Origin of the sequence: Superficieibacter electus (assembly GCF_002915575.1) — a bacterium.
Lineage (GTDB): Bacteria > Pseudomonadota > Gammaproteobacteria > Enterobacterales > Enterobacteriaceae > Superficieibacter > Superficieibacter electus.
Window position 1 is genome coordinate 1 of record NZ_PQGD01000011.1, and the last position, 57671, is coordinate 57671.

The following is a 57671-nucleotide window of genomic DNA, read 5'->3' on the forward strand; positions in this document are numbered from 1 at the left end:
TTCAGCGGGTCCTGGCTCAGGTACTGACCAGTGCCGGAGTCCATGTAGCGGTGTAAATTATACCACAGCCCGCTCTCCTCATCCTGCCACTGCCCCATAAAACCCGCATCGCAGCTTTCATGGTCACTTCCACTGAACGGTGAGTCGTTCGCCGCCAGTCCCCACAGGCTCCTTTGCCGCGTCCACACCTTCCGCCCGTTCGCGCTGTACATCTCCTCCGGTGCGCCGTCCGGGCCACTCACTATCGGGTAAAAATAGCTCCTGTCGTCATTCGCTGCCCGGCTCTCCTTCGCCAGCAGCTCAAAGCCCCCTTTGTAGTGCCACTGCTCCCGCAGCGCCGGGCTGCCGTCCGCATACCGCTTCTCGCTCACCGACAGCGCCATCCCCAGCCACTGATAGCGTACTTCACTGATGGCGTGGTGTTGCTGCTTCCATGCTGCGCGAATCACGTTACGCTTCGCCGTCCGCCTGCCGAACGCATCGTAGCGGTACTGCCACACCTCACCGTCCGGCGTCCTCACCTCCCGCAGGCGGTCGAAGTCGTCCCAGCGGTAGCGCCATTCTTGCGGCCTGAACCCCGTTTCTGCTCCGTGCATTTGCATCACAACTTTCGTGTTCCTGCCCTGCTGCATTATCGCGTTTCAGTTGCGCCCCGGTGTCACAGACAGAACGGACAATTATTACTTATCAAGTTCAAAAAACCATTCCAGAAATGAATTAAAATCATCCCATTGTGGTTCTAATATTCCATTCATGAAATCATGCCATTCCTTTCCTAAACCAAGGCATAAAACCGCCCCACTATCCTTGTTATAAAAATAACCATAATCTCCCGCAAAGTTATCCAAGGGAATATAATTAACAGGTAATTTTAATGTTTCATGCGTTCTTTTAACCCCTAACATATAATCATTTGTATTTAATAAAAACCAACATATTTGATATATCTCTCTATTCCTTGACATGAAGGTAGGGTTATCTTCAACATGCAAATAAAATATAGAGAAATCGGATTCAATATCAACACCAATATTTAATAAGGCTTGTTTATAGTTATCTTCAATGTCATCAAACCACCATTTTTTTTCTTTAAAAAATTGAATTAATCTTTCTGATAACATATTAACCTCAACATTTATCCTCGGCCATTCGACGTTCCAATTCAGCTAGTGCTCGTTGCTTCCAATATTCAATCCGATCCTTATCGAATAAAGCTCTATCTACAGGATCTGTAGGATGCGCTTCTGGTAAGTATGGATGAAGTGCATTTGTATATCTATACTGCTCGTGCATTTTCGTTGAAGATTCAAATAATGAACCATGACCCTGTTGGTTTGAGTGATGAAGTGTTACTATAGAATATTCACCATTTTTAACAACCATAGGACTTCTCTGTTCCTCAAGAATTAATTGAAGGTTTGTTTTTACACCATTCCTTGTATTTACTGGTAAATCCCAATCGATATTCTGCTGATAAACAGTATAAGTTATTCCTGATGGACCAGTAAAAACGGATGGAGTGAAAAAACCACTTAATCCTAATGGATCAGACCATCCCACCGGGTCATGCACATACGACTGCGTTTCCAGCCCGCCGCCCAGCTTCAGCGGGTCCTGGCTCAGGTACTGACCAGTGCCGGAGTCCATGTAGCGGTGTAAATTATACCACAGCCCGCTCTCCTCATCCTGCCACTGCCCCATAAAACCCGCATCGCAGCTTTCATGGTCACTTCCACTGAACGGTGAATCGTTCGCCGCCGCCAGCCCCCACAGGCTCCTTTGCCGCGTCCACACCTTCAGTCCGTTCGCGCTGTACATCTCCTCCGGCGCGCCGTCCGGGCCTGTCACTATCGGGTAAAAATAACTTCGTTCATCGTTGGCCGCTTTTGCCTCCTTCGCCAGCAGCTCAAACCCGCCCCGGTAGTGCCACTGCTCCCGCAGCGCCGGACTCCCGTCTGCATACCGCTTCTCGCTCACCGACAGCGCCATCCCCAGCCACTGATAGCGTACTTCACTGATGGCGTGGCTTTGTTGTTTCCATGCCGCGCGGATGACGTTACGCTTCGTCGTCCGCCTGCCGAACGCATCGTAGCGGTACTGCCACACCTCACCGTCCGGCGTTCTCACCTCCCGCAGGCGGTCGAAGTCGTCCCAGCGGTAGCGCCACTCCTGTGGCCTGAACCCCCGCTTCTGCTCCGTGCGTTTCGTCACCCGCCCGCAGGCGTCGTATTCGTAGCGACTGTCCCCTGCCTGGCTGACACATTCATTGCTGTACTGGTGCTGCGACAGAATGCCGTTTATCCGGCTCTCCGCGATTTGCTCGTTGACGGTGTAACGGTAGCGCTCTTCCTGTGCCGGGCCATCCGCGCTCTGTCGCAGCACGTCCGTTATCTGGTCGCGGCTGTCATAGCGGTAACGGGTTTCCCGCTCCGTCCGGGTTTTTGACCGGACTTCATGCCCTGTCAGCCTGCCCGATTTATCCCATTCGTAGCGGTGCTCGCCCAGCGGCCGCCATGACGCCACGCTTTCGTGACTTCCTGCCAGACGCTCCGCGCCCTGCTTCTGCCACGCCGTCCGGCCGCAGGCATCCAGACCCTTCTCCTCCGTGTACACCGCGTGGTTCAGCGGTGTCTGCCCCAGCCAGATTTCCTCGTCCTCCGACCGGTAGCGGTGTCTGTGCTCCAGCCCCGCCGGCGTGTGCCCGAATTCCATCCGGATCAGAATAACTTGTGTGCAGATGGATATATGAATTTACAATGGCCATCTGACATTTAATGAAGTTATTTAATTATAAATTTAGAAATTACTAATGATTTTCATTATACACCTTCTCATAATGAGAATTATTCACCTCCAGATTAAATACATTAGACCTGGTTTCAAAAAAATCCGCCGCCCTGTCGTCGTTGATAACCACTGGATCTGTCGTTGCCCAGACATTCATATAAAAATTACAGTTATGATTTCCCGGGGGGATAAGATAATTTCTGGCAAGCTCAACATTCCCACTTACTTCACTCTCTCCCGGTTCAATTTTATAATACTCTCCTCGCCCAAGGTTATATCTCGATCCGGAGAAGCGAATGTTTTTACCATCACAAACCACATGCAGTGGGTCAGAAGATAAATATTTCCCTTGCGGAATATACCTGACATCAACATATACCGGTACCTTACCAAGGTTTTTAACACTCATTGTGCCATAAAGTTCATTTTCAGCGGCGTTGACATCCACTACAACCTGTATCACGGCATCCATAATCCTCTCCCCTATTCGAAATAACGTTCGAAATTATAAGCACTGTATAAAGCGGCAGAATCACCATTGCGAGCATCATACTACCAGGTTCGTTTGTACGCCCCCTCATAGTTCATACGCTACCGCCATACCGTGATAAATCCGTCTATCTGCACAAGACCTATTTTACTGTTAAAACATAAAGTTAACCAGAAAAACATTAACTATAAAGTTGGCTCTGTTGGCATCAGCCACACCAACCGTAAAATCAAAGTCCCTACCGGATATTCACGCAGCCCCAGCCTGCACCTTAAAGGCGACTGGCTGAAAGAGGCGGGATTTGACACCGGGCGCGGCGTGACGGTGAAAAATATCGGGAGAGTGCATTGTGCTGATGGCGGATAATCACGAACCGCATGAGCTACGGGAAGAACTTTATAAGTTAAAACAGGTGGTTAAGGGGATTAAGGAGGTGATGGTTTAGTGGGATGAACGGTGGCGGGTAAATAAAAAATAAGCCGGAAAGATTTAAAAACTTCCGGCTATTAATTCAAAACTTACTCTTAATCTCTTTTATCCATTCATTAAATTCTTTTTTAAATAAGGGCCTTTATTTACCAGCAATATTTTTTCCAAATAACCATATGTATTTTCATTCCCCATGTCAGTAACATATAACGCAATGGAATCAAAAAGATTATTTTAAAAATAATTAATAGCAATGCAATATATATCTATCAATTCCGCCAATCCGCTATTAACATCCGTACCGAGTTTATCCAAAGCTTTATTATAACGACAGCGAATATCCATAAAATCTCTCATCAATTATATGGAAAACGTCCTGGGGACATTGGTATGCGGACATTAGCGTTGTGATTTGTTTTTATTCCACGGTCAGAAATTCTCCCTGTTGCTGTATGCCTACCAGTCACATCTCTTGGACGATAATTTCCATTAGAAATATTAAATAGCTGCGTCTAATACCGTTACACTTACCATTTATTGACATGTGGCAGTGACACAAGAGCAACATATAGCAGGCCTGCCGTAGTGTCGTTTAGCGGAGAGGAAAGCTCCAATCCCTTGTCCTGCAAGGGCTGGCAAAAAGTGGAGCACTATTCCGCGCTAATGAAATGGACACCTCCCCACAAAGACTTCAGTGAGCCATGCTGTAAGTGCAAACCAACAGCAATATGAAGAGGTGTCCCATGGAACAAATTATCGGAATTGATCTGGCAAAGCGAGTTTTTCAGGTGCATATCGTATCTGCGCAGGGTGAGAAGAAAGCGAATAAAATGATCACCCGTGAAAAATTGACGACGTTTATTGTTCAGCAGCCTCCGTCCCGTATTGTGATGGAAGCGTGCGGCAGTGCAAATTACTGGTCACGCCAGTTCAGGCAATACGGACATGAAGTTAAACAAATCAGCCCACAGTATGTTGCCCCCTTCAGAATGGGTAGTAAAAATGACAAAAATGATGCAGTTGCAATTGTGGAAGCTGACAGTCGCCCGGGTATGCGCTATGTGCCGGAGAAGTCTATTGAACAACAGGATATTCAGTGTCTGCATCGGGTTCGCCAGCGGCTGATGAAAAACAAAACCGCGCTGATTAACCAGATACGGGGGCTGGGCCTGGAATACGATATCGCCATACCGGAAGGGGCTCATAAAATTATGGCCCACCTGCCTGATCACCTGGAGGATGCAGAAAATGAACTCACCACGCTCAGTCGGGAGTTGTTGCATGAGATGTTGCAGGAACTTCAGGACAATCAGCAGCGGATTAAAATACTGGATCTGCGTTTTGCGCTTATCAGCCAGCAAAATGAGGATACCCTCAGACTGGAAAGCATTCCGGGTATCGGGCCATTGGGTGCTTCTGCCCTGACGGTGGCTCTGGGCGACAGCGCTGATTTTCAGAATGGCCGGCATTTTGCCAGCTATCTGGGGCTGGTTCCGAAGGAGCACAGCAGTGGTGGTAAAGTCAGACTACTCGGGATAACAAAACGCGGAGACGGTTATTTGCGAGGACTGCTTATTCATGGTGCCCGCTCAGTGGTTTACCGGGTCATCAACCTTCCGGAAGAACGATGTGGAGGTCTCCAGCGGTGGCTGAAAGGTATTATTACCCGAAGTGGCGTAAACAAAGCTGTAGTGGCGCTGGCTAACAAAAATGCCCGAATAGCGTGGGCGCTAATAAACCAGAAAACAGAGTATATAGTTAAGTAACTGACTGATTTTGATAAGTCCAAAGAGTTGATGTACTGACAGGTAGAACCGACTCTCTGTGAACCTGGTAAATAGCTGGACTGTAATAAGTCATGGCGCTAATGAGGGCAGAGAGTACGGATGTTCATCAGGGCTCACGAAGCCGGATATATGTGTGTGGCTACTTTGTCAGAAAAAGATCTGCCCGTACTTGCATCGGGGAGGTGTCCATATAAGTTATTTAGGAAGTAAAGCTCTGTAAAATTATTTATGCAACATAAAAGCTATTATATTTTGACATCTTCAGTTTATATCCTGATATATCAAAATTGCCACTATAATTTTTCAGTGGCAATCATCATTGATACAAAATAAAAAGCATAATACTATCTTGTGCTATACCTGCTTACCAGATCCTCAACCATCATCCGGCAACTCTTTTGTTTCAGATCAGCGATCTGCGTTTGTGTTATATCTGCTTTCTGATCTTTTTTCCCGTCAGACAGGACCGCAACCGACTCAGTATTTACCGGAGAATATGTCGCCCATTCCCCGCTGGCGACATCCACTAATGCAAACCGGATCAGATATCGTAACGACAGGCTGGACAGATCCCCGATCCTGAATATTTTTTCCAGATCATTTCTTTCGTAGCCGAATTATACTTCCCGGACTCCAGTTCATCCCAGTAAACAATCACTGCCTTCTGCCGTCCTTTTGCTGAAATATAACGCAATGCCTGCATATAATTAGCATTCATAACATTACTCCGGCTTTCAGTAAGATCGTCCATTACCTCCGACGCCGTTTGCTTGACGGGCGCAATTGGTTGAGCAGGCTGCTTTTTCCTGATGGCCGGAATCCCAGAAAATATGGAGACCTGATAATACTTTTGCATTTCCTTCTGCATAACTGCATCAGGTGCACGCGAGCCTGATTGCACAAGAATAATAGAAGAATTAAGAGGGATTTTAAACTGACCTTGTGCCTGCTCAACTGCACTCTGAATATCATCCTCGGTAATATCCAGCGTCAACTCATCGCCAAACACATCCCGGTCGGTTAACTGAGCGTCAGAGACATGTTCTGTCCGAGGTGACACGCTGCCTGTTTTTCGGGCATCAATAGAAGAAGATTTTGTACATCCGCTAAGTAAAACAAAACCTGAAAGCAGGAGCGATAATAATTTAATGTTCATGTGAGGAGCCTTACTTGCACTTCAGATTTAATAATTAACAGGTGGTAATTCATTATACAAAATCCCACTTAAAACAGGAGAAAAATTAATGATTTATTTTATGAATCATTAATTAATAAATATAAAAATAATAAATAAAACCCATTCAAGGACATTTTTCAGCGAGAGCGCAGAGTAACACCAGAAACAAAAATTTACTTTTACAACTCAATGTTACAGTATTTTTTCAACTCACTTCTCCTACCAAAACGTGACAAACATCACATCTATGCCAGGCTTAATAACACCAGAAACAACGTTGAAGGAGTAAGCATGTCTGAGCAAACCACAAAAACCACTCTCGCCCCGGAATATCCTGCTCCTCCCTTTGTTGAGCAACCGCAGCCTGTACCAGGTCTTGCCAGTAAGATGATCCCGGTTCCGGATCACGGTGAAACCAGCTATCGCGGCTCAGGTCGCCTGAGCGGACGTAAAGCGCTGATCACCGGCGGCGACTCCGGGATTGGCCGCGCGGTCGCGATTGCCTATGCCCGTGAAGGTGCGGATGTCGCGATTAACTATCTGCCCGAAGAAGAATCTGACGCGGCGGAAGTCATTAAGCTGATTGAAGCAGAAGGCCGTAAAGCGGTTGCTATTCCGGGCGATATTCGCTCAGAGGAATTTTGTGAGAAGCTGGTGAAAGAGGCGGTGAGTCAACTGGGTGGACTGGACATTCTGGTCAACAACGCCGGCCGTCAGCAGTTTAATGAGTCCATTAAAACGCTGAAAACAGAAGACTTTGATGCGACGTTTAAAACCAACGTCTACGCGATGTTCTGGATCACCCGTGCGGCGATTGACCATCTGCCACGCGGAGCCAGTATTATCAACACGTCATCCGTACAGGCGTATCAGCCAAGCCCGATTCTGCTGGATTACGCGCAGACCAAAGCCTGTATCGTGGCCTTTACCAAGTCGCTGGCACAGCAGTTAGGTAAAGACGGTATCCGCGTAAACGCCGTCGCGCCAGGGCCATACTGGACGCCACTTCAGTCCAGCGGCGGTCAGCCGCTGGAAAAAGTGAAACAGTTCGGGGCCAGCGCGCCGCTGGGCCGTCCGGGCCAGCCTGCGGAAATCGCTCCGCTGTATGTGACCATGGCATCATCAGAGAGCAGCTATACCTCGGGTCAGGTGTGGTGCTCTGATGGTGGTACCGGCACACTGTAAGTATACGTTTTATCCTGCCCTGCATGGCCGCCGCCCGGTGGCCATGCTTTCAGACCGTCCCAACCTGGATAACAAAAAAAGTGAAGAACGCAGAATATCATTCTCCCGTCCGTGAGGAGGGTTTTGCCGAACTCGGCGACTATGCGGCCATTGGTGAGGGGCGCTCTGTTGCGCTGATTGCGCCAGATGGTTCGATCGACTGGTGGTGCGCGCCTAATCTGGATTCCCCTCCCCTGTTTGACCGTTTGCTTGATCCTGAAATCGGCGGCTTTTTTCAGCTTGAGCCAGAAGGCGCATATAACGTCACTCGCCAGTACCGTCAGGACAGTAACGTACTGGAAACCTGCTTTGAAACCGAAACCGGCAAAGTGCTGCTGACAGAATCCATTAACAGTACGCTGGCGGGCCGTCTGCCGTGGAGCGAGCTGGCGCGGCGGGTTGAAGGTATTGAAGGCGAGGTCACGCTGAATCTCGCCTTACGCTTTGGTACACGTGCAGAAAGCCGTTCGCCGTGGATGGCGGAAACCGCTCAGGGCAACGTTTACCATATTGCAGATTTAATGGCGATGCTGCGCACCAGCGACGAGGTGGAGATTATTGAGGCCGATGATGAGCAGATCACTGCCCGGCTAAAGACCGGCCCCGGCACGCGCGCGCTGGTCGCCCTGCTGGTGACCGAAAAAGAGCCGCTGGCCGTTCCGCCGCTGTCCGCTATTGATAATCGTATCGAAACCAGCCATGTTGCCTGGTGTGACTGGGCCAGAAGCCTGAGCTATGAGGGCCGTTTCCAGAAACACGTGGGCCGCTCGGCGCTGGCGCTGAAATTTCTCTGGTACGCGCCGACGGGCGCGCTGGCAGCGGCGGCCACGACCTCTCTGCCGGAGGGTATCGGCGGTGAGAAAAATTATGATTACCGCTACGCCTGGATACGCGATGCCTGTCTTATCATTAAAGCTTTTGCCTTCCTCGGTGCGCTTGAGGAGTGTAAAGCTGCCTTCTCGTGGCTGTCGAAAACCATTTTACGCCACGGTGTCCAGCTCCATGCCTGCTATACCCTGGAAGGCGATCTGGTGCCGGAAGAGTCATATCCTCCGCTGCGGGGTTACAAAGATTCTAAACCGGTTCGGCTGGGCAATAACGCCCGCGATCAAACCCAGCTCAGTATGTACGGTGATATGCTCGCCACTGCACAATTATTTGTGGAGGCGGGCCATGTTTTGGATCTCTCCACTTCGCGTCTGCTGGGAGAGCTGGCTAATTGCTGCGCCGACCACTGGCGGCAAAAAGACTCGGGCATCTGGGAATTACCGGAAATTCAGCATTATACCCATTCGAAAATGGCCTGCTGGCTGGCGCTGGATATGGCCGTCAAAATGGCGGAAGACAAGAATATTGAGCCAACGTGGGTCAAGCGCTGGCAGCGTGAGCGCGACCGCATCCGCGACTGGATTGAAACTCACTGTTGGTCACAGAGCAAGCAGGCATACCTTTTTTATCGCGGTAGCGACGGCGGCCTCGACGCTTCGCTGGCACTGGTTCACCGCTACGGCAAGAAGGTGAATCCACAGCGGATGCTATCGACCTATCAGGCTATCCAACGCGAGCTGGGCCATAACAGTGCGATGCTCTACCGTTATAGCGGTGTCGAAAAGGAAGAAAATACCTTCGTGGCCTGCTCTTTCTGGCTTGCCGAAGCCTGGGCGGAGATGGGCGAGATTCAGAAAGCCGAAGCCGCGATGGAAGAGATCCTCGACACCATCTGCGACAAAGGCAACGTTGAAACCTTCAATGAAATGTTCGACGTCAAAACCGGCACCTGGACCGGCAACATGCCGCAGGGTCTCAGTCACCTGGCGCTGATTTTTGCCGCCCAGGCGATGACGGCGTACGATCAGAAAGCTGCCTCAGCTGCTGACAGAAAACCGTCTGAGTAATGAACAGGCCGCGCGGAATGGCTGATGATAACGGTACTTCACGTCCTTTCTCATCAGCCTTTCGGCTCAAAACTGATATCAATTGATAATTAATGATGTGCTGAAACAAACGCATCCTGCTACTTCTGCTGGCATTTACTCACAGCAGGAACGCTACGATGAAATTTACCGCTATTACCACCGGGCTAATGTCCGCACTTGCACTGTGTTCTTTTACCGCCCACGCCGGGCCGCAGTCGCACGTGGTTTGTGCCTATCACCATACCCTCGGCGACGATGCCATTATGATGTTTGGCAAACCAGGCCAGGCCATGTGGCACGACTTTTTCGGCAATGCCCATACTGACGCAGTTTCCACTTATCAAACGCTGCGTGAACAGCCACAAACCAGCTGCGATAACCAGGCCGATGGCTCGGCATACTGGGCCCCCACCCTGAAACTGCCCGACGGCGAGGTGGTCAAACCGGCTTACCAGAAGACCTATTATCAGGCAACGTATGTTGATAAATACCCGCTCCACCCTTTCCCGGCTGGACTGGAACTGCTGGCGGGCGACCATCATGGCACGGCCCCCAGCTCTCACATTACGTTTTTATGCGCCAACGGCAAAGGCTATACCAATAAAGCCGGAGAAGTCTGCGGCTTACGCGGGGCCGGTGATGCGGTTCAGTTTAATATCGGTATCGCCTTCCCGAACTGCTGGGATGGGGTGAACCTGAAACCGACGCACGGTCACAGTAATGCCGCCTATGATACTAAAGGAAAATGTCCTGCTGAGTATCCGGTTAAGCTCCCGACGGTAAATATGAACGTCGCGTATGTGCTGCCGCAAATCACCTCGCTGGATACCTCGAAGGTTCAGCTTTCGCTGGACCCGACAATGCACGGCGATCGGCGGGAAGAACACTGGGGCAGTATCTATACCGCGCATGCCGATTTTATGAATGGCTGGACGGAAGACGCCACCCAGTTTATGACTGAACTGTGCATGAATAATAACCTCGACTGCGGCACCACCGTGCCGTGGGCCTATACCAAAGCAGAGGAGAACACGTCGGTCAGCAGCAGCCAGCCGAATAAGCACAATGCAACGCCGGAAAGTCTGACGGTGCAGGATAACTGGCAGGATGGCGGACGCACGCAGCATCCGGAAACGTTAACGCTGGTGAAATTCAAAATTCCATCGCTGCCCGCCGGTATGGACCCGGTGCTGTTTAAATACCGTATTCGTCTTTTTGGTGGCAAAGTAGAACAGAACGGTGCGGATCAGATTTTCTTTTATCCGACCAGCAACGGCTGGAACGCCAGAACCGTCACCTGGAATACACGCCCGGCGGTGAAGTACAACTCCGATGCGATACTTTATCTTGACGACTCCCGCGAGTATCGCATGGTGGACGTGGATAAAGCGGTGCGTAAGGCGCTGGCTGAAGGAAAAACCGAGATCTCCTGGTACATCGGTGGCGATCGTCAGGGCAACCACTATGAATTTAATCCGGCCAGCTCGCGGGAAAGCCTGCTGCTGATGCTGACTGGCTTTAAAAGCGTGCCGCAGAACTGACGGAGTTTGAAAGCAGAGCCGGGTAAGCCAGGCTCTGCTTCAGACTGCTGACAAACGTTATACCGTGGAATCATGCCTGGCGGCGCTGCGCTTGCACAGGCCTACAAATGCTGACAAACGCCACACCCGCGTTTTTACGCCGTTTTCACCACAATCAACGGTTCGATATCGCTCTCTTTTTTGATCACCAGCGAATCATCACCGCGCAGGCAGGTGCCGCCGTAGCTTCCACCGACGGTAAAGGTACAGACCTGAATATATTTCCCGGCAACGTTTGGCAGACACCAGAGCTGCTGGTAAATATTCTTCTGATCGCTGAATTTCCCGCTGGTTTTATCCAGCAGTTCTTCCTGATGACTGACCAGGTCAATATTGCTGCCGCAGCGACCGGCGATTGGCTTCACCGCGTAACCGGTCTGCACCAGTTCGTCATTGACCACGAAATCGGTGTCCAGCAGGTAGCGGTGATGCGGGAACAGTGACCAGAGGATCGGCAAAATCGCCTTGTTGCCGGGGATCACCGTCCACAGCGGTTCGAAAACCATTACTTCCGGGCGCAATAGCACATCAATCAACCTGACCTCGTGCTGGGGATGCCCGGTGCGGATCGGCACGGCAGCATATTCCGTCTCGCTGACCTCGCGTACCTGCTCGATTGCTGTTTCCCATGCCCAGGTTTTCCAGACGCAGTTCACCAACCGGCCTTCGCCGTCAATCAACTGGCCGGCATCGTCCCAGCGGAGCTCATCCAGCCCGCGAAGAATTTTGCTTTCAAAGCCGGCTTTTTCCAGCGCCTGCTGCATAAACTGCGCGTGGTAATTCTCTTCGATGTCCTTATCCTGCATGATATGCACGAACGGACGCGCGTGACTGTGTCTCCACGCGCCGATAAGTTCATTAAGCAGGTCTTCTCCGGGATTATACCCGTCGCCTTTATAGCCCAGCTCAGTCCAGCGATCGAGGATCAGGCTCGCCTCAGTGTGACAGGAGGCAGAATCCGCGTTGTATTCGTAGACCTTCAGCCCGCGCTCATCAAGACAAAAGTCCATCCGCCCGGTGATCATGTCGTGACGCCGGCGCTGCCATGACAACCGCAGGCGTGGCCAGAGGATTTTAGGAATATCAAACAGCGCCAGCAGATTGTCGTCCTTCATCACCTTGTCAGTGGCATGCAGGTACATTAAATGCAGCTCATTGGTGGCTTTGATCAACTCCTGCTCGGCGGTGTCGGTGATGGTAAAATACTGCGCCGGATCGCGGTTAATGACGTGCCCGTTGGCCTGCACATAAGCCTGTTGCAGCGGGTCCTTCTCATCAAGCCAGTTTCCGGCAAACAGCGCGTTATCTTCCAGACGCTCTCCACGGATTGCCAGCGCCTCTCCGGCAATCTCCGGCTGCGGCAGGCTGTGCTCCGTTTCATCGGTCTGGATCATCCAGCCCAGGATCGTGGTGTCATCGAACGTATCGCGAATCGTGTAACAACCGTTCTCAACCACCAGCGCCAGTTCCCGGGTCCACTGCTGACCAGGCGGTAGCGGCGTGTGAATCACATTCTGCTCGGCAATCCTGACCCGGTTATGATGTAACTGGGTGATCACCGCCACATGGCCAGTACCGTTAAATTCACCGCCTTTATCCCAAATCAGCAACGCCCCCGCTTTGGGTGGACGCTGCGAGCCGTTAGCAAATGCCTGCAATGGCAGAATATTGTCGTTAACCACCTCGCGCAGAAAGCGCAGGGAGAAGATTTCCCACGCCATGCCGACGTCGGTAAACACCACGCCATAGTTCAGAAACAAAAACCGGCGGGCGAATTCAACGCACTGCCATTTATGCCCCATATATTCATTGTCGATATAGCTGCGGAAGGCCGCGTCGTCGGCATAATATTTCGGATCGAGCGAGCTGTAATCTGATGAGTAGATGGCGACACCGCCGGGGGCGTAGCCGAGTAGTGTCCCAAACGGGGCATCCTGATGGGTAATTCCTTTGCTCATGAACCTTACCTTAACCTAATACCGTTTGAGCAGAATGCACCCTGCTCTTTGTGCTAAGTGAACAGACGTCGACTTATCATACACCTCATTAACGACTACCATGATCCGGCAAGGGAAAAATTCACAACATGGTTTTTAGCATCAGGAGTCAAAAATGAGCCAATCACACTCTCTCGCGCAGCCACTGGAATGGGGTCATGGTCCGCGAACGTTTGAAGTTTTTCTTGAGCCGACCTGTCCGTTTTCAGTGCGAGCGTTTAACAAACTCAATGCGCTACTGGAACAAGTGGGCGACGATAAAATAACCGTGAAGATCCGTCTGCAATCGCAGCCCTGGCATCTGTTTTCCGGGGTGATTGTTCGCTGTATCCTGGCGGCGTCAACATTGCCGGACGGCAGAAACGCGGCGCGCAAAGTGCTACAGGCCGTTGCCGATCATCGCGAAGAATTTGAATTTACCGATCACTGTAGCGGACCGAACATGAACGCCACGCCGCAGGAGATTATTGCGCGCATCGAGAAATACAGCGGCATAACGCTGGCGGAAGCCTTTGCCCGCCCTGCCTTGCAGGCTGAGATTAAATGGCATTGTAAGTACGCGCGCCAGAACGGCATTCACGTCTCCCCCACTTTTATGGTGAACGGGCTGGTACAGGCCGATTTAGGCAGCGGTGACGATATCAGCGTCTGGGCAGAGCGTCTTCTGGCCTGACAGCGCGTCAATCCCACAACACAACCTTAATAAGGCAGGCAACATGTCAGAGAATAACTATCAACCCCCGAAGGTATGGACATGGAACCAGAAGGGCGGCGGCGCATTCGCCAATATCAATCGCCCGGTGTCCGGAGCAACACATGATAAGGAACTGCCGGTCGGGCGGCATCCGCTCCAGCTCTACTCGCTGGGCACACCGAACGGGCAGAAAGTCACGATTATGCTTGAGGAGCTCCTGGCAAAAGGCATCACCGGCGCGGAATATGACGCGTGGCTGATCCGCATCGGTGAAGGCGACCAGTTCTCCAGTGGCTTTGTGGAAGTGAACCCCAACTCCAAAATTCCGGCGTTGCGCGACCATTCAACGACCCCGCCGACCCGGGTGTTTGAATCCGGTGCCATTCTGGTTTATCTGGCGGAAAAATATGGCGCTTTCCTGCCAAAAGATTTGGCCGCCCGCACTGAAACGCTGAACTGGTTGTTCTGGCTCCAGGGATCGGCACCGTTCCTCGGCGGTGGATTCGGTCACTTCTATAATTACGCGCCGGTGAAAATCGAGTATGCGATCGATCGCTTTACCATGGAGGCCAAACGCCAGCTGGACGTGCTGGATAAACAACTGGCGACGCATCAGTACGTTGCAGGCGATGATTATACCATCGCCGATATGGCCATCTGGCCATGGTATGGCAACGTGGTGCTCGGCAATGTTTACGATGCAGCGGAATTTCTTGATGCCAGCAGCTACAAAAACGTGCTGCGCTGGGCCAATGAGATTGCCAGCCGTCCGGCTGTGAAGCGCGGACGCATCGTTAACCGTACCAACGGTCCGCTGAACGAACAGCTTCATGAGCGCCACGACGCCAGCGATTTCGACAGCCAAACCGAAGATAAGCGTCAGTCCTGATAGCCGTCCCGCCAGGCAATCTGGGGGGACGTTTAGCTTAGAATGCCACCCACTCTTCCGTTGCCGCAGGCTTTGCGGTACGCGGCGCACGCGGTGCGTCAGAAGGCGTTACCGGCTGCGTCAGAGGCTCGTCGGACAGGCGGAACGTTTGTACTGAACTGCGCAAATCTTCTGTTTGCAACCGCAGCGAGGATGCTGCTGCCGAGACCTGTTCCACCAGCGAGGCGTTCTGCTGGGTCACGCTATCCATTTGCGCAATCGCAATGCCCACCTGAGAGATGCCTTTGCTTTGCTCATCCGTCGCGGCGGCGATTTGTTTCATGATGGTCGTCACTTCCTGCACCGCCCGCAGAATCGCTTCCATGGTGGTTCCGGCATCGGATACCAGCCGCGAGCCTTTCTCCACGCGGGTGACGGAGTCGGCAATCAGCGCTTCAATTTCTTTCGCTGCCCCTGCACTGCGGCTGGCCAGGTTACGCACTTCGCCGGCGACCACCGCAAATCCGCGTCCTTGCTCACCCGCGCGTGCCGCTTCCACCGCCGCGTTGAGCGCCAGAATATTGGTCTGGAAAGCAATACTGTTAATCACATCAGTAATTTCAGCGATTTTCTTCGAACTGGCAGAGATACCAACCATGGTATCGACAACCTCGCCCACCAGTTCACCGCCTTCGCTGGCGGTAGTGGAGGCGACATCTGCCAGTTCGCTGGCCTGACGGGCATGATCGGCATTCAGTTTCACCGTGGCGGTAAGCTGCTCCATACTGGCTGCCGTTTCTTCCAGCGCCGCCGCCTGCTCTTCGGTACGTGAAGAGAGATCGTTATTACCGGTGGCAATTTCTGTCGCCCCGCGCCAGATATTTTCGCTGCCGGAGCGAATATTGCTCACCGCATCGCGCAGGCTGTCCTGCATCGCTTTCAGTAGCGGCACCAGTTGTCCGACACAGTTACGCCCGAAGTCCTCCATCGGCTGACTGAGATCGCCCTGGGCAATCTGGCGAAACTGCTGACGAATACGGTCCAGCGGTTTTACCAGCATGTTCACCAGATAGCGATCGGAGAAAAGCAGCAGCAAAATGCCAACGATCGCCGCCGCAATAATCGCAATACGGGTGGTGTTGGTGCGCTCATCGACCATAATACGCGTATGATCGAGGATAGAGGCCGCCGCCGCATTAAACTTCTCGGCGCTTTGCCCAAATGCACGGCTCAGCGGCGGGGTGATGGTATTGGCCTGCATGCGGTAATCGTCTATGGTCCCCTGCTGCGCACGCTGCATCTGCGGTACCACGCCCTGCTCTAACAGGGCCTGCCAGTTTTGGATCACCTCAGCGGAGATTTGCGCGTCCATCGCACCGGGAGAGATGGCTTTTAGTTCATCCAGTCTTTTGCGCATGGCGTCCAGCGCCTGCTGGGCCGGGGCGTAATCAGGGGTTCCACCTGCCGCTTTGGTCTCCATAATGCGGCCGAGGCGGGTGACGAAGCGAAAATACTGATCGTTCCCCTGACTTAACAGGGTCATTTGTTTGACCAGTTGCCGATCAATGTCATTTCCTTCTGCTACCTTTGTCAGGGAAATCACGCTGTACAGTCCCACGCCGGACCATAGCACGCAGAAAATGCCCAGAATCGACAGCATGACGAGGCGGATGGTGAAGTTACGAAGAAGTCGCATAAAGATTCCTTGCCTTAGGTGAGGTTACGCCCGCGGGGCGTTCTTACCTCCAGTTATCGGCAAGCTGGCGAAAATTTATAACCTTTTGTGATTATTTTTTGTAAATATTAGTTTTCGTTAAAAGAAATTCAGCACGACTACATTCTAAAATTTTCATCTGATGTACGCCGTTTATGCAACATGTCCTTCTGGTAATTAGGGTTAAACAAGGTAAGGCTTCACAAATGGACGCTGATATTCCGGCCAGACCAGCGCCACCAGCGCAGGATAGGCATCCATACTGAACTCACGAAAGCATTGCTGGAGGTTGACGACATCAAGGTCGGTACGCGGTACTTTTTCACCGTTCTGACAGCGCTGTTTGAGATTATCGTAATATTTATAAACCGCTGAGTTGAGATCGCTACAGCGACGCTGGGCATCAAATAAACCCGGCGTCGATTTTATTTGCGTAACGTCCATCCGCTTAATAGTGGCATGTAAAAAGTCAATATATTCATGGTTTACCCGCCAGTACCATGCCGGCGTAATTGCATTCATCAGTAGAGAGAAATGGTCTTCCCCCTCTTCTTTGCTCATCGCCTGAACCGGCGCGGGGGATTCTTCTACACTTTCCGCCGGTCTTTTATTGAACTCCGTCATTAGTAAGAGAATAATAGCGGTGAGCAATAGCAGTGCAATCACTAAATAAATAATACTGTTCATGGCGCGCTCCATTTTTTTTGATTTTAAAAGTGCGCCATGTTATTGTCAACGAGCCTCACAGTAAAATGCTCCTCATGGTGTTGAAAGTTAAGGAATTTACATGATACCCGAGACCCTTATCCCGGCTCGCTTTCACACATCCGCGACCGGGGAAGAGAGTGAGGAAGCAGGAAATAGCGCCAGTTTAACTCAGGGAAAAAGAACCCTCGTCGAGCTTGAAAGCGACATATTAACCTCGGTGGGCCGCAACGGTTTTTCCAGAAATATGCTGCTGGAAGAGCGCGACCGTCATATAAAAGATCGACTGTTTCGCGTCGTCAAAATTGAGGCATTTTGCCATGTCCTTAATGAGTTACAGTCCAACGGTGATTTTTCAGCGCAAGAATTAAGTCAAATTCTGGCAGATAAAACGCTGGAAATTAATGAGTCCGGAAATGAAATTTGGCTTAATTTGATTACCCGCGAGAAAATTGCGCCTATGTTTTACGATCTCGAGGACGAATAACGTGAAAAAATATGATAGCAAAGACGTTTATTTGACTTTAGACGATACAAAAAGCGATGAAGTTATCTTAAAGCACAATCTTGCGGTCCTCATTAGTGATAAAAACGCCACTATCCAGAATACGGCGAAAGCACTGGTCTCGATCCCTGCCGCGCTGGTCAGAATGAAATGGCAAAATCGCCGTGAGATTTACGCTTATCAGGTGAAAGAAGAAATTTATGGCGCGGTGATCAACGAAATCATCGCCCGCCGTCCGGATCTCAAAGATAAAATCTTTGACCGTATTGAAGCGAGCTACCAGCATTTACGCGAGCGCGAGACCGCCACACTCGGCCTGACGCGTAAACTCTCTGACGGCAACTACCGTACTTCGAATGTACGGATTGTCCCGCTTGAGACTGAAGCAGCGGCTGAAAATACGCTACCACAGCCTCCGGAGGCTGATTAAACCGTCACAGTAAATGACGGAAATTTGCAGTAGCCCTCACCTGCTGTATCGGCAGAACTGGCTGCAAAGACCCCGACTTTCGCGCCAACCCATTTGCCCTTTCCGGCAACAAAAGTCCCCGGTGCAGCCTGCCAGTCATGTTGATCGGTGCGGTAGAAAAAATGACATATTCCGCCAGGTTTAACCACCACCTGACATTCACACTGACCGTCGGGCAGCGTTGCCACTACCTGACGCGTTTCGCGTAGTATGCCCGCATCACTCATCCAGCCATAAAGCCAGACAAGCCGATACCCCGCCGCACAATATTCAATAGACAAACTGGCATAACGTTCGCCGTAGACAATAAGCCCGCCGCTATCGCCATTACGCGTGCTATTAAGCGTCAACGCCGTTGTCGCCGTGAAGGCAAATGCAGGAAATTTTTGCAGCAGTAAATGAGGCGCGTAGTAGAGCGTTTTTTCACCATCAATGGTTTCAAGAGGGACACAACGCAAATGAAGCCCCTGCTCTGCCTGCATTAGCCAGGATGGGTCTGGATTAGCCTGCCATTGCCACTGTCGGTCTGGCCTGCCAGCGGTAAAGTCATCGCTGGTTTGTAGTTGATACTGCGGCGTGAAGGGTAATCCTGCGGGTCTGGACCATTGGCTTACCGGCTGGCCTGCGCCATCCTCACCCAGTGGCACCCCGATCCGCGGCCAGCCATCGTCGCCCCACGTCATAGGCTGCAAGTGGACAATCCGACCGTAAAGATGCGCATCCTGAAAATGGACAAACCAGCATTCACCGTTTTTCAGCTCTACCCATCCTCCCTGGTGAGGACCGTTTATCGCTGTATCGCCCTGGAATAACACATTACGCGCCTCCCACGGGCCTGTCATTTCACGCGCCCGAAGGACCGTTTCCCATCCGGTCTCAACGCCCCCGGCAGGGGCAAAAATATAATACCACTCCCCACGCTTGTAGATTTTGGGGCCTTCCAGCGTCGGCTGATCGCAACTGCCATCATAAATAATCACGCCTTCGCCGCTCAGTGATGTTCCATCAGGAGACATAGGCAGCAGTTGTAACTTATGTTTGATCCCACTACGGCTATGGGCAAATGCGTGTACCAGCCATGCTTGCCCGTTGCTGTCCCAGAATGGGCAGGGGTCGATCCAGCCTGAAGCGCGGCGCAGGCAATGAGGAGCGCTCCATTCTCCCCAGGGATCGCGGGTATTGCACATAAATATGCCTTCATCCGGCGTGCTGAAAAAAACCCATAGCTTATCGTCATGCCAGCGTAAAGAAGGTGCCCAAACGCCTTTACCTGGCTGGTAGCGTTCGTATCCCGGTAGCGGAAGCGCCGCGAAGACGTGATTAATAATTTTCCAGTTAATCAGATCGGTCGAGTGAAGGATCGGGAGCGCTGGCATATGGTTGAAGCTGGATGACACCATAAAGAAGTCATCTCCGACACGCACAATATCCGGATCGGAATAATCGGCGCAGATAATGGGGTTGTGGTAATTCTCCTGATTCATCATCTTCATCCTTATGCTTTATGCCATTCACCATCAGGGACGATAGCCACTTCATCGTCTACGTTAGTGGCAGCCTGCTGCCTGGCTGCCAGATCGCGCTGGATAGTGAGCATGGCCCGATCGTCAAGTTTGTAAAACCGGGCCAGCCACCAGAGGATGAGGTAAGAAATCGATGGCCCAATCGTCAGTAAACCAATGATGCCGGTGGTTGCCAGCTGAGTTTGTTCGCTGACACCCGCCTGGTAACCAAATAACCCCAGGGCGAAACCCACCACGGCCCCGGCAACGGCCATCCCCATTTTCAGGGCAAAAAGGTTACCGGAATAGGATAATCCCGTAATACGTCGGCCAAACTTCCACTCACCATAATCCGCGGCGTTTGCCATCATGTTCCATTTAAAAGGCTGGTACATTTGGTGAAAGAAACCCACGAGGAAATAAAGAGGAAAGATGACCGCAAGCCAGGTCGGCGGCACAAAAAACATGATTACCCCGACGGCAACCAGTAGCAGGTTAATATTTTTAAAAAGCGAAACCGCTTTATAGCGTTTTGCCAGATACCCTGCCCCGATACTGCCGATAATCGTCCCTACGACACTGGTCGAAACAAAAGCCGATTTCATGGCAGTCCCGGCCGCAGCCTCCATTCCCCCCGCCATAAGATAGGTTGCATAATAAAGGGTAGCAGCGCTGCGCATCACGCCTGCCATGCTGGAGAAAAACGTAATAATGGCAACGATACGCCATTGATCGTTCGCCAGCAGCTGACGCAAATCCTCAATAACGCTTCCCTGCGTCTCTATTACCGGTGCCACACGCTCACGGGTAGTAAAAAAGCAGGCAAATAACATCACCACGGCGATAAAGCCCATGATCCCCATTGTCGCCTGGAAGCCGAATTGCTTATCGTCTTTACCCAACCAGTCAACGAGAAAGAGTGTCGCCACGGATACCATCAGCCCCGCTACTGACGAAATAGTGAAACGCCAGGATTGGGCAGATAAACGATCTTTTTCATCGCGGGTGATAACGCCACCTAATGCGCAGTAAGGAATATTGATAAAGGTGTAGCACAGCATCAATAAGGTGTAGGTCAAATATGCGTAGAGTAATTTACCAGAAGCACCAAATGCAGGGGTAGTGAAGGTCATTACCGCGAGAACGGCGTAGGGGATGGCAAACCAGATAAGCCAGGGGCGAAAATGCCCCCACCGCGTTTTAACTCTGTCCGCCACAATGCCGGTAAGCGGGTCGGTGATGGCATCAAGGACGCGCGTCACCAAAAACATGACCCCAACGGCGGCTGCGGAAAGCCCATAAATATCAGTGTAAAACCAGGTCAGGAACATGGTTACCGAGGAGTAAACTATCCCACATGCTGCATCCCCCATGCCAAATCCTAATTTTTCTGCAATCGACAACTTATTGTCGCCAGCCATGATAATTCCCTCATGAAAAGTGGAAGTTTCACTGTAGGAGCGCATGAGGGACACGCCTATTGCAATTTTACGTTCCCCGGTTATGTTTTTTATTAACCGTGAAAGATGTCACACATCTGAACTATTGGTATGACACCATTTTCAGTACGGTATACTCCGATTATTTCTTTTAAGTCAGCCGGGATGACTACGCTTAAAGCATCAGTAACCCACAATGGAGAGCGTATTCATGTCGAAGAATCAGACGACCCCGCAAGATCCCACCACCCAGTACCATACCGGTGAATACCCTAAACAAAAGCAGCCTGCGCCGGGCGTGCAGGCCAAAATGACACCGGTACCGGACTGCGGTGAAAAAAGCTATGTCGGTAGTGGCCGTCTTAGCGCTCGTAAGGCGCTGGTGACCGGGGGCGACTCTGGTATTGGGCGCGCTGCCGCCATTGCTTACGCGCGCGAAGGCGCTGATGTGGCAATTAACTATCTGCCCGCAGAAGAAGAGGATGCGCAGGATGTGAAAGCGCTGATTGAAGCCGCCGGACGTAAAGCTGTACTGATACCCGGCGATTTAAGCGACGAAACCTTTGCCCGTTCGCTGGTCCATAAGGCACGTGAAGCATTGGGTGGACTGGATGTGCTGGCGCTGGTCGCCGGGAAGCAGGTTGCCATTGAGGAAATAGCCGATCTCACCAGTGAGCAATTTCAGAAAACCTATGCGGTGAACGTTTTTGCCCTGTTCTGGATCACTCAGGAGGCGCTGCCGCTGCTTTCTGCCGGGGCGAGCATTATTACAACGTCATCCATTCAGGCTTATCAACCCAGTCCGCATCTGCTGGACTACGCCTCAACTAAAGCTGCAATTCTTAATTACAGCCGTGGGCTGGCGAAACAGGTAGCAGAAAAAGGGATTCGGGTGAATGTGGTCGCTCCGGGCCCCATCTGGACTGCGCTGCAAATTTCCGGCGGTCAGCCGCAGGAGAAACTGCCTGAGTTTGGCCAGCAAACGCCGATGAAACGCGCCGGTCAGCCCGCCGAGCTGGCACCGATTTACGTTTATCTGGCAAGTCATGAGTCGAGCTACGTGACCGCCGAGGTTCACGGCGTGTGCGGTGGGGAGCATTTGGGGTGATAGCCCTGCGATGATCTGCCCGGTGGCGCTGCGCTTACCGGGCCTACATTTGGATGTTACCCTGACCCGGGCCGGATAAGCGAAGCGCTATCCGGCAGGTCAGCCTGGAGCGGTTCCTATAGAATCTTGCTCGTTGGCGCAGCGCCACCGGGCCTACATCAATGGTTAACCATCTGTAAGCGCACCAGCGGGCCAACAATCCAACGTGGTCATTATAAAACTGTAGCCCCGGTAAGCGCAGCGCCACCGGGGGAAATCGCGATACCGAAGCCGGAGCGGTGTCAGGCAATTATTTCGCCTTCGTCACTTCCTCACCCACCAGACCAATCTTCAGATAGCCCGCCTGGTGCAGAGTGTCCATTACCTTCATCATCGTTTCATAATCCACGGTTTTATCCGCGCGGAAAAAGATAGTGGTGTCTTTCTTACCCTCGGTCAGGGTGTTCAGCGCATTAACCATGGTGTCATCGGTGACCGGATCGTTACCAATAAACATGCTGTTATCCGCTTTTACCGACAGGTAAATCGGTTTTTCCGGACGCGGCTGCGGCTGACTGGAAGAAGCCGGTAAATTCACTTTCACATCAACGGTCGCCAGCGGAGCCGCCACCATGAAGATGATCAGCAATACCAGCATCACGTCGATAAACGGCGTGACGTTGATGTCGTGCATTTCGCCGTTGTCATCCAGATTTTCATTAAGATGCAAAGCCATATTGCATTAACCTACGCGGAGTTTCTGAGTGGGGCGAACGGACTGCGCAGCGTTGCTAGCATCCAGATCGAGGTCGCGGCTCTGGAGCAGCAGGATCTGTGCGGCCACATCGCCAAGTGTCGCTTTATAGCTGCCGATCATACGGGCGAAGATGTTGTAGATCACCACCGCCGGGATAGCGGCTACCAGGCCAATCGCCGTTGCCAACAGCGCTTCCGCGATACCCGGAGCAACCACCGCAAGGTTAGTGGTCTGCGTCTGCGCGATGCCGATGAAGCTGTTCATGATGCCCCATACCGTACCGAACAGGCCGACGAAGGGCGAAATCGCGCCGATGGTCGCCAGATAGCCATTGCCACGGCCCATATGACGGCCAAAAGCGGCAACGCGACGTTCCAGTCGGAAACCGGTACGTTCTTTAATACCTTCGTTATCGGCGGAGCCAGCGGAGAGTTCCAGCTCGTTCTGCGCTTCATAAAGCAGGCGGGTACTTAAGCTTCTGCTGTGGAAGGAAGAGGCAATTTCGCTTGCCTGATCCAGAGAGCGGGCCTCTGCCAGTTGCTGCTGCTCACGCTTGATGCGACGCTTATGCGCCAGCATTTCCGCGCTTTTGCTGAAGAAAATTGCCCAGGTGACGACGGATGCCAGGATCAGGCCAATCATCACAATTTTAACCACGATGTCGGCATGTTGATACATACCCAGCACGGAAAGATCCGTCTGCATCAAATTATTACCCACTCTCAATCTCCAGGACATAAGTCACAAAATCTGAGCATAATAATATCAAAACAACGTCGAATTGATAGTAGTTCTCATTAGTATTTACATACTGCCGTAAATTTTGCTCATTTTCCTTGCGCTTACGCAGTAAAAAAGTCGTAAGTCGAATTAAGGTAAATTTTTATCCTGAATATCACTCTCTACGGGTGCATAATACGACAATCGTGATAATTTAGACGTCCAGATGGATGAAACAGGTTGAGCGACATGTCAGAGAAGCACATTGATACCGCCCTGGTAAACGCAGGGCGCAGCAAAAAATATACTCTGGGTTCAGTAAATAGTGTGATTCAGCGGGCATCTTCGCTGGTATTTGACACGGTAGAAGCGAAAAAACACGCCACCCGCAATCGGGCGAAAGGTGAACTCTTTTATGGCCGCCGCGGTACGCTGACCCATTTTTCGCTCCAGGAGGCTATGTGCGAACTGGAGGGCGGCGCTGGCTGTGCACTGTTTCCCTGCGGCGCGGCGGCCGTGGCCAATACCATTCTCGCCTTTGTCGAACAGGGCGACCATATTCTGATTACCAATACCGCCTATGAACCAACGCAGGACTTCGCCAGCAAAATCCTCGCTAAACTGGGCGTCACGACCAGCTGGTTCGATCCACTGATTGGCGCAAAAATTGCCGAGCGCGTCCAGCCCAACACGAAAATTGTGTTCCTGGAATCTCCCGGCTCCATCACCATGGAAGTGCATGACGTGCCGGCCATCGTGGCGGCGGTCAGAAACGTCGCTCCGGACGCCATTATCATGATAGACAACACCTGGGCGGCAGGTATTCTGTTTAAAGCGCTCGATTTCGGTGTTGATATCTCAATTCAGGCGGCAACCAAATACCTGGTCGGTCACTCTGACGCGATGATAGGCACGGCGGTAGCCAACGCCCGCTGCTGGGATCAACTGCGTGAAAACGCTTACCTGATGGGTCAGATGGTCGATGCCGATACCGCGTACATGACCAGTCGCGGCCTGCGTACTCTTGGCGTGCGTCTGCGCCAGCACCATGAAAGCAGCCTGAAAATTGCCGAATGGCTGGCTATTCACCCGCAGGTCGCGCAGGTAAATCACCCTGCCCTGCCCGGCAGCAAAGGTCACGAGTTCTGGAAGCGCGATTTCACCGGCAGCAGCGGCCTGTTCTCGTTTGTTCTTAAAAAAAGACTGAACGACAGAGAACTGGCGGACTATCTTGATAACTTCTCGTTATTCAGTATGGCCTACTCCTGGGGCGGCTATGAGTCGCTCATCCTCGCCAACCAACCAGAGCATATCGCCGCTATTCGCCCTGACGGCGAGGTGGATTTTGACGGCACGCTGATCCGCGTTCATATTGGACTGGAAAATGTTGACGATCTTCTTGCTGATTTAGCAGCGGGGTTCACACGGATCGTGTAATAATAGGACGAGGACGCACATCTTTTCGCAACTTAACAGTGGAAAAGTCTGCAATGCTGCGTCCGGGATCAACAACGCCCGGACGAGAAAAGGATACAATCGTCGAATAGATGCTGTTTCACGGGAAAGTTCATGGCTGTTATTCATAATATCGTCGCCGCGCTCTGGCAGCATGATTTTGCTGCTCTGGCGAATCCGCACATTATTGGTGTCGTCTATCTGGTCATGTTTGCCACCTTGTTTCTGGAAAATGGTCTGCTGCCCGCCTCTTTTTTACCCGGCGACAGTCTGCTTCTGCTGGCTGGCGCGCTGATTGCCAGAGACGTGATGGGGTTCGTTCCAACCGTTGCTATTCTGACCACCGCTGCAAGCCTCGGCTGCTGGTTGAGCTACGCACAGGGACGCTGGCTGGGGAATACGCGTGTGGTTAAAGGCTGGCTGGCTCAGCTTCCCGCCAAATATCACCAGCGCGCCACCTGCATGTTCGATCGCCACGGCTTGCTGGCGCTGCTGGCCGGGCGCTTTCTGGCCTTTGTCAGAACGTTGTTGCCTACCATGGCAGGTATCTCCGGCCTTTCAAACCGTCGCTTTCAGTTTTTTAACTGGCTGAGCGGGCTATTGTGGGTGTTGGTGGTGACCAGCTTTGGCTATGCGCTCAGCATGATCCCGTTTGTGAAGCGTCATGAAGACCAGGTAATGACCTTCCTGATGATTCTGCCCATTTTCCTGCTGGTCGCCGGGCTACTGGGGACCATTATCGTGGTAGTGAAAAAGAAATACTGCAGCGCCTGATGTTATGCATCGCCGTCGGGCGATGCACCATCGGCATTATATTCCCTGAATCGTTCTTATCCGCGCCGCATCTTCCCCTGGCGTAAGGCCAAAATAGCGTTTAAATTCGCGGCTGAACTGTGAAGCGCTTTCGTAACCTACCCGCATCGCCGCCGCGCTGGCTTTCATACCATCGTGGACCATCAGCATTCGTGCCTTATGCAGACGATACGATTTCAGATACTGGAGCGGCGAGGTGCTGGTCACCGACTTAAAGTTGTGGTGAAACGCTGAGACGCTCATGTTGGCCTCAGCAGCAAGCTGATCGACGCTGAGGTTTTCGGTGTAATGACTTTCAATGCGCTTGAGGACACGGCTGATCAGGCTGAAATGGGTCTGACGGCTGACCAGCGCCAGCAGCGCGCCGCCGCGTGGGCCGATTAATACATGATAAAGGATTTCACGGATAATTTGCCGGCCAAGAATACGCGCATCCAGCGGGTGCTCCATAACGTCCAGCAGACGTTCAGCGGCACAGAGGATTTCATCCGTCAGCACCGAAGAATTAATGCCGCTCGCCGACTCCCCAGGCTGAAAATGCTCGTCCTCGCCGATGTCCATTAGCAGTTCCTGCAACTGCAAAATATCCACATTCAGCCGGATACCCGCCAACGGAATTTCCGGCGTCGCATAAGTTTCACATTCAAAAGGGAGCGGCACGGTCAGCAGCAAATACTCATTGGTGTCGTAGCGGAAAACGCGTTCGTTAATATAACCAATTTTATGGCCGGAAAAGAGAAAAATGATCCCCGGCTGGTACATCACTGGCGTGCGGGTGCCGGGCTGCGTACCGTACAGCAGACGCACGTCTGGCAGCAGCGCGCTGAGCGATTTTTCGTTATCTCTGAGCAGGTTAATTTTTGCGGTAAGCTGCTGACACACTTCCTGACGGTTCATAAACGGTCATCTCCGGGGGCGCAATATCACTCGTTTAGTCTGCCTGCATTTAATGGCTTTCTCCAGCGTTGTGGAGAAATGGGCAAGACAACGGCAGAAATATGCATTGAGAGCTCTCCGCCCCAGGACCACAATGAAGCCTGAATTTTTACCCCTATAAAGGTAACGAGCAATGAATAACTTTACTCTGCATACCCCGACTCGCATTCTGTTTGGTAAAAACGCCATCGCCGATCTGCGCGATCAAATCCCGGCGGACGCCCGCGTTCTCATCACCTATGGTGGCGGCAGCGTTAAGAAAACCGGCGTGCTGGATCAGGTTCACAGTGCGCTGGCCGGGCTGGACGTGCGTGAGTTCGGCGGCATTGAGCCGAATCCGTCTTATGAAACACTGATGAACGCGGTGAAAATCGCTCGCGAAGAAAAAGTGACTTTCCTGCTGGCCGTCGGCGGCGGTTCCGTGCTGGACGGTACCAAATTCATCGCTGCCGCCGCGCATTATGCGGACGGCGTCGATCCGTGGCATATCCTGCAAACCAGCGGCAGCGACATCCGTAGCGCCATCCCGATGGGTTCCGTTCTGACCCTGCCGGCGACCGGTTCCGAATCCAATAAAGGTGCGGTTATCTCCCGTAAAACCACCGGTGACAAGCAGGCTTTCCACTCGCCATTCGTTCAGCCAGTCTTCGCGGTGCTCGATCCGGTATATACCTACACCCTGCCGCCACGTCAGGTAGCTAACGGCGTGGTTGATGCCTTTGTGCATACCGTTGAGCAGTACGTTACCTATCCCGTGAACGCGAAAATTCAGGATCGCTTTGCCGAAGGCATTCTGCTGACGCTGGTGGAAGATGGTCCGAAAGCGCTTCAGGAGCCGGAAAACTACGATGTTCGCGCTAACGTCATGTGGGCCGCCACCCAGGCGCTGAACGGTCTGATTGGTGCAGGCGTGCCGCAGGACTGGGCAACGCATATGCTCGGCCATGAACTGACGGCAATGCACGGTCTTGATCATGCGCAAACCCTGGCGGTCGTACTGCCCGCATTATGGAATGAAAAGCGCGAGGCGAAACGCGGCAAACTGCTGCAATATGCTGAACGCGTGTGGAACATTACCGAAGGCAGCGAGGAAGAACGTATTGACGCCGCGATTGCCGCCACACGTCACTTCTTTGAGCAGCTTGGCGTGCCGACCCGTCTTTCCGGCTACGGTCTGGACGGTAGCTCCATCCCGGCACTGCTGGCGAAACTGGAAGAACACGGCATGACGGCGCTGGGCGAACACGGCGATATTACACTCGACGTCAGCCGCCGGATTTACGAAGCGGCACGCTAAGCATTTTAGCTCCCGACTTTCGTTTTTGGCTTTTTCGTCCAGACTTAATGCACACAACTTCGTCGGGAATGCTCCGGCGAGTTTCCAATAAGGAGGAATGCATGACACATCCAGGCGTAATCAAACTCCATGACGGCAACGTAATGCCACAACTGGGTCTCGGCGTGTGGAAAGCAGGCAATGACGAGGTAGTCCAGGCCATCCATAAAGCGCTGGAAGTGGGCTATCGCTCCATTGACACGGCGGCGGCGTACAAGAATGAAGACGGTGTAGGGAAAGCGTTACAGAGTGCGGGAATTGCACGTGACGATCTCTTTATTACCACTAAACTGTGGAATGACGATCAAAAACGGCCTGCCGAAGCATTGCAGGAAAGCCTTGATAAACTTCAGCTCGATCATGTGGATCTCTATCTGATGCACTGGCCAGTGCCGGCCATCGATCGCTATGTTCAGGCATGGGAAGGTATGATCGACCTGCAAAAACAGGGGCTGGTAAAAAGCATCGGCGTCTGCAATTTTCAGATCAACCATCTGCAACGGCTGATTGATGAAACGGGTGTGACGCCAGTGATCAACCAGATCGAACTACACCCGCTGTTGCAGCAGCGTCAGCTTCATGCGTGGAACGCCACGCATAAGATCCAGACCGAGTCCTGGAGCCCGCTGGCGCAGGGCGGCGAGGGCGTGTTCGATCAAAAAGTGATTCGCCAGCTTGCCGATAAATACAGTAAAACGCCCGCGCAGATTGTGATCCGCTGGCATCTGGATAACGGACTGGTCGTCATCCCGAAATCCGTCACTCCGTCCCGTATTGTTGAGAACTTTGACGTATGGGACTTCCGTCTTGATAAAGACGAACTGGGCGAGATTGCCAAACTGGATCAGGGTAAACGTCTGGGACCAGACCCGGATCAGTTCGGCGGCTAATCTCCTTTCACCGTATTAACACCAGTGCGATGACACACTTCCGGCGGCGGCGTTTCAGTCGTCGCCGGCAACTGGCAAATCACGCCAAACGCCGCCCCATCCATTTCATGCGCATTGCCTAATCTGCCCGCGACGGAATAATCATACTGCTGCGTAGCCGTGCGGATATGCAAATCTGCACGATGTATCCAGTCAATTGGCCCTATCGGCAGAAAAAACGTCCATTCATGCTTAGCGGGGAAAGAAAAACGCCCGTTGCTGTCAGATAAGACGCTGGTCTCACCGGCATTACTTGTCAGCGTAACATCAACGCCCGCCAGCGGTTGTCCGTGACTATCCAGCATTTTTCCCTCGACTACTGGCTGGTTTTGATAATATGTAACGCACCCGCTTTGCAGCAGCGTGATGAGCATAAGGCCCGGCCAAAAACGTGTTTGCATTCTGTTTCCCACATAATAAAACCGGAGGTTATTGACTACCGATTTAGTTGTTAAGTCAATTGCCTGGCTGTTTTTCAGAAATTATTAATTCCTGCCGGGGTTAGAGCGTTGCAAGATAGACTGCAATTATTCCTGACCAACATATATAGAATCCCGATGCAACTTACAGATGCAGAACATGCCCAGGTCGAACGGATAAAAAGTAAACTTCCCTACATTGAAGCAAAAGATCCTGAATATAAAGTGTTTGGTGCCTCCAGGTGGAAATATCAGTGGCCTGAACCCGCCAGTGAACGAGAAGTGGCGGCATGGGAGGAAAAACATGGCGTAGTATTGCCACGTGAATACCGGATTTTTCTACGCTATATCGCCAACGGTGGTCCAGGGTTTGCCTATGGACTTTATTCTTTAGACAATACAGAAATCTATGGCGATATTCAGAAAGAAAGCCCCATTCCGCTGTATATGACGCAGCAGGACGTAGATGCTCTGAATGCCCGGCGCAATCCCCTCTATGGCGATCCTGAAGATAGCGAAAAGTGTCTGTTTTTCGACGGTTCGCTGGTTATTATGACGCAGGGCTGCGCCTTTGATATTTGTCTTGTTGTCACCGGACAGCATCGCGGGCGATTGATGCAAACCGATGGCGATGAGGAACAACCTTTTGTGTTTGTTTATGATCAAAATTTTCTCGACTGGTATGAGCGCTGGCTGGACAATTTCATTGCCGGAATGAGTATGGACGGTTTTATCATCAGTGTGCCAGGAAACCAGCAGCAATTAAGAGCCTGGTTTGCAACAGAACAGATTTCCCAGTTACGCCATAAGATTGTTTTCTCATTATGTCGTTTTCCACAGCTTGAATTAGAGACGTTAGCGTTCTGGGAACATATCTGCCGTACGGAAAACGATACGATATTATGCGAGGAAGCGCTGATTCGGTTAAGAGTAGCAAAAGCAGCCTGTATACCTGAAATTATGCGTATGTACTTTGAAACACCCAGCCGGTTACGTGAAATCGCCATTGAAAACCTGCGTTATTCACGCGAGGCAAACGTGGATGTAGAAGAATATGCGGAGCCGCTTCTGACTATACTGCCTCAACTTGATCAGACATCGTTTTCTAACGCAGTGCGTACAATACGTAAAACGAGCCATAACTGCTATGCCATCTATCTGCCGTTTATTTCTATAGTAAATGAAGACTGCAAACGTACGTTGTTATGGGCGATGAAAGAAGCGCCAGATTTTGATGCGCAAAATGGTTATGTTGATCTGATCCTGCCATCATTTGAAGCCTCAGAGATGGAAACGGTGCGCTGGGCAATACTGTCACTATGTGAAATCCAGGATCAACGCATTCCTCCGCTGGTAGATAACGCTACATTACGCTTCCCGGAATTTGAGACGCTGCGAAAAAATTACTATCGCAGAACCTGGGGGAAAAAGCGAGCACCGGAATTGAACATTCAAGGCATTGAGTTGATAAGATAATGAAATACAACGCCAGCATATTTGTACTCCTGTTGGGTCTGTTAGCAGGCCCGGCTTACGCGCTTTCTGAGCCAGTAAGTTCTGCTCCACCTTCACAGCAATGCACATCCGACCCGGCCATCATGGAGGTCACAATTACCGACCTCCTCCAGCAGCCCGATAAATATCAGCTCCACAAAGTGTGTCTTCGCGGTTTTGTTATCCATCAATTTGAGCATCATGCCGTTTACCGGGATCAAGAAACCACGCGGGTAAATAAAGGATTATGGATTGGTGATTTTACAGCTGATTTTGATGGCAGGCCGGGTTGGTCCGACAATGAAAAGACATTCCTGATTGAAGGTATTTTTGATGTCAATGAGACAGGACATATGAATAACTGGCCAGCGGGTATTACACATATTACGCGCTATGAGCCGCTGAAAAACAGAGCGAGTTATGAAAAAGAAAGCAAACTGATTGAACTGGAAAAAGAATTGCTTAAGGCCAGGGCCACGGAGGAAACACAATGATAGACTGTATTTTTTGCCAGATCGCCGAAGGCAAAGCACCCTGCCATAAAATCTGGGAAGACGACCACCATCTGGCGTTTTTATCCATTTTCCCCAATACCGACGGTTTTACGGTAGTGATCCCCAAAAAACACTACCCAAGCTATGCGTTCGATCTGCCGCCACAGGTGCTGACGGATTTAACCCTCGCCACGCAGAAAGTGGCGAAACTACTGGATCGCGCGTTCCCGGACGTGGGCCGTACGGGAATGTTTTTCGAAGGCTTTGGCGTGGACCATGTGCACAGCAAGCTCAGTCCGATGCACGGTACCGGCAACCTCGGCGAGTGGAAACCTATCGAATCACGGCAAAATAAGTTCTTCGAACAGTATGAGGGATATCTGTCATCGCACGATCATGAACGCGCCGATGACGAAAAACTGGCCGCCCTGGCAACGTTGATTCGCCAGACAGAGATTTAACCTCAACAGATACAGGTCTGGTTTCCGGGCCTGTGTTGTAGAAATCATCTTTTCCCGTACGATAATACCGTTTGATATTTTTCAGGATAAAACGCTGACAACAAGGACATGTTGATGAAACACTGGCAAGTAAGTGTGGCTATGCTGGCGCTGTGCGCATTTACGCAAAGTGCGCAGGGCAAAGAGACGTTAGCAGAGGCCATCACGCGGCTCTATCACCCACTGGCATCTGTTGATAGCGATATTCGCCAGGACAAACGCCTGTCATGGGGACTGCGGGAAGATTTATATCTCAACCAATGCGCCACGCCCGGCGGCGTCAGTCCGTGGCTGAATAATAATCTGCTCTGTCGCTGTCAGGATGAAGAATTTATCTCCGGCGAGCTAATCGACACCACGCCGCTCAACGCGGGTCGTGTACACGCGCTGCTGCAACTCACGCTTAATCAAAATCACGTCGGCGCTCACCGACTGCTGGGGCTGACGCTGGTCCGCAATAACAGCGATAACCGCTGGCAGGTGGAAGACACTGATGACGGCGCAGAGACGCCAAAAAGCCTGCGTGCAGAGATCCGCGAGGATACGCGCATTAAACAGACAGCTTCCGCCAGTCAGCCCGATACCAGCCCCTGGCGTGATATTTCCATGATCGCTCTTCTCGCCCAACCTGAAAAATATCATCTGCAAAGAGTCAATATTATCGGCGTTGGCAACATTGAATTTGAAGGAAACGCGGTTTATCTCAATAAAGCATCCTGGGAGAACGACGTCGATGGCGACAGTCTGTGGCTGGACATTGACTTCCCTAATTCGCAGATTTCTTACGGCAAAGCACAGCAGCTTAACGGTGAATATGTCCACATCACCGGCACCTTTGATATGGACATGTCCGGCCATCTGGGTCTGCGGCGCGGCGGTATTACCGATATTACCCGCTATGAACGGGTCACCACCCGCAAAGAGTGGGAGCGGATAAGAGAAAAAAAGATAGCTGAAATAAAAGCCGCACAGGAAAAAAGCGAGAACAAAAAATGAGAAAATACATTCTGTTTGGCCTGAGCATCATATTGAGTTGCCCGGTACTGGCGAAAACACCGCCACTCTCAGCGGAGCAGACCGTCAGGCAGATTTACCAGGATTATGAGCAGAATGACACCAGCATTTATTTTGGCGACATACGTTCCCCGGCGTCCTCACGAATCAAAAATGAGCTGGCCTTAAACGATCTGTTGATGCCACCAGGTGAGATCGGCTGGCTGAATTTTGATCCTATTTGCAACTGTCAGGATTATGATAATTTTACCCTGGAGAACATCACCACCAGCCAGCACGATGCGGATCGTGCCAGCGTAACCGTGCGCTTTCGCCTGTTTGGCCAGGAACCGGAGAGCACAACCCAAACGCTAAAACTGGTCACTGAAAATGGCCGCTGGCAGATCGACGATATTGTCAGTCAGGACGGCAGCCTGTGGCAGATGTTGCATAATGAAAATCAGCGCATCCTCGCCAGCCTGACATCACTGCAACGAGAACAACCCCAGGATTTTGTCGGCGAGTTGTTCCGTCATTCAACGAATAGCTACTGGCCATGGACCGGCATATTTTCTCCCGAATACCGCCAGGCGGTGGATGAGTATTATCGCTCTACGATCAAAGGCCACAGTATGCCAGAGCGGGTACCAGAATTCTTTGGCCGTCTCAGCCATGATGCCTGGCCGTGGCCCTGGACCGGCAGCTGGCAGTTTTATGAGGCGCTGCATGATTACCGCCAGGATCATCTGATGAAAAGGGATGATTCACAAGCGGACATGAAGGAAGAATCGCAATATCTCTATGATAATCCTGTCTGCGGATGTGCAGGAATGCAGTTCGCCAGCCTCGGGGAGATTCGCCTGGTTGAACGCACGGCGGATCGCGCTCAGGTTCACATCCGCTTCACGCTCACCGATACAACCCGCCATGAGCGGGATGTTATGCTACAGCGCGCGGCGGGAAGATGGGAAATTAGCGATATTATCCGTCCGGTTCACGGCAGCCTGCTGAAACAGATGCAGGAAGCCACGCGTAAAAATTTGCAGTGAAATTTTAGTCAAGACGGCGGAAGAATTAACGAGGCCAGGGCTGATGAAACGCACACTTTTCTTACTCAGTATTTTCTTGAGCTTTTCCGCGCTGGCGAAAACACCGCCTCTGTCGCCGGAGCAAACCGTCAGGCAGATTTACCAGAGTTACGCCAGAGGCGCGGAGTCGGTCTACTTTGGCAACGCCATTGTTTCTGCCAGGATGAACCAGACGTTACAACTGGACTACCAACTTACCCCACCGGGGGATCAGGGAGGGCTGGGTTACGATCCCCTCTGTCAATGCCAGGACTTTGACGATCTGGTGCTGGAGAAAGTTGTCATCACCCAGCAGGACGCCACTCACGCCGATGCCACGGTGCGTTTTCGTCCATTCCGGGAGGGTGACACACGAATTACGCAAACGCTTAAGCTGGCGGCAGAGGGCAATCGCTGGCGGATTGACGATGTGCTCGGCGAATCGGGGAGTCTCTGGCAAAATCTCAATGAGAGTAACCAGAAAACCCTCGCCACCCTCGCTTCGCTGCAAAAAGAGCAGCCGCAAGATTTTGTCCGTGAGCTGATTTCCCGTGGGAAAGAGTACACCTGGCCGTGGACTGGCGTGGTTTCTGCAACGTTCAGACAAACCGTTGATCAATACCAGGCGGCAACCTTCCACGATGAGGAGGGCGGTTATCTGAAATACCTGGGTATCAATCCAATTTACGGCTGCGATCCGGGGCAGTTTTCCGCCATTGAAGAGATTCGCGTTGTGGAACAAAATGCAGCCCGCGTTCGGGTTCATGCCCGTTTTACACTCACCCATCAACAGCATCAGGAACGGGATTTTATTCTGCATCGCGCTGATAATAAGTGGATGATTGACGACATTATCTCATCAGACGGCCACAGCCTGCGCCAGCAAATGCAGGAAGCGATTGACCAGCAATCCGCGAAGGGAAAACCCCAGGCGCAATTTCCGGATCTCACGAAGAAAGTGAAGTGAAGATGTGTCAGCACGGCCCGCGTCGCCGTACTGTATCCAGAAACTAATGACTTTTCTCCAGCACTTCATCGGCGGAAAGTCCGGTGATTTTCAGGACCATATCAAGGGAAATACCATTTGCCAGCATCGTCCGCGCCACGCGCAACGCTTCGTTGTGGGCTTGCTCTAACCCTTGCTGAAGCCCTTGCTGAATCCCTTGTTGAAGTCCTTCCTGTCGCAATCTTTCTGCAATAGTCATCAAATTCTCCTTGTTGTGCGGGGAACGTTCGGCAACCGCGCGGATAAATTCGCCGAAACGAACCGCGTCGCCGTGCTGTATCAGATAATTAAACAGGATCTTTATTTCGCTGTCATTAGTGAAACCGCTTACCAACAGCCCGACCAGCCGATCCACCAGTTCCATCAGGTCGCGATCGCGGATATGTTTCTGAATCAACTCCAGCATCGCCATCCGCCGATGCTGCATGATCTCATCGTCCGGCGTTACCGTAATATCCACCAGCGGGAATGCTTCCGTGTAGAGTGGTCGCGCCAGTCCGGGATCGGCGAATTCATCCAGCCAGTTGAGGGTGTATGGGTATGGGCTTTGCTCGCCGTGATAAAACAGAAGTGGCACCACCAGAGGTAGCTTCTTATGTCCGGCATCCAGGTGATGCTGCATGGCCGCGACGGCGTAGCGCATCAGCCGGAAAGCCATATGTGAATCTGCCCTGCTCTGGTGTTCAATGACGCAGTAGATATAGCCATCACCTTCGCGGGTTTTCAGCGACCACAGCACATCGGAGTAATACGCGCGTAAGTTGTTTTCAATAAAGCTGGTTGATTCCAGCGTCAATGTTTGCAAATCACATAATTCACGCAGCGCGGGCGGAAGATGAATATCGAGGAAATCCCGCGCGGCATCGGGAGAGTGGAGAAATTTTTTAAATACAGCGTCATGCGGCGCGGCCGTTGTTGATGTCGTCATGGTTGTCCATCACCTTCGGTACAGAGTAATGCGACATTACCCGCCGTGGGCGCGGGTAGCATCCGGCGATTTTTATCTTTGCGAGGGGCGTTCAGCACTTAATACGTGGCGCTGTAAATTAATCATTTTGTTGGGAAGAGCCGCGCAAAATAGCCAGACATAAGCCGCAAACGACAGAATGTCGGATAGCGTGTGGCGTGAGCCAGGTTCACAGAACATTTGCCGCTTTTTCAAAAATCATTGATTCCCATTGCGTCGGGGTCTCTGTTAATCTTCAGAGCAGGATTTTAACAATAAGGACATTCCCGTGAGAAACTGGCGAGCCTGGTTTGCTCTGCTGATACTGTGCGTCATAAGCCAAAGCGCGTCGTGTCAGGAAACCCTCACCCAAGCCATTACACGCATTTATTACTCTCCTCTGGATAGTGAAAATTATCATCCAGCATTACTGGGCGAGATGCTGGAGAACCATCGCGTCGCCTCCGCCGCCAGTAAGCCACTCTTCAACACGCCAGCCAATGCGCTGTGCTTGTGCAGCAACCCTGCCGATATCTCCCTTGAAGTACGTCGCGCCGTCGACTCTGACAGCAGGTTTGCTGAAGCGCAGATCACGCTGAATGAAAAAAATCGTTCGCGTTGGCTGACGCTCAAACTCTATAAAGTACACGATCGCTGGCAGGTCTCAGACGTTGATAGCATCGATGACGATCTGCCCTCTCTGGTGCAACAACTTCGTGATGATACGCAAAAAAAGCTGGTCATATCGCCGCAACTCGCTACGGATAGCCGCCCGATTATCGAGGTTTCCATTTCCGAGCTGCTTGCCCATGCGGATAAATACCACCAAAGAAAGGTGCGCGTTCGCGGGCAGGTTCAAACCGGCTTTGAGAAACACGCGATTTATTCAGATTCAGGGTCGAAAGACAAGGGACTCTGGCTGGAAGAGATTCTGGTTCCGTATACCTCACCGCGTAACCATGTGCCAGAAGAGAGAATCATTGAAGGCACTTTTGATATGCGTATCACCGGGCATCTGGGTCAGTATCCCGGTGGGATAACGGCTATTACCCGTTATGAGAAAATAGACGCGCAGAAAGAAACACCACAGGTAAAAACACAAGGAGCAATGGAATGAACAAAACGCTGGTTTTACTCCCTCTGGCATTATGACTCGGCGGCTGTAGTCACAATGCCAGGATCGATAATCTGGCAGCCGAAATTCAAACGCTGGATGCCAGGGTGAGTCAGTTGCAGCGGGACGTAGAAGCGCTACGCGTGGAAACCGCAGCGGCGAAAGACAGCGGTGCACAAGCCAACCAGCGGCTGGATAATTACTGCCCTTACGATTACAGATGTGGCGGCACCCACTAAGAAAGTAGCCCGACAGATTCATCACCGCCGGGCATAGATTTTAACGTCCGGCGGTTTTAACGCGTTTTTTCGTCGCGGTCTTTGGCTGCCGTGACTGCGCCGAAGACACATTTTTAGCTTCCGCCAGCCCCTGCCGCTGATGCGCCACCGGGGTATGTTTGGTCAGCGCCGGGCGGGTATTACGGTTCTGCCGCCGCGCTTCGCGCATTTCATCCAGCGTTGGCGCAGGCACCAGACACTCGCGCCGTCCGCCGATCAGGTGCTTTTTGCCCATCGCTTCCAGCGCCTGGCGGATCAGCGGCCAGTTAGCCGGATCGTGATAACGCAGCAGCGCTTTATGCAGACGGCGCTGTTTATCCCCCTTCGGTACCACCACGTCTTCGCTCTTATAATCGATTTTACTCAGCGGATTTTTGCCGGTGTAATACATGGTCGTCGAGTTGGCCAGCGGCGACGGATAGAAGTTCTGCACCTGATCCAGACGGAAGCGGTGACGCTTCAGCCACAGCGCCAGGTTAACCATGTCTTCATCTTCGGTTCCCGGATGCGCGGAGATGAAATACGGGATCAGATACTGCTCTTTACCCGCCTGCTTCGAGTAGGTATCAAACAGCTCCTTAAAACGATCGTAGCTGCCCATCCCCGGCTTCATCATCTTCGACAACGGACCCGCTTCAGTATGCTCCGGCGCGATCTTCAGGTAGCCGCCCACATGATGCGTCGCCAGCTCTTTGATATAGCGCGGATCGGCCACCGCCAGATCGTAACGCACACCAGAGGCGATGAGGATCTTCTTCACGCCCTTCAGATTGCGGGCGCGACGATAAAGGTCAATGGTCGGCTGGTGATTGGTATCTATATGCGGACAAATTTCCGGATACACGCATGACAGGCGGCGGCAGGTCTGCTCCGCGCGCGGCGAGGTGCAGCGCAGCATGTACATATTGGCGGTCGGTCCGCCGAGATCGGAAATCACCCCGGTGAAGCCCGGCACGCTGTCGCGGATCGCTTCTATCTCATTAATGATCGAGTCTTCCGAGCGGCTCTGAATAATGCGACCTTCATGCTCGGTGATCGAGCAGAACGAGCAGCCGCCGAAGCAGCCGCGCATAATATTGATGGAGAAGCGGATCATCTCATAGGCCGGAATACGACTGTTGCCATACGCCGGGTGTGGCACGCGCTGGTACGGCAGGGCAAACACGCTGTCCATCTCTTCGGTGGAGAGCGGAATGGCGGGCGGGTTGATCCAAATGTAGCGGTCGCCGTGCTTCTGCATCAGCGCCCGTGCACAGCCCGGATTGGTCTCATGATGCAGAATACGCGAAGCATGGGCGTACAGCACCTTGTCGCCCTTCACTTTCTCGAAAGAAGGTAACAGCACGTAGGTTTTCTCCCACGGCTTCGGACGCGGCGGCTGCACGGTGACGGCTTTGGCTTCCGGCTTTTTCGGCGCAACCGGTTTGTTATCCGCGCACGGCAAATCGTCGCCGTAAGGATGCGGGATCGGGTCGATTTTGCCCGGCGTGTCAAGACGGGTGGAATCCACCCCGCTCCAGCCTGGCAGCGACTCTTTGACGATAATTGCGGTATTACGCACATCGCGGATCTGGCTAATCGGCTCGCCCATCGCCAGACGGTGCGCCACCTCCACCAGCGGCCGCTCGCCGTTACCGAAGATCAGCATGTCGGCTTTGGCATCCACCAGCACCGAGCGGCGCACGGTATCCGACCAGTAGTCGTAGTGCGCGGTACGTCTGAGACTCGCTTCAATACCGCCGAGGATCACCGGCACGTCTTTCCACGCCTCTTTACAGCGCTGAGTGTAGGCCAGAGTAGCTCTGTCCGGACGCTTACCTGACACGTTATCCGGCGTGTACGCATCATCATGACGCAGCTTGCGATCGGCCGTATAGCGATTGATCATCGAGTCCATATTGCCCGCCGTCACACCGAAAAAGATATTCGGCTTGCCGAGGCGCATAAAGTCGTCTTTGCTGTTCCAGTCCGGCTGGGCGATGATCCCCACCCGGAAGCCCTGCGCTTCCAGCATACGCCCGCAGATCGCCATGCCGAAGCTTGGATGATCAACATACGCATCACCGGTAACCAGAATAATGTCGCAGCTATCCCAGCCAAGTTGATCCATCTCCTCGCGTGACATCGGCAAAAACGGTGCGGGGCCAAAGCACGCCGCCCAGTACTGCGGCCAGGAGAAAAGGTCACGATCCGGCTGGATCAGGGATACTGCGCTCATAATGCTTCCGGGGAAAAAATAATCAAAGGGCGGGGATTATAAGCCGAATTCCAGTATAAATCGAAGGGATTCTCTCTGCCGTGAAGCAAATTTTCGGATACACGCACGACAGGCGGCGACAGCTCTGCGCCGCACGTGGCGGGGTACAGCGCAGCATATACATGTTGGCGGTCGGACCTCCGGGATCGGAAATCCCCCCGGTGAAGCCGGCACGCTGCCGCGTTGTCGGGGAGAATAAGATGTTTGCGCCACTATCCGGCAAAACGAATCAGACTTTTACAGCAGTCAGAGGTTAGTGACTTTTTTCCAGCACGTCAGCCGCAGAAAGTCCGGTGATTCGCAAAACGGTATCAAGAGCGATACCGTTTGCCAGCATCATGCGCGCGATGCGCAACGCTTCGTTGTACGTACCCTTTTGCAGGCCCTGTTGTAACCCCTCCTGCAACCCATGGTAATGCCCCTCCTGCCGTAACCTTTCTGCAATAGTCATCAGCTTCTCCTTGTTTTGCAGGGGACGTTCAGCGACTTCGCGGATAAACTCGCCGAAACGGGCGGCGTCGCCGTGCTGGATTAAATAATTAAACAGCATTTGTAGCTGGCTGTCATTAGTGAACTCCGTCATCAGCAGAGTCACCAGACGGTTCACAAGCCCCATTAGATCGCGGTCGCGGATGTGTTTCTGAATCAGCTCCAGCAGCGCGATACGCCGGTGCTGCATGATCTCATCGTCCGGCACCACCGTGATATCCACCAGCGGAAAGGCTTCCGTGTAGAGTCGCCTTGCCAGCGCAGGCGCTGCAGATACGCCTTGTCATTAATATCCTCAAGCTGGCGCAGGTCGCCCTGTTGCACACGCGCCAGCAACTGCGTCACCGTATTCTACGGCCAGATAGCGCCGAGTAAATCCCCACTATCCAGCATAAAAAAGGCCGCAGCAAACAAGCTGTGGCATAAAAGCCAGACCGGAAGAACTCGCCGTGGCCACCACCCCAGCGCTAACGCAGGCAGCAACCCCGCCCATACCACAAAGGGTAAAAGCATATATAACGCCAACAGCGCATCAGTCAGGATATTCAAGTGATACAGTGTCAGTATTAATAGTCCCAACGTCACCCACTGCGGTATCAGCACCCACAGCAAAATTTGCCGACTACGGCGAATAAAAAAAGCCGCTATCAACAGCGCTACTACGATAACGCCGTATATCCATGGACCATATTCTATGACGATATAAAATTCCACTGACTCGTCCTTAAGCTCATCGGTTACTGTGATTTACTCACAGCGCACATCTTCTGCGTCATTCCGCGCAGCGCTGGCAGTGCGCGTTGCTGTTCTTTAGCCCAGAAAAACACCGCACAGAGTCGTGCCTGTGGCATGCCAGCGGCTAAAAATCCTCGGTCGTCAAGCCATCTGTCAGCACACGGGCTATCTGTTCATCCGTCAGCGGCGTTTTCTGCACCAACATGTCCTTCAAAACCAGACGCCAGGTGTCGTTGTCACCCTCATATTTTAATCGCCAGGTTGCTAACAACAGTGGCGTCGTTTTCTCCTGCGGTGCAGTAAAACGCTGCCAGTCGATCGCCCTGGCGTTGATTAGTGCCTGAATCGCGGTGGGATTGCCGAAGCGAACGATAAAATCCAGCACGCGGCGGCCACTTCTGTCTGTAGCCTCCAGCAGCGACGGTTGTTTTAATATTTGCCAGGTGAGTTCTGCCGTTTCAGGGATCGCCGACATCGCCTCAAGGCGCAAAACCGGGTCGGAAGGGGGATGCCTGTGCCAGAGCAGGCGCAGCAATTCCCCATCACCAGTATCAATAGCTTTTGCATACGTCGGTTCGGTTAATAACTCCGGCATAAGCGATAATAATGTTGTGCTGATATCTCGCGCGGCAACCAGATTGGCGGCCAGATTTTCATCGCCAAAAAGACGATCTCCATTCAGGCCCATATACATATTAAATAGCGGATTATCGTCGCGCAGCGTAGCGCGATTGGTCTGCGTCTGTTTAGCATCACCACTGAGGGTGTGGCTGAATGCCCGAATCGCTCGCGCGTTATAGTGCTTAATCGCCAGCGTAAAGAAGGAACGGGTTGAATACTTGTCATCTCCAACAGAGGGAGCGGCGAACGGCGAGATGCGTCCTGACAGGTAGCGAAATGCGCTTTCCGGCGTATTCGTTTGCGGTGATTTTATCGCCAGCAATAGCAACGATTCCAGTAGTTCTTTATCCTGTATAGCGTCCAGCTTGCGGTAATGATCGGCCTCCATTTTTGTCAGCCGGTTCAGCATCTGATGATTATGCCAGGCTTCGCTCAACGTGGGCTGTACCTGGGCGAACATAAACACCAGGCAGAGAATATTACAGGCGATGCCATATTCCCGAAAACTGGACTTAGCGCGTACCATCAGCAGCGTCAACAGTAAAAACGGCCCCAGTATCCATGCCGCCTTCAATAAAAAACTTATTACAAGAGCGCGAAATCCCATAAGGTAAACGCCAGACGCCAGCAGGATCGCCATCACCAGTTGTGGCAGCGCCACCCAAAGCAGGACTCTTCGGCAGTAAGGGGAAAACAGGGCGAAAATGACGACCAGTAATAGTGTCAGCAGATAGCCACCGTACGCCAGCATCGCCAGAGAAAACTGGTGAAGGGCTTCATCGTTACGCATAGCTTAATCCTTTGCTTTTAGCGACAGCGCAATAGCGCGGCACTGCTCCGACAGACCGTCCGTACCTTCCTGTCGCTCTCCATCAGAAAAAAATTCTCCAGGCATGGCGTCGATATCCTTATCGTTTATCTGTTCTTCTACGGTGCCGGATTCACCAGTAATTGCCCTATCGATCCCCGGTCCGCCATTTCCAGCGTCTGGCTGGCAAACTGGAACGGGAAGTGCGCCCATGATGGCTGGCCAAAATACACCAGTAGTTCAACCTGGCCGTCGATCCAGACGGTATCCTTCCAGCCCCGATCCTCCGGGAATGGCGATGCGCCGTTGACGTTGCGGATCTGGAACATCACCCCTTCGATATGGAAAGACTGAGGTTCATCGGCGCGTACCGTCCAGCGCTCCCAGGTGCCCTGCTGGGCAGTAATATCAATGCGCTGCGGGTCCCACAGCTGGCCGTTGATGCCCGGATCGTCACCGAGACTGATATCACGGCTGCGTACCGCTGCACCGCTGATAAGCTCGGCGGGCAGCAGTCGCTGTGGCAGGCTGTCAGTGACCAGCGGCAGGAGGCCGGTCGGGCGCAGCGTCAGAACCAGCGTCGAAATCAGGATGCTCGACGGCTCAAAGAAGCCGCGAATACGATCCATAATGCTCGCCGCTTCACCACAGGTAATGGAAACCTCGTCGCCGTTAGTCATATCCACGAGGATCTCACGCCGTTCGCCTGGTGCCAGCGAAAGCTGCTTGAGCGAGACCGGCGCAGGCAGGAAGCCCTGATCGCCGGAGATGACGTGAATGGCGCGACCATCGCTCATCTGCAACTGGTAGCGCCGGGCGTTCGAGGCGTTCAGCAGACGCAGACGTACCCAGCCACGAGAGACTTCGACGTACGGGCTTTGCGCACCGTTGACCAACAGCGTATCGCCGACAAACCCACCACTGCCCGGCTCGCTGTACTCCGGTGTGCCGAAGTTATCCAGGCGTTTATCCTGAATAATGATCGGAAAATCATCCACGCCATAGTGGCTCGGGATCGGCAGCGATTTGCTGATTTCATCTTCTACCAGCCACATTCCTGCCAGCCCCTGATACACCTGCTCGGCCATCCGGTTAGGCGTATTAGCGTGATACCACAGCGTTGAGGCATTTTGACGAATGGGTAACACTGGGGCCCAGTCGGCATTCGGTGACATCATGCGTGCCGCGCCGCCAATTAATGGCCCTGGTACCTGCAACCCACTGATGGTCATCGCCACGTTCTCGGTCAGGCGATTGCTGTAGATAAGCTTAACGTCGTCGCCGCGCCAGACGCGAATAGTCGGTCCCAGATAGCGACCATTAATACCCCATACAGACGCTCGCGTACCCGGCGTGAACGACCAGTGCGAACGTTGAAGCGTCAGAAAAAGCGGCTGTCCGCGCCGGGATTCAAGCAGCGGAGGAACGGGTAACGCCTGCTGCTGTCCGGCAGCGTTTGCCCTCAGCGGCACCGCACCGGCGCACAGCGCCAACCCTGATGCCTGAACAAACTGACGCCGACTGAGTGACATATATGCTCCATAGAGATAAAAATAGGTAAAAGAGATCCGTTTCCTGGCGGGCGAAAAGAGGATTAACGCTTCTCTGCCGCTTCCCGTTCAGCAACTTCCTGGTCAAGCTCTGCAATTTTCGCCACCATAATTTCGCGGCAATGCGCGGCGAGATCGCGCACCTGATCTTTACCCCATGCACTGGTATCAATCGGCGGCAGCATTTCAACAATCACCAGTCCGTTGTTAAGTCGGTTGAGTTTAATTTTATTTGACGTATTAGAAACGCAAACCGGGATGACAGGCACACCAGCGGCAATCGCGGCATGAAATGCGCCGGTCTTAAAGGGTAATAAACCACGCCCGCGGCTACGGGTACCTTCCGGAAACATCCAGATGGAAATACGGCGTTTTTTGAATTGTTCCACGACGGCGGCAATGGTGCTGTGCGCGCGGGAGCGATTATTACGGTCAATCAGCAGGTTGCCCGTTAACCAGTAAAGCAGGCCGAAAAACGGTATCCAGACGAGGCTTTTTTTTCCTACCGTGACGGTTGGTGGCTGCACAATGCTGGAGGCTGTCACCATATCGTAATTGTTCTGGTGATTGGCAATATAAATCGCATTACCATAGCTGGCGGCATCTGCCGGACGGCGTAGCTCCACTTTCAGGCCAAAAACTGGCGCAAGGCGGCCAAACAGATGGCCGAAGGTAGCAACGTGTTTTGGGTTACGCGGGCTGAACAGACAGTAAATACAGCCAAATATGCATACCAGAATGCTATAAATGACCACAACAATTAAACGCAAAATTGAAAGCATAGCTACCTCTGACACCTGTTCCGCTTAGAATTATACGTTACCGTTATGCGTAACAAGTGTGATGAATTGCAGGTTCCCAAATGGGTATTGTTAATCGCAACGCGTGAATTAACAACGGTTTTACGGCATTTTTTAATCGCGTCCCCTTCCGTTACCGGAAGGGGAAATCAGCGCTTACTCTTCGCTGTCACCTGCGCTCGTCCGATGCGGGGAATCAATATCCACCCGATCGATTTTTTGCAGGCCGCGCATCAGTGAACCGCGACGTCCGCGTTCACCGACCACTTTCTGCAACTCTTCCGGACGCAGCTTGATCTTACGCTTGCCAACGTGGATCGTCAGTGTGCTCTGCGGCGGCAGAACGAACAGATGCGCGAGGCCATCGGTTCCGGCAGCCGCTTCGGCAGAAGGAATACTAATGATCTTGTTGCCTTTACCTTTCGACAACTGCGGCAGATCGCTCACCGGGAACATCAGCATCCGTCCGGCCTGAGTGATCGCCAGCAGCATGTCAGACTCATCTTCAATCACCAGCGGCGGCAGAACGTGCGCGTTTTCCGGCAGCGTAATCAGCGTTTTGCCCGCGCGATTACGTGAGACCAGATCGTTAAAGGTGCAGACAAAACCGTAGCCCGCGTCTGAGGCCATCAGCAGTTTTTGCTCGTCGCCGGTCATCAACATATGCTCAACGGTGGCCCCCGGTGGCAGGGTCAGTTTGCCGGTCAGCGGCTCACCCTGACCACGCGCTGACGGTAGCGTGATCGGATCGATAGCATAGCTGCGGCCCGTGGTATCGATAAACACCACCGGCTGGTTACTCTTGCCTTTCACCGAGGCTTTCCAGCTATCGCCTGCTTTGTAATTCAGCCCTTGCGCGTCGATATCATGGCCCTTGGCGCTACGCACCCAGCCCATTTGCGACAGAACGATGGTCACCGGTTCGGACGGCAGCATATCGTGCTCGCTCATCGCTTTCGCTTCTTCACGTTCCTGCAGCGGGGAACGGCGATCGTCACCGAAGGCATCAGCATCCGCCTGAAGCTCTTTCTTCAGCAGGGTATTCATCTTGCGTTCGGACGCCAGAATGCCCTGAAGCTGATCGCGTTCTTTTTCCAGTTCCGCCTGCTCGCCGCGAATTTTCACCTCTTCCAGTTTGGCGAGGTGGCGCAATTTCAGTTCGAGGATCGCTTCGGCCTGGGTTTCACTGATGCCAAAGCGTGACATCAGTGCTGGCTTCGGCTCATCCTCAGTGCGGATGATCTCAATGACTTCATCAATGTTGAGAAAGGCGACCAGCAAACCTTCGAGAATATGCAGGCGCTTAAGCACTTTTTCCAGACGATGATTGAGGCGGCGGCGCACGGTGTCGCGGCGGAACACCAGCCACTCGCTTAAAATCTCCAGCAGGTTTTTCACCGCCGGACGACCGTCGAGACCAATCATGTTCAAGTTGATGCGGTAACTTTTTTCCAGATCGGTGGTGGCGAACAGGTGGTTCATCACCTGATCCATATCCACCCGGTTAGAGCGCGGGACGATCACCAGACGCGTCGGGTTTTCGTGATCTGACTCGTCGCGCAGATCGTCGACCATCGGCAGCTTTTTGTTACGCATCTGGGCGGCAATTTGCTCCAGCACGCGCGCACCGGAGGTCTGGTGCGGCAGCGCGGTAATGACGACCGCGCCATCTTCTTTTTTCCACACCGCGCGCATGCGCACCGAGCCGCGTCCGGTCTCATAAATCTTACGGATCTCGGCGCGGGACGTGATGATTTCCGCCTCGGTCGGGTAATCCGGCCCCTGGACAATATCCAGCAGTTCATCCAGCGTCGTTTTTGGCTGTTCAATCAACGTGATGGCCGCTTTTGCCACTTCACGCAGGTTGTGCGGCGGAATATCCGTCGCCATCCCGACCGCGATGCCGGTGGTGCCGTTCAGCAGAATATTTGGCAGACGCGCAGGCAGCATTTTCGGCTCCTGCATCGTGCCGTCGAAGTTCGGCACCCAGTCTGCAGTACCCTGCCCCAGCTCGCTCAGTAGCAGCTCGGCATATTTCGACAGGCGCGATTCGGTGTAACGCATCGCCGCAAAGGATTTCGGATCGTCCGGTGCCCCCCAGTTCCCCTGACCGTCAACCAGCGGATAGCGGTAGGAGAACGGCTGTGCCATTAGCACCATCGCTTCGTAGCAGGCGCTGTCGCCGTGGGGATGGTACTTACCGAGAACGTCGCCAACGGTACGGGCGGATTTTTTAAATTTCGCGCTGGCATTCAGCCCCAGCTCGGACATCGCATACACAATGCGGCGCTGTACCGGCTTAAGGCCATCGCCAATAAACGGCAGTGCCCGGTCCATGATGACGTACATGGAGTAGTTCAGGTAGGCGTTTTCTGTGAATTCATGCAGCGCAAGGCGCTCTGCCATATCGCTCATTGATTGTGATTCCTCAACTTACACCCGACTATTGATGGGCAATATTGCCGCAGATACTACCCTATCTGCGGCGTTGAGTCACAAAGAAAAGGGCCGGAGAACCGGCCCGAAGGAGAATTATTTAGCGACTTTATTGATACGCTTGACGTCAATCTCAACGCCATTTCGGCCTTTATCCACTTCCCCCTGAATTTCAACCACATCCTGCGGGGTGATGGTGACGCCGTTCCAGCGTTTGTCATCAATATCAACGTTGATGGTGCCGGAGGCATCTTTAAACAGGTACAGTTCATCGGAGACGCGCTCGGTAATGCTACCGCGCAGGGTTACTGGCGCATCGTCATTCAGCTTTTTAGCGTTCTCAATCGTCGTCGCACTACTGTTCGGGCCGTTGAATCCACCGTTTTGCGTGGCGTTCTGCGTCGCCCCAGGCCCGTTGAACCCGCCCTGGTCGGCAGCAAAAGCCGGAGCAGCGCACAGCGCCAGGATAGCAGTCATTGCAGCAAATTTTTTCATGAGATCCTCTCCCTTCAGTTTATTTCACTTTCATTACACAGTGTAATACTTAACAACTTCTTAAGCGGACAAAATATAATTCTCTGCATACCGTCCGGTATGAGAATATCGGCTGAGTTAACACGGAGAGTCTGATGCGTATTTTGCTGATAGAAGACGACAAGCTGATCGGCGACGGCTTAAAGGCCGGTCTGGCGAAAATGGGCTTTAGCCTCGACTGGTTTACCCGGGGCGAAGACGGGCGTTCAGCGCTGTACAGCGCACCCTATGATGCGGTGATCCTCGATCTCACGCTGCCTGGCATGGACGGGCTGGATATTCTGCGCGAATGGCGTGAGAAGCAGCACGACGAGCCGGTGCTGATCCTTACCGCCCGCGACGCCCTCACCCAACGCGTCGAAGGGTTGCGCCTCGGCGCGGATGATTATCTTTGTAAACCATTCGCTTTAATTGAAGTAGCCGCCCGGCTGGAGGCGCTGATCCGCCGCGCTCACGGCAAATCGCGCAGCGAGCTGAGTCACGGCCAGGTCACGCTCGATCCCGGCAGTCTGGTCGCCACGCTGGCCGGGGAGCCGCTCTCGCTTAAGCCCAAAGAGTTTGCCCTGCTGGAACTGTTGATGCGCAATATCGGTCGCGTGCTGCCGCGCAAGCTTATCGAAGAAAAGCTTTATTCCTGGGATGATGAGGTGTCGAGCAACGCTGTTGAGGTGCATGTCCATCATCTGCGCCGCAAGCTCGGCAGTGAGTTTATCCGTACCGTTCATGGCATTGGCTATACGTTAGGTGACGAATGATATTTACCCGGCGACTGAGCCTGGGCCTCAGGCTGACCCTGCTTTTTTTACTGCTGGCGCTGACCGCCTGGTTTTGTGCCAGTCTGGTGGCATGGCATCAGACATCAAAACAACTTAATACCCTGTTTGATACCCAACAGCTCCAGTTTGCCCGACGGATCAGCGCAATGGATTTCAACGAGATCCGCTCACCGCAGCCGCCGCTGACACCGTCACGAAAAGTCAAAAACGGTCATTACGACGATGACGTGATGGCCTTCACCATCTATACGGCTGACGGCAAGATGGTGCTCCACGATGGTGAAAACGGGCGTGATATTCCGTTTATCTATCATCAGGATGGCTTCGAGGATGGCTATCTCAGTACCGATGATGACAAATGGCGATTCCTGTGGCTGACGACGCCGGATAACCGCTATCGTATCGTGGTCGGTCAGGAGTGGGAGTATCGCGAGGAGATGGCGCTGAAGATCATCACCTCGCAGCTCACGCCATGGCTGATTGCTCTGCCGATAATGCTGGCGCTGCTGATCGTGCTGCTCAACCGCGAACTCGCCCCCCTGAAAAAACTCGCCCGCACCCTGCGCCGCCGTGCGCCGGAAACGGCGGATTCACTAAGCACGAAAGGCGTTCCCAGTGAGGTGCGCCCGCTGGTGGATGCGCTCAATCACCTGTTTCACCGCACGCATGAAATGATGATCCGCGAACGACGATTTACCTCGGATGCCGCACACGAGCTGCGCAGTCCATTGACTGCGCTGAAGGTGCAGACTGAGGTGGCCCAGTTGATGATGGACGATCCGCAGGCGCGGGAAAAAGCGCTGGCGCAATTGCATACGGGGATTGACCGTGCCACCCGGCTGGTCGATCAGTTGCTTACGCTCTCGCGGCTGGATTCGCTGGAAAATTTGGATGATGTGCAGCCTGTTCCCCTCGCAGAACTTCTGCAATCCGCCGTAATGGATGTCTATCATCCGGCACACCAGGCGGGAGTCGAAGTGAGCCTTCACCTTAACGCAGAAGACGTAACCCGCACAGGGCAGCCGCTACTGCTGAGCCTGCTGGTTCGCAATCTGCTCGATAACGCCGTACGTTATTGTCCACCGGGTAGCCATGTGGATGTTACGCTTTATCACCGCCGTTTCTCGATCGAGGACAATGGCCCAGGCGTTGATAACGAGACGCTGGCCCGACTTGGCGAGCGTTTTTACCGTCCGCCCGGTCAGGATCAGCCTGGAAGCGGGCTGGGGTTGTCAATCGTACAGCGCATCGCCACGCTACATCAGATGTCGGTGACGTTCGGCCGTGCGCCCGGCGGTGGGTTTGCCGCTATTGTACAGTGGTGATCTTATTATTGCGTTATTAGCAAAAGTCTTTGCACATTTTGCTAATTTCTCTGCGTTTCGCCCTGGCGTAATATAGCGGGCAAACGTCATTTATTGGGAACGCATCATGAGCAATATTCTGATTATTAACGGGGCGAAAAAGTTTGCCCATTCTAACGGCCAGCTTAACGATACCCTGACCGACGTGGCGCAAAGCTATCTGCGCGATGCCGGTCATGAGGTTCGGGTAGTGCGCGCGGAAAGCGATTACGATGTGAAAGAGGAAGTGCAGAACTTCCTCTGGGCTGACACCATCATCTGGCAAATGCCGGGCTGGTGGATGGGCGCACCGTGGACGGTAAAGAAGTATATTGATGATGTGTTTACTGAAGGCCACGGTTCACTCTACGCCAGCGACGGCCGCACCCGCTCCGATGCCAGCAAAAAATACGGTTCCGGCGGTCTGCTGCACGGTAAAAAATACATGCTTTCCCTGACCTGGAATGCGCCGATGGACGCCTTTACCGATCCGGAGCAGTTTTTCCACGGCGTCGGTGTGGATGGTGTGTATTTACCCTTCCATAAAGCCAATCAGTTCCTGGCGCTTGAACCGCTGCCAACGTTTATCGCCAATGACGTGATCAAACTTCCGGATGTCCCGCGCGATATCGCAGAATATCGCAAGCATCTGGCGGCGATTTTTGGTTAAATGTGGGGATTAATTGCACAAGGAGTTGAGTAAATCATGTTGACCGTTATTGCTGAAATTCGTACTCGTCCGGGCCAGCATCATCGTCAGGCGGTGCTGGACCAGTTTGCCAAAACCATTCCGCTTGTTCTTCAGGAAGCGGGCTGTCACGGTTATATGCCGCTGGTCGATCATGCGGCGGGCGTCAGTTTCCAGACCACCGCCCCGGATTCCATCATCATGCTTGAGCAATGGGAAAGCGTGGCGCACCTTGAAGCGCATCTGCAAACGCCGCACATGAAAGCGCACGGCGAGGCGGTAAAAGGTAGCGTGCTGGAAACCCATATTCGCATTCTGGAGCAAGGGGTGTAATCCACCGCTCTGCCTCGTTTGCCGGGCGGCACTGCGTTTGCCCGGCCTACTCGCTCTTCGCGCCACCGGGCAGGCATTAACCCCGTTCCGGCCGTGCCATACTCTGTATGTAGGCCCGGTAAGCGCAGCGCCATCGGGCACGGCATCCACCCCAACCCGGCCGCGTCATACTCTGTATGTAGGCCCAGTAAGCGCAGCGCCACCGGGCACGGCATCCACCCCAACCCGGCCGCGTCATACTCTGTATGTAGGCCCGATAAGCGCAGCGCCACCGGGCACGGCATCCACCCCAACCCGGCCGCGTCATACTCTGTATGTAGGCCCGGTAAGCGCAGCGCCACCGGGCACGGCGCTTACCAGTACAGCTTCCAGCTTTGGCTGATCCTCACCAGCGCCTCTACGTAAAAATAGTCTCCCCAGCTACAGCACTCATCCACCCCTTTATCACTGGCAAGATGATAAACCGAATGCTTCAGCAGTCCGTTCCCCGGCTCGTCTAATCCGGTCAGATAATGCTTCGTCAGCGACGAGAAAATCTTCAGCGCCCACTGCTGATACGCCTCGCGGTCCGGATCGCTCACCGGCAATTGCTTCACCAGTTCCAGTAGCCCGCAGACCGCGATAGCCGCCGAGGAGGAGTCGCGCAGCGCGTCGGTGCCCACCAGCGCCAGATCCCAGTGGCACACACCGTCTTCCGGCAAACGGTTGAGGAAGTAATTTGCCAGCCGCTTCGACAACATCACCATGGTTTTATCACCGGTATAGAGATAGCTCAGCAGGAAGCCGTAAATCCCCCACGCCTGCCCGCGCGACCAGCAGGAATCATCCGCATAGCCCTGCTGCGTATTGCCGAAGCGCGCTTCGCCGGTAACGACATCCATATAGTAAGTATGAAACGTCGACGCATCCGGGCGTATGAGATACGTTGCCGCCTGCATGACGTGCGCTTTTGCCGCGTCGGCATAGCGCGGGTCGCCGGTCTGCTCCGTCGCCCAGTAAAGCAATGGCAGGTTCATGTTACAGTCGATGATCATGCGCCCGGCCTGCTCAGGATCGTTAAGATCGCCCCATGCCTGAATGATATTAGCCTTTGCGTGAAAACGCTCCAGCAGCGCTTCCGCCGCCTGCAGGGCAAAGCCGCGCGCTTCCCGGTTGCCGGTCAAGCGCCAGGACGCCATGCAGGAAAGGGTATATAAAAAACCCAAATCATGGGTGCTGGTATCGTGGCGGCTGGCAATACGTACGCCAAACGAACGCACGTGTTTCTCTGCCATCTGGCGGAACGCATCGTCACCGCTCATCTCCCACGCCAGCCAGAGTTGCCCGGTCCAGAAACTGGTGGTCCACTCCACATTCTCCGTCAGCGGATATTTTCCGTTCACGCAGGCTTCTGCCGGAAATTTTTCCCCGAATTCCGTTAAATGACGGCGAATCAGTTCAAGGGTGTGATGACGTGCTGTCGTTAATTGATCTTTCAGCACCTGTGGATTTAGCGGCGCGTCCGGACAAGCACGTAATCTTTCCTCGGCGATTTGACTTAACATATTTCGGTTCCTTATTTAGCGGTACTATTTTCAACGACATCATATTTCTTTCTGCCCCGTGCCTGACAGGCAGAAAGGGTGAAAGCAGAAATAAACGTAAAGAACAACGCTGTTGCCCCCATGATGATATAAGTATGCTCAAAGCCAATACGGTCATACAAAATACCGGCCGGAGAGGAGACCACAACGTTACCGACATAGAGCATTGCCTGATAGCCCAGTAAATACATAGTGGCATTCACACGCTTATCAAAATGCTCCGCAATATATTTGAATACTGAAACCAGCAGCAGGCAGATTTCCAGGCCATACAGCGGTTTGAGAACAGAAATCAGCAAATGGGAGTCGCATATCCCGGAAATAATCAGACGTGCGCCGACCAGCGCACCGACCAGTAGCAGGCCACGTTTCGCGCCGATGGCGTTGACGAAAAATGGGATCACCATATACATGATGAATTCCATCCCGGACTGCACCGTACCGAGGTAGCCGAAAATAGCGTTACCCTGATGGACATCATTAAAAAAGGTGACGAAATAGCGCGAGAACTGCTGTTCAGCAATAAACATCATCCATGCGACGCCAGCCACATACAGACAAAAAGCCCAGAATTTGCGGTTTTTCAGTAACTGCCAGACATCGGCCGGGACGATTTTTTGTTTCGTCAGGACCTCGCCGGCCTGGGCCGAATTTACATTGACCTTCAGGCTCAGTAGCACGATTAGCATAATAATCGACGCGATGCTGCCAAGAATAAAGTTATACGCCGGAGAGAGGTTAAACAGCAGGCCGGAGAACGAAGACGCCACTGCCCAGCCCAGCGATCCCCACATGCGGATCTGCCCGAACTCCATACCGTTCAGACGGCTGAAGCGATCGGAATAAGATTCACAGGCGGCGACGCCTGCATACCAGGCGAAACTCAGGTAAATTGCACCAACGATAATGCCGATGAGTGTATTAGAGAGTAACAATGGCTGGTAAATATAAATAAAAAACGGAGCCATTAATGCTGACATAATCACGACAAAATAGAGCAAATATTTACTCATGCCTATTTTATCGAGAATATAGCCGTAGATCGGTTTCAGTATTACCGAGAAAATGCCGTTAACGGCAAATACGGTGCCGATTTCGGTTCCGCTCAGATTAGCTTTTTGCCCCAGCCAGATCGCCAGCAGACCAATACTTGCCGACCAGGTAAAAAAGTAGAGAAAGATAAAGGTGCTGATTTTATAATATTCAGCCCTGTTTTTCGTTGGCGTATTTTCCATACATTCCTCGACGAAAAGAGAATAAAGTTAATTAGTTTTGTGTCGGGACTGACCACCCTCACCCCAGCCCTCTCCCTGAGGGAGAGGGGGTATTACGTACAACCCCGCAGGCCCGGTAAACACAGCGCCACCGGGCACGGCAGCACTGACCACCCTCACCCCAGCCCTCTCCCTGAGGGAGAGGGGGCATTACGTACAACCCCGCCGGCCCGGTAAACACAGCGCCACCGGGCAAGGCCTGACCACCCTCACCCCGGCCCTCTCCCTGAGGGAGAGGAGGTACTCCGTTCAACCATGTAGGCCCGGTAAGCGCAGCGCCACCGGGCGCGGTATCGCCGGACTTACAGCGTGATAACCACCCGCTTACCGCTCACTGGATCGGTGACAATCACCTGCTGATTGTCCATGCTCAGCATCGGTGTCTGTTCAAAGGTCTTATTGCCCTCACCACTCGCCGCCACCGCGCTGTAAAGCCAGCTCTCGCCGATCGGGATCTCACCGCGCAGCACCGGAATGGCGGCACATTCAGCAAACATCACGCTACTGTTTGGTGGCGTAATAATGCAGTCGCCCTGACGTCTTAGGGTGGAGGCAAGACAACGGATGGTGCTGGCACCGTTCGCCGCCTGAACCAGGCAGCCTCCTTCCGTGATCCGTGGTGCCGCTTTCATTACCGCAAATCCCCCTTCCACACTGCTCAGATGGCGGGCACTGTTGATACGATGCAGGCGCAGATGCCACTCCCCGCACGGAATCAGCCAGCTTTCGATGTGCACATCATGCCAGGGAGACCAGCGGGAGAAGATGAAGTCGTCATGTACCTGTACCGCCTCGCAGCCACGGCGGCCACGAAAATAGTCGTCATCTTCACTCAGCAGTAGCATGTTGTCGCAGGCAGCGTGTTTGATGCCATAACGCCCGCGTTCAATGGTGAAACCGAAGCGGCTGGAGTAAGCAAATTTGGTGTACTTCGCTTCGGTATTAACGTAGTTATTCAGCTCCAGTTGCCCGGAAGTCAGCATCACGACATGTTGTGAATTCTCGTTATGCATCAGGATCTGCTGCGCGTGCGGGATCGCGCGGGTAGCCGCAAGCGGCGGCAGCGGCTTCTCCTTTGCCTGCCAGAAGGGATGTTCTGCGGGCAACGCAAGGATCAGAAACACTTTCAGCGCCCAGTATGGCGAGCCGGGCGAGTTGTAGTCTTCGCACATTGCCAGGTTGGGATATGCAAAACCCAGCGTCAGAATACCGTCGCGATCGAAAATCGGCTTTTCCAGCCACCAGCGCAGATGACGCAGAATTACGCCTTTGATTTCCCCCGGCGTCAGTACGTCCAGCCCGGCGAACGCCACCGCGCTCCAGAAAGCAACCATCGCAAAACGGTAAGTCAGGCTGCGACCAAACGGGACTGACGCGCCGTCTGCCGCCGACATATAGATAAAATCCCGGGCAAACAGGCATGAGCGCTCACGCAACCGGGCCGCACGCTCAGGATCATCTTCCGCGTTCAGCGTGGCATAAATCAGGCCGTAAAAATGAAAGGCCATCGAGATATAGTAATCTTTTGGCCGTCCGGGGCCGTCGGAGTACCAGCCATCACCGAGATAATAGGCCTCCATCTGGTTAAAACGACGCTCGATGGCCTCACGATCCCACGGTAGCCCGGCGCGTTTAAAGCCCAGTTGCACCATGATGGCAAAATAGTTCCAGTTGCTGTCCGGCATTTCGGCATCGCTGATTTGATCCAGCCAGCGGTGCAGGTTATGCAGTTCGCGCTCGCTGAACGCGTCGGTCAATTTATCCTGCAACAACGCCAGGCCCAGACCGTAGGCTGCCATCTCTACCAGCCGCTGATCGAAAGGCGCGGTCTCGCCCCAGTAGCCAGCGTGTTGTGGATCGGTGCCGAGCCTGATGGCATCCAGATATTTACCACTAAGCGGTACATCACCACCGCCTGCCAGCAACGGGAAAAGCCCCCACAGCGCACGCGATAATCCTTCCATATTGGCGATTGCCACATCGTAATGTGCACAAGTATTACCTAACGGAAACTGCGCGCTCCCGGCGGGAAATTGCTTATCCAGCGCCTCCAGCATGGCCGTGAGAGCGGCGATAATATCGTCACGTGAAGACAATGATATTGATTTTTGTTCTGTTGCTGTAGCCATCAGTTTATCCTCCCCGAAAGTGGCTAAAGCATAGAGAACCGCGACTGCTCAGAAATGTTACCCGCGTCACAACTGAACACTTTAACTGAACCCGCTATTGAGAAAATTTAAAATAGTGGTTTATTTATGAATTTCCCTCCGGAAAAATTTAATTAGGTTGCACATGGCCGAGAACTGGAATGCTGAGCGTCTGGAACCTATTGCCCTGAAAGATACCATTGTGTCTTTCAGTCGGCTTTTCGCCAATACAGTACGCTATCACCACTGGCATCAGTGTCTGGAAGTCCTGTATGTGGAAGAGGGTTATGGGGTGGTGATGGTTAATAATCGCCAGTACACCATGCGTCCCGGCAGGATGTTTTTCTTTCCCCCTTTTACGCTGCATAAAGTGATGGTGGATGAAAAAGTACAGAACAGTTATCGCCGCACTATTATCCATGTCGATCAGCATGCAGTCGCCAAAACGCTGCGCGATTTTCCGCAAAATCAGAGTTGTTTGCTGGCGCTTTCTACACGCGGTGGCCCGGCATTTGTCGCCGATCTAAGCGAAATGCACTCACATATTGATGCCCTTTTTAGCCGCTACGCACGTCTGGCAGCACAGACAGCACTTACCACAGAAAGTGTCGCCTGCCTGTTGATAATGTTGTTCAGCATGCTACCTGCAGACCGGGAAAAAATGCCGGAAAATCAGCGGGGGATCGCCAGCGAGGTGATGTTCTGGCTGGAAGAAAACTACCGTTTTAAGTTCAGTCTGACGCAGTTAGCAGGGGATCTACAAAAATCACGTAGCTACGTTTCTCGTCGCTTCCATCTGGAAACGGGTGAGAATATCCATGATTATCTGAATACCATCCGCCTGCGCAAAGCTTGCGAGATGCTGTTACACAGCGAATTAAGCATTGGCGACATTGCCAGTCAGGTTGGATTTTCCGATGTAACGTGGTTTATTACTTCCTTTAAAAAAGGTATCGGAGAGACCCCTCTGCAGTATCGCAAAAATCACCGGTGAGAGCTGGCCAGCAACGATGAAAAGGAAAAAAATAAAATACACAAAGTAAATATTTAACGACCAATACATTCACCATATGAATATTTATAAATCTTAATGAAACACTTTCATACAAAATAACAATACCCAACATTCAACGTTATTTATTTTCGTCAAAAAAAACCCTGTCACATTGTGTATTATCAGCGCCCCTCATTGGTATATTTGAGAGCTGTAATACCCCTATGAATGCAGAATCTCCTGACACGCTGTTCTACCATGGCACACCAGTTTCGTCCTCGTGGGAACTAACTGGTTTATTATTGCGCGATTTTTTCTATGCTGCCGATACTGCGGCGTTGTCGCAAAGCCTCACTGCCATGAGTAACTATTTCATTCAGGAACAGCACGTTACCATCAAAGAAGTAAACTGGCGCGAGGTTGAGTATGACTTCAACCGCCTGTTTGTGGGGCCTCAGGCCGTGCTGGCCGCCCCATATTCATCCGTCTACCTGGATGCCGAAACCTTATTAATGGGGAAAAGTACGCAGCAGGTAAAAGAACTTTATCAGGCGCTTGGGATCATTATTGCAAATGAGAATCAAACGCCCGAAGATCATATTTCCTATGAGATCGAAGCCTGTCTTCTGTTGGTAAAAAATAATACAGCTAACGCCCATCACGATGCACTTTGCTG

Annotated in this window: 52 protein-coding genes and 3 pseudogenes (1 of these 55 running past the window's edge); 28 read left to right on the forward strand and 27 right to left on the reverse strand. The window is 52.7% G+C overall.

The genetic code is table 11. The features are described from left to right. From CHU32_RS14305 to CHU32_RS14320, 4 genes and pseudogenes are all read right to left on the reverse strand, one after another. Window positions 1-602 (reverse strand): RHS repeat domain-containing protein (locus CHU32_RS14305; protein ID WP_281258336.1); only part of this gene is annotated, 602 nt, incomplete at its 3' end. A gap of 78 nt (window positions 603-680) precedes the next feature. Next, window positions 681-1121, reverse strand: coding sequence for a hypothetical protein (locus CHU32_RS14310; protein WP_103676890.1), 441 nt, complete (start codon window positions 1119-1121; stop codon window positions 681-683). Between the two features lie 7 nt (window positions 1122-1128). After that, a pseudogene (locus CHU32_RS14315) lies at window positions 1129-2715 on the reverse strand (RHS repeat-associated core domain-containing protein); the annotation flags it as partial. A gap of 91 nt (window positions 2716-2806) precedes the next feature. After that, window positions 2807-3259 carry a hypothetical protein gene (locus CHU32_RS14320; RefSeq protein ID WP_103676892.1) on the reverse strand — a complete coding sequence of 151 codons (453 nt, stop codon included), beginning with the start codon at window positions 3257-3259 and terminating at the stop codon, window positions 2807-2809. 225 nt (window positions 3260-3484) lie between these two features. Between CHU32_RS14320 and CHU32_RS14325 the strand changes: the two are divergent. Next, a pseudogene (locus CHU32_RS14325) lies at window positions 3485-3722 on the forward strand (SymE family type I addiction module toxin). A gap of 727 nt (window positions 3723-4449) precedes the next feature. Next, window positions 4450-5472 (forward strand): IS110 family RNA-guided transposase, encoded by a 1023-nt coding sequence (locus CHU32_RS14335; protein WP_103676893.1) that lies wholly within the window; start codon window positions 4450-4452, stop codon window positions 5470-5472. A gap of 365 nt (window positions 5473-5837) precedes the next feature. On the opposite strand, the gene CHU32_RS29025 is transcribed toward CHU32_RS14335, so the two are convergent. Both CHU32_RS29025 and CHU32_RS14340 read right to left on the reverse strand, forming a co-directional pair. Beyond that, window positions 5838-6020 (reverse strand): lipoprotein YafT, encoded by a 183-nt coding sequence (locus tag CHU32_RS29025; protein WP_483883554.1) that lies wholly within the window; start codon window positions 6018-6020, stop codon window positions 5838-5840. A 14-nt stretch (window positions 6021-6034) separates the two neighbouring features. Further along, a complete protein-coding gene (locus tag CHU32_RS14340) occupies window positions 6035-6649 on the reverse strand; it encodes a lipoprotein YafT (RefSeq protein ID WP_342749253.1) in 615 nt (204 codons plus the stop codon). Between the two features lie 312 nt (window positions 6650-6961). Between CHU32_RS14340 and CHU32_RS14345 the strand changes: the two genes are divergently transcribed. The 3 genes from CHU32_RS14345 (at window position 6962) to CHU32_RS14355 (ending at window position 11351) form a co-directional block, all read left to right on the forward strand. After that, entirely contained in the window at window positions 6962-7855 is an 894-nt protein-coding gene (locus tag CHU32_RS14345) for an SDR family oxidoreductase (RefSeq protein WP_103676894.1), read from the forward strand. An 80-nt stretch (window positions 7856-7935) separates the two neighbouring features. After that, the gene (locus CHU32_RS14350; protein ID WP_103677020.1) at window positions 7936-9789 is read left to right on the forward strand and encodes a glycoside hydrolase family 15 protein; all 1854 of its coding nucleotides are present in this window, start codon (window positions 7936-7938) and stop codon (window positions 9787-9789) included. Window positions 9790-9947: 158 nt separating this feature from the next. Beyond that, window positions 9948-11351, forward strand: a complete 1404-nt coding sequence (locus tag CHU32_RS14355; protein ID WP_103676895.1) for a CBM96 family carbohydrate-binding protein — start codon at window positions 9948-9950, stop codon at window positions 11349-11351. Between the two features lie 134 nt (window positions 11352-11485). Here the strand turns inward: CHU32_RS14355 and gss are convergent, their stop codons facing one another. Beyond that, the gene (gene gss / locus CHU32_RS14360) at window positions 11486-13348 is read right to left on the reverse strand and encodes a bifunctional glutathionylspermidine amidase/synthase (protein ID WP_103676896.1); all 1863 of its coding nucleotides are present in this window, start codon (window positions 13346-13348) and stop codon (window positions 11486-11488) included. A 154-nt stretch (window positions 13349-13502) separates the two neighbouring features. On the opposite strand from gss, the gene CHU32_RS14365 reads away from it, so the two are divergent. Together CHU32_RS14365 and yghU are read left to right on the forward strand one after the other, a co-directional pair. Next, window positions 13503-14060 (forward strand): DsbA family protein, encoded by a 558-nt coding sequence (locus CHU32_RS14365; protein WP_103676897.1) that lies wholly within the window; start codon window positions 13503-13505, stop codon window positions 14058-14060. A 43-nt stretch (window positions 14061-14103) separates the two neighbouring features. Continuing rightward, on the forward strand, window positions 14104-14970 hold the full coding sequence (yghU, locus tag CHU32_RS14370) for a glutathione-dependent disulfide-bond oxidoreductase (RefSeq protein ID WP_103676898.1): 867 nt from the start codon (window positions 14104-14106) through the stop codon (window positions 14968-14970). 37 nt (window positions 14971-15007) lie between these two features. Here the strand turns inward: yghU and CHU32_RS14375 are convergent, their stop codons facing one another. Together CHU32_RS14375 and CHU32_RS14380 are read right to left on the reverse strand one after the other, a co-directional pair. Beyond that, entirely contained in the window at window positions 15008-16645 is a 1638-nt protein-coding gene (locus CHU32_RS14375) for a methyl-accepting chemotaxis protein (protein ID WP_103676899.1), read from the reverse strand. Between the two features lie 201 nt (window positions 16646-16846). Continuing rightward, window positions 16847-17350 (reverse strand): ESA_00282 family adhesion-associated protein, encoded by a 504-nt coding sequence (locus CHU32_RS14380; RefSeq protein ID WP_103676900.1) that lies wholly within the window; start codon window positions 17348-17350, stop codon window positions 16847-16849. Between the two features lie 100 nt (window positions 17351-17450). Here CHU32_RS14380 and CHU32_RS14385 point away from each other — a divergent pair, with 100 nt between their 5' ends. Both CHU32_RS14385 and CHU32_RS14390 read left to right on the forward strand, forming a co-directional pair. Continuing rightward, window positions 17451-17855, forward strand: a complete 405-nt coding sequence (locus CHU32_RS14385) for a hypothetical protein (RefSeq protein ID WP_103676901.1) — start codon at window positions 17451-17453, stop codon at window positions 17853-17855. Window position 17856: 1 nt separating this feature from the next. Next, window positions 17857-18303 carry a cytoplasmic protein gene (locus tag CHU32_RS14390; protein ID WP_103676902.1) on the forward strand — a complete coding sequence of 149 codons (447 nt, stop codon included), beginning with the start codon at window positions 17857-17859 and terminating at the stop codon, window positions 18301-18303. Here the strand turns inward: CHU32_RS14390 and CHU32_RS14395 are convergent. Continuing rightward, window positions 18300-19826 (reverse strand): glycoside hydrolase family 43 protein, encoded by a 1527-nt coding sequence (locus CHU32_RS14395; protein WP_103676903.1) that lies wholly within the window; start codon window positions 19824-19826, stop codon window positions 18300-18302. The genes CHU32_RS14390 and CHU32_RS14395 overlap by 4 nt on opposite strands. A gap of 11 nt (window positions 19827-19837) precedes the next feature. Continuing rightward, window positions 19838-21265, reverse strand: a complete 1428-nt coding sequence (locus CHU32_RS14400) for a glycoside-pentoside-hexuronide (GPH):cation symporter (RefSeq protein ID WP_103676904.1) — start codon at window positions 21263-21265, stop codon at window positions 19838-19840. A 229-nt stretch (window positions 21266-21494) separates the two neighbouring features. Between CHU32_RS14400 and CHU32_RS14405 the strand changes: the two genes are divergently transcribed. Then, on the forward strand, window positions 21495-22391 hold the full coding sequence (locus CHU32_RS14405; protein ID WP_103676905.1) for an SDR family oxidoreductase: 897 nt from the start codon (window positions 21495-21497) through the stop codon (window positions 22389-22391). Window positions 22392-22680: 289 nt separating this feature from the next. Here CHU32_RS14405 and exbD read toward each other — a convergent pair whose 3' ends face one another. After that, on the reverse strand, window positions 22681-23106 hold the full coding sequence (exbD, locus tag CHU32_RS14410; RefSeq protein ID WP_103676906.1) for a TonB system transport protein ExbD: 426 nt from the start codon (window positions 23104-23106) through the stop codon (window positions 22681-22683). Window positions 23107-23112: 6 nt separating this feature from the next. After that, window positions 23113-23847 (reverse strand): tol-pal system-associated acyl-CoA thioesterase, encoded by a 735-nt coding sequence (exbB, locus tag CHU32_RS14415; RefSeq protein ID WP_103676907.1) that lies wholly within the window; start codon window positions 23845-23847, stop codon window positions 23113-23115. Window positions 23848-24096: 249 nt separating this feature from the next. Between exbB and metC the strand changes: the two genes are divergently transcribed. Together metC and yghB are read left to right on the forward strand one after the other, a co-directional pair. Beyond that, window positions 24097-25284 carry a cystathionine beta-lyase gene (metC, locus tag CHU32_RS14425; RefSeq protein ID WP_103676908.1) on the forward strand — a complete coding sequence of 396 codons (1188 nt, stop codon included), beginning with the start codon at window positions 24097-24099 and terminating at the stop codon, window positions 25282-25284. A gap of 132 nt (window positions 25285-25416) precedes the next feature. After that, window positions 25417-26076: a DedA family general envelope maintenance protein YghB gene (gene yghB / locus CHU32_RS14430; protein WP_103676909.1), complete on the forward strand. Its 660-nt coding sequence runs from the start codon at window positions 25417-25419 to the stop codon at window positions 26074-26076. A 36-nt stretch (window positions 26077-26112) separates the two neighbouring features. Here the strand turns inward: yghB and CHU32_RS14435 are convergent, their stop codons facing one another. After that, window positions 26113-27012, reverse strand: coding sequence for an AraC family transcriptional regulator (locus tag CHU32_RS14435; protein WP_103676910.1), 900 nt, complete (start codon window positions 27010-27012; stop codon window positions 26113-26115). Window positions 27013-27184: 172 nt separating this feature from the next. Between CHU32_RS14435 and yqhD the strand changes: the two genes are divergently transcribed. Next, window positions 27185-28348, forward strand: coding sequence for an alcohol dehydrogenase (yqhD, locus tag CHU32_RS14445; RefSeq protein ID WP_103676912.1), 1164 nt, complete (start codon window positions 27185-27187; stop codon window positions 28346-28348). Window positions 28349-28449: 101 nt separating this feature from the next. Then, window positions 28450-29277: a 2,5-didehydrogluconate reductase DkgA gene (gene dkgA / locus CHU32_RS14450; RefSeq protein ID WP_103676913.1), complete on the forward strand. Its 828-nt coding sequence runs from the start codon at window positions 28450-28452 to the stop codon at window positions 29275-29277. Here dkgA and CHU32_RS14455 read toward each other — a convergent pair. Beyond that, window positions 29274-29717 (reverse strand): carboxypeptidase-like regulatory domain-containing protein, encoded by a 444-nt coding sequence (locus tag CHU32_RS14455; RefSeq protein WP_116480919.1) that lies wholly within the window; start codon window positions 29715-29717, stop codon window positions 29274-29276. The genes dkgA and CHU32_RS14455 overlap by 4 nt on opposite strands. 156 nt (window positions 29718-29873) lie before the next feature. Here CHU32_RS14455 and CHU32_RS14460 point away from each other — a divergent pair, with 156 nt between their 5' ends. From CHU32_RS14460 to CHU32_RS14485, 6 genes are all read left to right on the forward strand, one after another. Continuing rightward, on the forward strand, window positions 29874-31211 hold the full coding sequence (locus CHU32_RS14460; protein WP_103676914.1) for an SMI1/KNR4 family protein: 1338 nt from the start codon (window positions 29874-29876) through the stop codon (window positions 31209-31211). Beyond that, on the forward strand, window positions 31211-31723 hold the full coding sequence (locus tag CHU32_RS14465; protein ID WP_103676915.1) for a hypothetical protein: 513 nt from the start codon (window positions 31211-31213) through the stop codon (window positions 31721-31723). The genes CHU32_RS14460 and CHU32_RS14465 overlap by 1 nt, the downstream gene beginning before the upstream one ends. Next, on the forward strand, window positions 31723-32184 hold the full coding sequence (locus CHU32_RS14470; RefSeq protein WP_103677022.1) for an HIT family protein: 462 nt from the start codon (window positions 31723-31725) through the stop codon (window positions 32182-32184). The genes CHU32_RS14465 and CHU32_RS14470 overlap by 1 nt, the downstream gene beginning before the upstream one ends. Before the next feature lie 114 nt (window positions 32185-32298). Further along, a complete protein-coding gene (locus CHU32_RS14475; RefSeq protein WP_176691673.1) occupies window positions 32299-33219 on the forward strand; it encodes a hypothetical protein in 921 nt (306 codons plus the stop codon). Continuing rightward, window positions 33216-34265 carry a DUF3828 domain-containing protein gene (locus CHU32_RS14480; RefSeq protein WP_103676916.1) on the forward strand — a complete coding sequence of 350 codons (1050 nt, stop codon included), beginning with the start codon at window positions 33216-33218 and terminating at the stop codon, window positions 34263-34265. The genes CHU32_RS14475 and CHU32_RS14480 overlap by 4 nt, the downstream gene beginning before the upstream one ends. 43 nt (window positions 34266-34308) lie before the next feature. After that, window positions 34309-35250 (forward strand): DUF3828 domain-containing protein, encoded by a 942-nt coding sequence (locus CHU32_RS14485; protein ID WP_103676917.1) that lies wholly within the window; start codon window positions 34309-34311, stop codon window positions 35248-35250. 43 nt (window positions 35251-35293) lie between these two features. Here the strand turns inward: CHU32_RS14485 and CHU32_RS14490 are convergent, their stop codons facing one another. Beyond that, window positions 35294-36217 (reverse strand): Rpn family recombination-promoting nuclease/putative transposase, encoded by a 924-nt coding sequence (locus CHU32_RS14490; RefSeq protein ID WP_103676918.1) that lies wholly within the window; start codon window positions 36215-36217, stop codon window positions 35294-35296. Between the two features lie 307 nt (window positions 36218-36524). Here CHU32_RS14490 and CHU32_RS14495 point away from each other — a divergent pair, with 307 nt between their 5' ends. Next, window positions 36525-37352: a hypothetical protein gene (locus CHU32_RS14495; RefSeq protein ID WP_103676919.1), complete on the forward strand. Its 828-nt coding sequence runs from the start codon at window positions 36525-36527 to the stop codon at window positions 37350-37352. 71 nt (window positions 37353-37423) lie between these two features. Next, window positions 37424-37588: an LPP leucine zipper domain-containing protein gene (locus CHU32_RS14500; protein ID WP_425444896.1), complete on the forward strand. Its 165-nt coding sequence runs from the start codon at window positions 37424-37426 to the stop codon at window positions 37586-37588. A 40-nt stretch (window positions 37589-37628) separates the two neighbouring features. Here CHU32_RS14500 and CHU32_RS14505 read toward each other — a convergent pair whose 3' ends face one another. From CHU32_RS14505 to CHU32_RS14545, 8 genes and pseudogenes are all read right to left on the reverse strand, one after another. Beyond that, complete coding sequence (locus CHU32_RS14505; protein ID WP_103676921.1) at window positions 37629-39845, reverse strand: YgiQ family radical SAM protein; 2217 nt, start codon at window positions 39843-39845, stop codon at window positions 37629-37631. Window positions 39846-40137: 292 nt separating this feature from the next. Then, window positions 40138-40644: pseudogene (locus tag CHU32_RS14515) on the reverse strand (Rpn family recombination-promoting nuclease/putative transposase); the annotation flags it as partial. A gap of 80 nt (window positions 40645-40724) precedes the next feature. Then, window positions 40725-41087, reverse strand: coding sequence for a hypothetical protein (locus CHU32_RS14520; RefSeq protein WP_103676922.1), 363 nt, complete (start codon window positions 41085-41087; stop codon window positions 40725-40727). Window positions 41088-41232: 145 nt separating this feature from the next. Continuing rightward, window positions 41233-42519: a hypothetical protein gene (locus CHU32_RS14525; protein ID WP_245880224.1), complete on the reverse strand. Its 1287-nt coding sequence runs from the start codon at window positions 42517-42519 to the stop codon at window positions 41233-41235. Between the two features lie 137 nt (window positions 42520-42656). Next, window positions 42657-44069 carry a cell division protein FtsP gene (gene ftsP / locus CHU32_RS14530; protein WP_103676923.1) on the reverse strand — a complete coding sequence of 471 codons (1413 nt, stop codon included), beginning with the start codon at window positions 44067-44069 and terminating at the stop codon, window positions 42657-42659. A gap of 62 nt (window positions 44070-44131) precedes the next feature. Next, window positions 44132-44869, reverse strand: coding sequence for a 1-acylglycerol-3-phosphate O-acyltransferase (plsC, locus tag CHU32_RS14535; RefSeq protein ID WP_103676924.1), 738 nt, complete (start codon window positions 44867-44869; stop codon window positions 44132-44134). Between the two features lie 174 nt (window positions 44870-45043). Next, window positions 45044-47302: a DNA topoisomerase IV subunit A gene (parC, locus tag CHU32_RS14540; protein ID WP_103750873.1), complete on the reverse strand. Its 2259-nt coding sequence runs from the start codon at window positions 47300-47302 to the stop codon at window positions 45044-45046. Between the two features lie 117 nt (window positions 47303-47419). Beyond that, window positions 47420-47818: a YgiW/YdeI family stress tolerance OB fold protein gene (locus CHU32_RS14545; RefSeq protein WP_103676926.1), complete on the reverse strand. Its 399-nt coding sequence runs from the start codon at window positions 47816-47818 to the stop codon at window positions 47420-47422. Window positions 47819-47952: 134 nt separating this feature from the next. Between CHU32_RS14545 and qseB the strand changes: the two genes are divergently transcribed. The 4 genes from qseB (at window position 47953) to CHU32_RS14565 (ending at window position 50997) form a co-directional block, all read left to right on the forward strand. Beyond that, the gene (qseB, locus tag CHU32_RS14550) at window positions 47953-48612 is read left to right on the forward strand and encodes a quorum sensing response regulator transcription factor QseB (protein WP_103676927.1); all 660 of its coding nucleotides are present in this window, start codon (window positions 47953-47955) and stop codon (window positions 48610-48612) included. Continuing rightward, complete coding sequence (gene qseC, locus CHU32_RS14555; protein ID WP_103676928.1) at window positions 48609-49958, forward strand: quorum sensing histidine kinase QseC; 1350 nt, start codon at window positions 48609-48611, stop codon at window positions 49956-49958. Before qseB ends, qseC begins: the two co-directional genes overlap by 4 nt. Before the next feature lie 106 nt (window positions 49959-50064). Beyond that, window positions 50065-50646: an NAD(P)H-dependent oxidoreductase gene (locus CHU32_RS14560; RefSeq protein WP_103676929.1), complete on the forward strand. Its 582-nt coding sequence runs from the start codon at window positions 50065-50067 to the stop codon at window positions 50644-50646. Window positions 50647-50682: 36 nt separating this feature from the next. Further along, on the forward strand, window positions 50683-50997 hold the full coding sequence (locus CHU32_RS14565) for a putative quinol monooxygenase (protein WP_103676930.1): 315 nt from the start codon (window positions 50683-50685) through the stop codon (window positions 50995-50997). A 353-nt stretch (window positions 50998-51350) separates the two neighbouring features. On the opposite strand, the gene CHU32_RS14570 is transcribed toward CHU32_RS14565, so the two are convergent. From CHU32_RS14570 to CHU32_RS14580, 3 genes are all read right to left on the reverse strand, one after another. Next, window positions 51351-52541 carry a glycoside hydrolase family 88 protein gene (locus CHU32_RS14570; RefSeq protein ID WP_103676931.1) on the reverse strand — a complete coding sequence of 397 codons (1191 nt, stop codon included), beginning with the start codon at window positions 52539-52541 and terminating at the stop codon, window positions 51351-51353. A gap of 11 nt (window positions 52542-52552) precedes the next feature. Next, window positions 52553-53815 (reverse strand): oligosaccharide MFS transporter, encoded by a 1263-nt coding sequence (locus CHU32_RS14575; protein WP_103676932.1) that lies wholly within the window; start codon window positions 53813-53815, stop codon window positions 52553-52555. A 341-nt stretch (window positions 53816-54156) separates the two neighbouring features. Then, window positions 54157-55983 carry a DUF2264 domain-containing protein gene (locus CHU32_RS14580; protein WP_103676933.1) on the reverse strand — a complete coding sequence of 609 codons (1827 nt, stop codon included), beginning with the start codon at window positions 55981-55983 and terminating at the stop codon, window positions 54157-54159. 163 nt (window positions 55984-56146) lie between these two features. On the opposite strand from CHU32_RS14580, the gene CHU32_RS14585 reads away from it, so the two are divergent. Both CHU32_RS14585 and CHU32_RS14590 read left to right on the forward strand, forming a co-directional pair. Then, window positions 56147-56995, forward strand: a complete 849-nt coding sequence (locus CHU32_RS14585; RefSeq protein ID WP_103676934.1) for an AraC family transcriptional regulator — start codon at window positions 56147-56149, stop codon at window positions 56993-56995. Window positions 56996-57219: 224 nt separating this feature from the next. Continuing rightward, on the forward strand, window positions 57220-57671 hold the 5' portion of the coding sequence (locus CHU32_RS14590; protein ID WP_103676935.1) for a TorD/DmsD family molecular chaperone. 142 nt of this gene lie beyond the right edge of the window; only the first 452 of its 594 coding nucleotides appear in the window; its start codon is at window positions 57220-57222; its stop codon lies beyond the right edge, outside the window.

Bases quoted from the DNA above. Each gene is read 5' to 3' on its own strand.
- CHU32_RS14395 (WP_103676903.1), bottom strand. From the start codon at position 19,826: ATGAATCAGGAGAATTACCACAACCCCATTATCTGCGCCGATTATTCC.
- CHU32_RS14475 (WP_176691673.1), top strand. From the start codon at position 32,299: ATGAAACACTGGCAAGTAAGTGTGGCTATGCTGGCGCTGTGCGCATTT.
- CHU32_RS14355 (WP_103676895.1), top strand. From the start codon at position 9,948: ATGAAATTTACCGCTATTACCACCGGGCTAATGTCCGCACTTGCACTG.
- CHU32_RS14335 (WP_103676893.1), top strand. From the start codon at position 4,450: ATGGAACAAATTATCGGAATTGATCTGGCAAAGCGAGTTTTTCAGGTG.
- CHU32_RS14375 (WP_103676899.1), bottom strand. From the start codon at position 16,645: ATGCGACTTCTTCGTAACTTCACCATCCGCCTCGTCATGCTGTCGATT.
- CHU32_RS14380 (WP_103676900.1), bottom strand. From the start codon at position 17,350: ATGAACAGTATTATTTATTTAGTGATTGCACTGCTATTGCTCACCGCT.
- CHU32_RS14570 (WP_103676931.1), bottom strand. From the start codon at position 52,541: ATGTTAAGTCAAATCGCCGAGGAAAGATTACGTGCTTGTCCGGACGCG.
- CHU32_RS14435 (WP_103676910.1), bottom strand. From the start codon at position 27,012: ATGAACCGTCAGGAAGTGTGTCAGCAGCTTACCGCAAAAATTAACCTG.
- CHU32_RS14575 (WP_103676932.1), bottom strand. From the start codon at position 53,815: ATGGAAAATACGCCAACGAAAAACAGGGCTGAATATTATAAAATCAGC.
- CHU32_RS14585 (WP_103676934.1), top strand. From the start codon at position 56,147: ATGGCCGAGAACTGGAATGCTGAGCGTCTGGAACCTATTGCCCTGAAA.
- exbD (WP_103676906.1), bottom strand. From the start codon at position 23,106: ATGGCTTTGCATCTTAATGAAAATCTGGATGACAACGGCGAAATGCAC.
- CHU32_RS14405 (WP_103676905.1), top strand. From the start codon at position 21,495: ATGTCGAAGAATCAGACGACCCCGCAAGATCCCACCACCCAGTACCAT.
- metC (WP_103676908.1), top strand. From the start codon at position 24,097: ATGTCAGAGAAGCACATTGATACCGCCCTGGTAAACGCAGGGCGCAGC.
- yghB (WP_103676909.1), top strand. From the start codon at position 25,417: ATGGCTGTTATTCATAATATCGTCGCCGCGCTCTGGCAGCATGATTTT.
- CHU32_RS14545 (WP_103676926.1), bottom strand. From the start codon at position 47,818: ATGAAAAAATTTGCTGCAATGACTGCTATCCTGGCGCTGTGCGCTGCT.
- CHU32_RS14560 (WP_103676929.1), top strand. From the start codon at position 50,065: ATGAGCAATATTCTGATTATTAACGGGGCGAAAAAGTTTGCCCATTCT.
- CHU32_RS14480 (WP_103676916.1), top strand. From the start codon at position 33,216: ATGAGAAAATACATTCTGTTTGGCCTGAGCATCATATTGAGTTGCCCG.
- CHU32_RS14340 (WP_342749253.1), bottom strand. From the start codon at position 6,649: ATGAACATTAAATTATTATCGCTCCTGCTTTCAGGTTTTGTTTTACTT.
- CHU32_RS14460 (WP_103676914.1), top strand. From the start codon at position 29,874: ATGCAACTTACAGATGCAGAACATGCCCAGGTCGAACGGATAAAAAGT.
- CHU32_RS14365 (WP_103676897.1), top strand. From the start codon at position 13,503: ATGAGCCAATCACACTCTCTCGCGCAGCCACTGGAATGGGGTCATGGT.
- parC (WP_103750873.1), bottom strand. From the start codon at position 47,302: ATGAGCGATATGGCAGAGCGCCTTGCGCTGCATGAATTCACAGAAAAC.
- yqhD (WP_103676912.1), top strand. From the start codon at position 27,185: ATGAATAACTTTACTCTGCATACCCCGACTCGCATTCTGTTTGGTAAA.
- CHU32_RS14385 (WP_103676901.1), top strand. From the start codon at position 17,451: ATGATACCCGAGACCCTTATCCCGGCTCGCTTTCACACATCCGCGACC.
- qseB (WP_103676927.1), top strand. From the start codon at position 47,953: ATGCGTATTTTGCTGATAGAAGACGACAAGCTGATCGGCGACGGCTTA.
- dkgA (WP_103676913.1), top strand. From the start codon at position 28,450: ATGACACATCCAGGCGTAATCAAACTCCATGACGGCAACGTAATGCCA.
- CHU32_RS14580 (WP_103676933.1), bottom strand. From the start codon at position 55,983: ATGGCTACAGCAACAGAACAAAAATCAATATCATTGTCTTCACGTGAC.
- gss (WP_103676896.1), bottom strand. From the start codon at position 13,348: ATGAGCAAAGGAATTACCCATCAGGATGCCCCGTTTGGGACACTACTC.
- CHU32_RS14400 (WP_103676904.1), bottom strand. From the start codon at position 21,265: ATGGCTGGCGACAATAAGTTGTCGATTGCAGAAAAATTAGGATTTGGC.
- CHU32_RS14345 (WP_103676894.1), top strand. From the start codon at position 6,962: ATGTCTGAGCAAACCACAAAAACCACTCTCGCCCCGGAATATCCTGCT.
- yghU (WP_103676898.1), top strand. From the start codon at position 14,104: ATGTCAGAGAATAACTATCAACCCCCGAAGGTATGGACATGGAACCAG.
- ftsP (WP_103676923.1), bottom strand. From the start codon at position 44,069: ATGTCACTCAGTCGGCGTCAGTTTGTTCAGGCATCAGGGTTGGCGCTG.
- CHU32_RS14525 (WP_245880224.1), bottom strand. From the start codon at position 42,519: ATGCGTAACGATGAAGCCCTTCACCAGTTTTCTCTGGCGATGCTGGCG.
- CHU32_RS14310 (WP_103676890.1), bottom strand. From the start codon at position 1,121: ATGTTATCAGAAAGATTAATTCAATTTTTTAAAGAAAAAAAATGGTGG.
- CHU32_RS14320 (WP_103676892.1), bottom strand. From the start codon at position 3,259: ATGGATGCCGTGATACAGGTTGTAGTGGATGTCAACGCCGCTGAAAAT.
- CHU32_RS14465 (WP_103676915.1), top strand. From the start codon at position 31,211: ATGAAATACAACGCCAGCATATTTGTACTCCTGTTGGGTCTGTTAGCA.
- qseC (WP_103676928.1), top strand. From the start codon at position 48,609: ATGATATTTACCCGGCGACTGAGCCTGGGCCTCAGGCTGACCCTGCTT.
- CHU32_RS14505 (WP_103676921.1), bottom strand. From the start codon at position 39,845: ATGAGCGCAGTATCCCTGATCCAGCCGGATCGTGACCTTTTCTCCTGG.
- CHU32_RS14455 (WP_116480919.1), bottom strand. From the start codon at position 29,717: ATGCAAACACGTTTTTGGCCGGGCCTTATGCTCATCACGCTGCTGCAA.
- plsC (WP_103676924.1), bottom strand. From the start codon at position 44,869: ATGCTTTCAATTTTGCGTTTAATTGTTGTGGTCATTTATAGCATTCTG.
- CHU32_RS14485 (WP_103676917.1), top strand. From the start codon at position 34,309: ATGAAACGCACACTTTTCTTACTCAGTATTTTCTTGAGCTTTTCCGCG.
- CHU32_RS14565 (WP_103676930.1), top strand. From the start codon at position 50,683: ATGTTGACCGTTATTGCTGAAATTCGTACTCGTCCGGGCCAGCATCAT.
- CHU32_RS14490 (WP_103676918.1), bottom strand. From the start codon at position 36,217: ATGACGACATCAACAACGGCCGCGCCGCATGACGCTGTATTTAAAAAA.